Origin of the sequence: Demequina litorisediminis (assembly GCF_030161615.1) — a bacterium.
GTDB classification, from domain to species: Bacteria; Actinomycetota; Actinomycetes; order Actinomycetales; family Demequinaceae; genus Demequina; species Demequina litorisediminis.
Map to the genome: position 1 here is coordinate 2779744 of NZ_BSUN01000001.1, position 57450 is coordinate 2837193.

At 68.4% G+C, this 57450-nt stretch carries 51 protein-coding genes and 21 pseudogenes (2 of these 72 cut by a window edge); 4 read left to right on the plus strand and 68 right to left on the minus strand.

Annotated features, from left to right (window positions below):
• The 30 genes and pseudogenes from lnt to QQK48_RS17075 form a co-directional block, all read right to left on the minus strand.
• Positions 1–117: the start of an apolipoprotein N-acyltransferase gene (gene lnt, locus QQK48_RS16945; RefSeq protein WP_284329203.1), read on the minus strand. It extends 1329 nt beyond the left edge of the window; 117 of the gene's 1446 nt are visible here — the first part of the coding sequence; it begins with the start codon at positions 115–117; the stop codon falls past the left edge of the window.
• Between the two features lie 49 nt (positions 118–166).
• Positions 167–1918 (minus strand): DEAD/DEAH box helicase, encoded by a 1752-nt coding sequence (locus QQK48_RS20745; RefSeq protein WP_348523715.1) that lies wholly within the window; start codon positions 1916–1918, stop codon positions 167–169.
• Positions 1919–2068: 150 nt separating this feature from the next.
• Complete coding sequence (locus QQK48_RS20750) at positions 2069–2908, minus strand: DEAD/DEAH box helicase (protein ID WP_348523716.1); 840 nt, start codon at positions 2906–2908, stop codon at positions 2069–2071.
• A gap of 9 nt (positions 2909–2917) precedes the next feature.
• Complete coding sequence (locus QQK48_RS22350; RefSeq protein ID WP_431308442.1) at positions 2918–3400, minus strand: diacylglycerol/lipid kinase family protein; 483 nt, start codon at positions 3398–3400, stop codon at positions 2918–2920.
• Positions 3401–3509: 109 nt separating this feature from the next.
• Positions 3510–3896, minus strand: a pseudogene (locus QQK48_RS22355) (diacylglycerol/lipid kinase family protein); the annotation flags it as partial.
• Positions 3854–4870, minus strand: a complete 1017-nt coding sequence (gene tatC / locus QQK48_RS16960; protein ID WP_284329205.1) for a twin-arginine translocase subunit TatC — start codon at positions 4868–4870, stop codon at positions 3854–3856. The gene tatC and the pseudogene QQK48_RS22355, both read right to left, overlap by 43 nt.
• A 35-nt stretch (positions 4871–4905) precedes the next feature.
• A complete protein-coding gene (locus tag QQK48_RS16965) occupies positions 4906–5826 on the minus strand; it encodes a helix-turn-helix transcriptional regulator (RefSeq protein ID WP_284329206.1) in 921 nt (306 codons plus the stop codon).
• Positions 5819–6643 (minus strand): helix-turn-helix transcriptional regulator, encoded by an 825-nt coding sequence (locus QQK48_RS16970; protein ID WP_284329207.1) that lies wholly within the window; start codon positions 6641–6643, stop codon positions 5819–5821. Before QQK48_RS16970 ends, QQK48_RS16965 begins: the two co-directional genes overlap by 8 nt.
• Before the next feature lie 148 nt (positions 6644–6791).
• A pseudogene (hisG, locus tag QQK48_RS16975) lies at positions 6792–7636 on the minus strand (ATP phosphoribosyltransferase).
• A gap of 9 nt (positions 7637–7645) precedes the next feature.
• Positions 7646–7909, minus strand: a complete 264-nt coding sequence (locus QQK48_RS16980; RefSeq protein WP_284329208.1) for a phosphoribosyl-ATP diphosphatase — start codon at positions 7907–7909, stop codon at positions 7646–7648.
• Positions 7910–7973: 64 nt separating this feature from the next.
• The gene (gene ribH / locus QQK48_RS16985; protein WP_284329209.1) at positions 7974–8438 is read right to left on the minus strand and encodes a 6,7-dimethyl-8-ribityllumazine synthase; all 465 of its coding nucleotides are present in this window, start codon (positions 8436–8438) and stop codon (positions 7974–7976) included.
• Positions 8435–9685, minus strand: coding sequence for a GTP cyclohydrolase II (gene ribA, locus QQK48_RS16990; protein ID WP_284329210.1), 1251 nt, complete (start codon positions 9683–9685; stop codon positions 8435–8437). The genes ribH and ribA overlap by 4 nt, the downstream gene beginning before the upstream one ends.
• Positions 9682–10215, minus strand: a complete 534-nt coding sequence (locus tag QQK48_RS16995) for a riboflavin synthase (RefSeq protein WP_348523812.1) — start codon at positions 10213–10215, stop codon at positions 9682–9684. The genes ribA and QQK48_RS16995 overlap by 4 nt, the downstream gene beginning before the upstream one ends.
• Positions 10216–10270: 55 nt before the next feature.
• Positions 10271–10819 carry a RibD family protein gene (locus QQK48_RS17000; RefSeq protein ID WP_284329211.1) on the minus strand — a complete coding sequence of 183 codons (549 nt, stop codon included), beginning with the start codon at positions 10817–10819 and terminating at the stop codon, positions 10271–10273.
• A gap of 215 nt (positions 10820–11034) precedes the next feature.
• Positions 11035–11313, minus strand: a pseudogene (locus QQK48_RS17005) (riboflavin biosynthesis protein RibD); the annotation flags it as partial.
• Between the two features lies 1 nt (position 11314).
• Positions 11315–11976, minus strand: a pseudogene (rpe, locus tag QQK48_RS17010) (ribulose-phosphate 3-epimerase).
• Between the two features lie 141 nt (positions 11977–12117).
• Positions 12118–12465: pseudogene (locus QQK48_RS17015) on the minus strand (PfkB family carbohydrate kinase); the annotation flags it as partial.
• Positions 12407–12916, minus strand: coding sequence for a carbohydrate kinase family protein (locus QQK48_RS17020; RefSeq protein ID WP_284329212.1), 510 nt, complete (start codon positions 12914–12916; stop codon positions 12407–12409). The gene QQK48_RS17020 and the pseudogene QQK48_RS17015, both read right to left, overlap by 59 nt.
• Complete coding sequence (locus tag QQK48_RS17025) at positions 12879–14180, minus strand: AGE family epimerase/isomerase (protein WP_284329213.1); 1302 nt, start codon at positions 14178–14180, stop codon at positions 12879–12881. The genes QQK48_RS17020 and QQK48_RS17025 overlap by 38 nt, the downstream gene beginning before the upstream one ends.
• Entirely contained in the window at positions 14177–14314 is a 138-nt protein-coding gene (locus QQK48_RS17030; protein WP_284329214.1) for a hypothetical protein, read from the minus strand. The genes QQK48_RS17025 and QQK48_RS17030 overlap by 4 nt, the downstream gene beginning before the upstream one ends.
• Positions 14311–15138 carry a hypothetical protein gene (locus QQK48_RS17035; protein WP_284329215.1) on the minus strand — a complete coding sequence of 276 codons (828 nt, stop codon included), beginning with the start codon at positions 15136–15138 and terminating at the stop codon, positions 14311–14313. Before QQK48_RS17035 ends, QQK48_RS17030 begins: the two co-directional genes overlap by 4 nt.
• A gap of 144 nt (positions 15139–15282) precedes the next feature.
• Positions 15283–15921: a hypothetical protein gene (locus tag QQK48_RS17040; protein ID WP_284329216.1), complete on the minus strand. Its 639-nt coding sequence runs from the start codon at positions 15919–15921 to the stop codon at positions 15283–15285.
• Positions 15881–16663: a glycosyl hydrolase 2 galactose-binding domain-containing protein gene (locus QQK48_RS17045; RefSeq protein WP_284329217.1), complete on the minus strand. Its 783-nt coding sequence runs from the start codon at positions 16661–16663 to the stop codon at positions 15881–15883. The genes QQK48_RS17040 and QQK48_RS17045 overlap by 41 nt, the downstream gene beginning before the upstream one ends.
• Positions 16660–17292, minus strand: a complete 633-nt coding sequence (locus tag QQK48_RS17050) for a carbohydrate ABC transporter permease (protein WP_348523717.1) — start codon at positions 17290–17292, stop codon at positions 16660–16662. The genes QQK48_RS17045 and QQK48_RS17050 overlap by 4 nt, the downstream gene beginning before the upstream one ends.
• 28 nt (positions 17293–17320) lie before the next feature.
• Positions 17321–17485 (minus strand): hypothetical protein, encoded by a 165-nt coding sequence (locus QQK48_RS20755; protein ID WP_348523718.1) that lies wholly within the window; start codon positions 17483–17485, stop codon positions 17321–17323.
• Positions 17486–17590: 105 nt separating this feature from the next.
• Positions 17591–18154, minus strand: a complete 564-nt coding sequence (locus QQK48_RS17055) for a carbohydrate ABC transporter permease (RefSeq protein WP_348523719.1) — start codon at positions 18152–18154, stop codon at positions 17591–17593.
• Positions 18155–18588: 434 nt separating this feature from the next.
• A complete protein-coding gene (locus tag QQK48_RS17060; RefSeq protein WP_284329218.1) occupies positions 18589–19428 on the minus strand; it encodes an ABC transporter substrate-binding protein in 840 nt (279 codons plus the stop codon).
• 748 nt (positions 19429–20176) lie between these two features.
• The gene (locus QQK48_RS17065) at positions 20177–20560 is read right to left on the minus strand and encodes a substrate-binding domain-containing protein (RefSeq protein WP_284329219.1); all 384 of its coding nucleotides are present in this window, start codon (positions 20558–20560) and stop codon (positions 20177–20179) included.
• The gene (locus QQK48_RS17070) at positions 20443–21012 is read right to left on the minus strand and encodes a LacI family DNA-binding transcriptional regulator (protein WP_284329447.1); all 570 of its coding nucleotides are present in this window, start codon (positions 21010–21012) and stop codon (positions 20443–20445) included. The genes QQK48_RS17065 and QQK48_RS17070 overlap by 118 nt, the downstream gene beginning before the upstream one ends.
• A gap of 40 nt (positions 21013–21052) precedes the next feature.
• Positions 21053–21220, minus strand: a complete 168-nt coding sequence (locus QQK48_RS17075; protein WP_284329220.1) for a LacI family DNA-binding transcriptional regulator — start codon at positions 21218–21220, stop codon at positions 21053–21055.
• Between the two features lie 115 nt (positions 21221–21335).
• Between QQK48_RS17075 and QQK48_RS17080 the strand changes: the two genes are divergently transcribed.
• Positions 21336–22304 carry a glycoside hydrolase family 113 gene (locus tag QQK48_RS17080; protein WP_284329221.1) on the plus strand — a complete coding sequence of 323 codons (969 nt, stop codon included), beginning with the start codon at positions 21336–21338 and terminating at the stop codon, positions 22302–22304.
• A 121-nt stretch (positions 22305–22425) separates the two neighbouring features.
• Here QQK48_RS17080 and QQK48_RS17085 read toward each other — a convergent pair whose 3' ends face one another.
• The 7 genes and pseudogenes from QQK48_RS17085 to metK form a co-directional block, all read right to left on the minus strand.
• Positions 22426–23001: an ATP-binding cassette domain-containing protein gene (locus QQK48_RS17085; RefSeq protein WP_284329222.1), complete on the minus strand. Its 576-nt coding sequence runs from the start codon at positions 22999–23001 to the stop codon at positions 22426–22428.
• A pseudogene (locus QQK48_RS17090) lies at positions 22976–23155 on the minus strand (ATP-binding cassette domain-containing protein); the annotation flags it as partial. The gene QQK48_RS17085 and the pseudogene QQK48_RS17090, both read right to left, overlap by 26 nt.
• The gene (locus QQK48_RS17095; RefSeq protein WP_284329223.1) at positions 23082–25001 is read right to left on the minus strand and encodes an ABC transporter transmembrane domain-containing protein; all 1920 of its coding nucleotides are present in this window, start codon (positions 24999–25001) and stop codon (positions 23082–23084) included. The pseudogene QQK48_RS17090 and the gene QQK48_RS17095, both read right to left, overlap by 74 nt.
• On the minus strand, positions 24982–25650 hold the full coding sequence (locus QQK48_RS17100) for a transcription antitermination factor NusB (protein WP_284329448.1): 669 nt from the start codon (positions 25648–25650) through the stop codon (positions 24982–24984). The genes QQK48_RS17095 and QQK48_RS17100 overlap by 20 nt, the downstream gene beginning before the upstream one ends.
• Positions 25647–26726: a methionyl-tRNA formyltransferase gene (fmt, locus tag QQK48_RS17105; protein WP_348523813.1), complete on the minus strand. Its 1080-nt coding sequence runs from the start codon at positions 26724–26726 to the stop codon at positions 25647–25649. Before fmt ends, QQK48_RS17100 begins: the two co-directional genes overlap by 4 nt.
• A 1687-nt stretch (positions 26727–28413) precedes the next feature.
• Positions 28414–28629: pseudogene (locus QQK48_RS17110) on the minus strand (primosomal protein N' family DNA-binding protein); the annotation flags it as partial.
• Between the two features lie 283 nt (positions 28630–28912).
• Positions 28913–30084, minus strand: a pseudogene (gene metK / locus QQK48_RS17115) (methionine adenosyltransferase).
• A gap of 137 nt (positions 30085–30221) precedes the next feature.
• On the opposite strand from metK, the gene QQK48_RS17120 reads away from it, so the two are divergent.
• Genes QQK48_RS17120 through QQK48_RS17130 form a run of 3 tightly spaced genes read left to right on the plus strand, consistent with a single transcriptional unit; the run spans position 30222 to position 31495 of the window.
• On the plus strand, positions 30222–30734 hold the full coding sequence (locus tag QQK48_RS17120) for a YpsA SLOG family protein (protein WP_284329450.1): 513 nt from the start codon (positions 30222–30224) through the stop codon (positions 30732–30734).
• Between the two features lie 31 nt (positions 30735–30765).
• Positions 30766–31002 (plus strand): SDR family NAD(P)-dependent oxidoreductase, encoded by a 237-nt coding sequence (locus tag QQK48_RS17125; RefSeq protein WP_284329224.1) that lies wholly within the window; start codon positions 30766–30768, stop codon positions 31000–31002.
• Positions 30944–31495 (plus strand): SDR family NAD(P)-dependent oxidoreductase, encoded by a 552-nt coding sequence (locus tag QQK48_RS17130; protein ID WP_284329225.1) that lies wholly within the window; start codon positions 30944–30946, stop codon positions 31493–31495. Before QQK48_RS17125 ends, QQK48_RS17130 begins: the two co-directional genes overlap by 59 nt.
• A 10-nt stretch (positions 31496–31505) precedes the next feature.
• On the opposite strand, the pseudogene coaBC reads toward QQK48_RS17130, so the two are convergent.
• The 31 genes and pseudogenes from coaBC to QQK48_RS17275 all read right to left on the minus strand — a co-directional run.
• Positions 31506–32731: pseudogene (coaBC, locus tag QQK48_RS17135) on the minus strand (bifunctional phosphopantothenoylcysteine decarboxylase/phosphopantothenate--cysteine ligase CoaBC).
• A gap of 54 nt (positions 32732–32785) precedes the next feature.
• A pseudogene (rpoZ, locus tag QQK48_RS17140) lies at positions 32786–33007 on the minus strand (DNA-directed RNA polymerase subunit omega); the annotation flags it as partial.
• Between the two features lie 52 nt (positions 33008–33059).
• The gene (gene gmk / locus QQK48_RS17145) at positions 33060–33614 is read right to left on the minus strand and encodes a guanylate kinase (RefSeq protein ID WP_284329226.1); all 555 of its coding nucleotides are present in this window, start codon (positions 33612–33614) and stop codon (positions 33060–33062) included.
• Positions 33611–33880 carry an integration host factor, actinobacterial type gene (mihF, locus tag QQK48_RS17150; protein WP_348523720.1) on the minus strand — a complete coding sequence of 90 codons (270 nt, stop codon included), beginning with the start codon at positions 33878–33880 and terminating at the stop codon, positions 33611–33613. Before mihF ends, gmk begins: the two co-directional genes overlap by 4 nt.
• 79 nt (positions 33881–33959) lie before the next feature.
• Complete coding sequence (gene pyrF / locus QQK48_RS17155; protein ID WP_284329227.1) at positions 33960–34802, minus strand: orotidine-5'-phosphate decarboxylase; 843 nt, start codon at positions 34800–34802, stop codon at positions 33960–33962.
• Positions 34803–34889: 87 nt separating this feature from the next.
• A pseudogene (gene carB / locus QQK48_RS17160) lies at positions 34890–38189 on the minus strand (carbamoyl-phosphate synthase large subunit).
• Positions 38189–39318: pseudogene (gene carA, locus QQK48_RS17165) on the minus strand (glutamine-hydrolyzing carbamoyl-phosphate synthase small subunit). Before carA ends, carB begins: the two co-directional pseudogenes overlap by 1 nt.
• A pseudogene (locus QQK48_RS17170) lies at positions 39315–40630 on the minus strand (dihydroorotase). The pseudogenes carA and QQK48_RS17170 overlap by 4 nt, the downstream one beginning before the upstream one ends.
• Positions 40627–41611 (minus strand): annotated as a pseudogene (locus QQK48_RS17175) (aspartate carbamoyltransferase catalytic subunit). The pseudogenes QQK48_RS17170 and QQK48_RS17175 overlap by 4 nt, the downstream one beginning before the upstream one ends.
• A pseudogene (gene pyrR, locus QQK48_RS17180) lies at positions 41608–42154 on the minus strand (bifunctional pyr operon transcriptional regulator/uracil phosphoribosyltransferase PyrR). Before pyrR ends, QQK48_RS17175 begins: the two co-directional pseudogenes overlap by 4 nt.
• A 538-nt stretch (positions 42155–42692) precedes the next feature.
• Positions 42693–43325 (minus strand): HNH endonuclease, encoded by a 633-nt coding sequence (locus QQK48_RS22360; protein ID WP_431308384.1) that lies wholly within the window; start codon positions 43323–43325, stop codon positions 42693–42695.
• Positions 43265–43822 (minus strand): annotated as a pseudogene (locus QQK48_RS17185) (DUF222 domain-containing protein); the annotation flags it as partial. The pseudogene QQK48_RS17185 and the gene QQK48_RS22360, both read right to left, overlap by 61 nt.
• Positions 43823–43987: 165 nt before the next feature.
• The gene (locus tag QQK48_RS17190; protein WP_284329228.1) at positions 43988–44413 is read right to left on the minus strand and encodes a hypothetical protein; all 426 of its coding nucleotides are present in this window, start codon (positions 44411–44413) and stop codon (positions 43988–43990) included.
• A 90-nt stretch (positions 44414–44503) separates the two neighbouring features.
• Positions 44504–45619 carry a fibronectin type III domain-containing protein gene (locus QQK48_RS17195; RefSeq protein WP_284329229.1) on the minus strand — a complete coding sequence of 372 codons (1116 nt, stop codon included), beginning with the start codon at positions 45617–45619 and terminating at the stop codon, positions 44504–44506.
• Complete coding sequence (locus tag QQK48_RS17200) at positions 45513–47615, minus strand: hypothetical protein (RefSeq protein WP_284329230.1); 2103 nt, start codon at positions 47613–47615, stop codon at positions 45513–45515. The genes QQK48_RS17195 and QQK48_RS17200 overlap by 107 nt, the downstream gene beginning before the upstream one ends.
• Positions 47563–47886 (minus strand): hypothetical protein, encoded by a 324-nt coding sequence (locus QQK48_RS17205; RefSeq protein WP_284329231.1) that lies wholly within the window; start codon positions 47884–47886, stop codon positions 47563–47565. The genes QQK48_RS17200 and QQK48_RS17205 overlap by 53 nt, the downstream gene beginning before the upstream one ends.
• Before the next feature lie 4 nt (positions 47887–47890).
• Complete coding sequence (locus QQK48_RS17210) at positions 47891–48415, minus strand: hypothetical protein (protein ID WP_284329232.1); 525 nt, start codon at positions 48413–48415, stop codon at positions 47891–47893.
• A 180-nt stretch (positions 48416–48595) separates the two neighbouring features.
• Positions 48596–49019: pseudogene (nusB, locus tag QQK48_RS17215) on the minus strand (transcription antitermination factor NusB).
• Positions 49019–49584 (minus strand): annotated as a pseudogene (efp, locus tag QQK48_RS17220) (elongation factor P). The pseudogenes nusB and efp overlap by 1 nt, the downstream one beginning before the upstream one ends.
• Before the next feature lie 62 nt (positions 49585–49646).
• Positions 49647–50089: pseudogene (locus QQK48_RS17225) on the minus strand (type II 3-dehydroquinate dehydratase).
• Positions 50090–50094: 5 nt separating this feature from the next.
• Entirely contained in the window at positions 50095–51216 is a 1122-nt protein-coding gene (gene aroB, locus QQK48_RS17230; RefSeq protein ID WP_284327058.1) for a 3-dehydroquinate synthase, read from the minus strand.
• Positions 51213–51734: a shikimate kinase gene (locus QQK48_RS17235; RefSeq protein WP_284329258.1), complete on the minus strand. Its 522-nt coding sequence runs from the start codon at positions 51732–51734 to the stop codon at positions 51213–51215. The genes aroB and QQK48_RS17235 overlap by 4 nt, the downstream gene beginning before the upstream one ends.
• Positions 51734–52919: pseudogene (gene aroC / locus QQK48_RS17240) on the minus strand (chorismate synthase). Before aroC ends, QQK48_RS17235 begins: the two are co-directional and overlap by 1 nt.
• Before the next feature lie 67 nt (positions 52920–52986).
• Positions 52987–53199 (minus strand): hypothetical protein, encoded by a 213-nt coding sequence (locus QQK48_RS17245; RefSeq protein WP_284327059.1) that lies wholly within the window; start codon positions 53197–53199, stop codon positions 52987–52989.
• A gap of 401 nt (positions 53200–53600) precedes the next feature.
• Complete coding sequence (locus tag QQK48_RS17250; protein WP_284327060.1) at positions 53601–53813, minus strand: hypothetical protein; 213 nt, start codon at positions 53811–53813, stop codon at positions 53601–53603.
• Positions 53814–53815: 2 nt separating this feature from the next.
• Entirely contained in the window at positions 53816–54241 is a 426-nt protein-coding gene (locus QQK48_RS17255) for a hypothetical protein (RefSeq protein WP_284327061.1), read from the minus strand.
• A 336-nt stretch (positions 54242–54577) separates the two neighbouring features.
• A complete protein-coding gene (gene pilM / locus QQK48_RS22365; protein ID WP_431308443.1) occupies positions 54578–54982 on the minus strand; it encodes a pilus assembly protein PilM in 405 nt (134 codons plus the stop codon).
• Positions 54936–55634, minus strand: a pseudogene (pilM, locus tag QQK48_RS22370) (pilus assembly protein PilM); the annotation flags it as partial. The gene pilM (QQK48_RS22365) and the pseudogene pilM (QQK48_RS22370), both read right to left, overlap by 47 nt.
• Entirely contained in the window at positions 55635–56423 is a 789-nt protein-coding gene (locus QQK48_RS17265; protein WP_284329234.1) for a prepilin peptidase, read from the minus strand. It abuts the pseudogene before it with no gap.
• 77 nt (positions 56424–56500) lie between these two features.
• Positions 56501–56815, minus strand: a complete 315-nt coding sequence (locus tag QQK48_RS17270) for a hypothetical protein (RefSeq protein WP_284329235.1) — start codon at positions 56813–56815, stop codon at positions 56501–56503.
• 16 nt (positions 56816–56831) lie between these two features.
• On the minus strand, positions 56832–57450 hold the 3' portion of the coding sequence (locus QQK48_RS17275) for a TadE/TadG family type IV pilus assembly protein (protein WP_284329236.1). Its footprint extends 698 nt past the window's final position; 619 of the gene's 1317 nt are visible here — the last part of the coding sequence; its start codon lies off the right edge, out of view — the gene reads right to left on this strand; the stop codon is at positions 56832–56834.

Here is a 57450-nt window from a genome sequence, read left to right on the forward strand (position 1 = left end):
CCATAGCATCGCCAGCGCGGCGTACACGAGTGGCCACCAACCGAGGTCGGGAAAGCCTGCGTTGAGCACGAGCCCGCCGCCGACGGCAAGGAGCAGGGTGATCAGGACGCGAGGCACCGGACCAGCCTACTTTCGTCCGCGCGAGGCACTCGCCACCCGCGCCGCGCTAGTACGCGACCACTCCCCTACGCATGGCCTCGATGGCGGTCTGCGCGCGCGTCCTGACGACGTCGGAGGGAGCCACCTGGGCGACCTGGTCGAGGACGTCGATGACCTGCTTGCACCACCGCACCATGTCGCCGGGAGCGATCTCGGAGTCCTTGAGGGCGACATCGAGGTTCTTGCCCTGCGCCCAGGCGTGGATCGCGGAGACGATGCCCCACTGCGGTGCTGGTGCGTCGGGCAGGCGATGCGCATGCTGGAGGTCGTCGATCCGCGACCACGCCCGCACGGTGTCCTTCAGGGCCCGGCCCAGCACTCCGCCAGGCCCGCCGGGGATGTGCGGGGTGCGGGTCTCGTCCTCGCGCCTGCCGCCATACAGCAGCGTGGAGACGGCGGCGGCGAGAGCAGGCGGATGCAGTTCCTGCCACACCCCCGTGCGCAGACACTCGGCGATCACCAGGTCGTTGTCCGAGTACAGGCGCTTCATCAGTGCGCCGGCATCCGTCACGGCAGTGTGGGGGCCGTCACCGTCGAGGTAGCCAAGTTCGCGCAGCACCGCGCACCGTCGGTCGAACAACGCGGAGATCGATCCGGTCGCGCGCGCGATCTCGCCGGTGAGGCGATCACGGTCACGCAGCGTGCGGTGATAGCGCTCCGCCCAGCGGGCGTGCTGTTCGCGGTCGGGACAGGAGTGGCACGGGTGAGCCGCCATCTCCCGACGCAGCGCGTCGACACGCTGCTGCTGGTGGTCTTGTTCCGGCGCGGCCTTGCGCCGGGACGGCGCATCGAACGTCTCGCGTGCCGCAACGATCTGTTGAGCGAGTTCGCGGCGGACGCGTGCGTTGCGCGTATCGACACCCTTCTTGACCTTGATCGCGCCCACGGCGTCGATGCCGGATTGCAGGTCCGCGATCGCCAGACGGAAGGCACGCGCATCGTCGCTCACGACGGTCGGGCGCGGTGCGTCCACGTGGTCGTCCGGCACGGTCACGACCGCGAATCCCTGGCGCTTGCCCGAGCCGATGCGCACCACGTCTCCACGCCGGAGCGCGGTGAGGGTCTCGACACCGGCCTCCCTGCGTTGGCGCTTGACCAGGCGCGACGAGTCCTTCTGCGCCCGCGTGATGCGCTCCCTGAGAGCCGCGTACTCCATGAAGTCGCCCTTGTCGCAGGTCGCGGTCTCCCGGTAGGCGTTCAGGGTGGATTCGAGTTCCCTCGCACGCCGGGCCTTGCCCACCACGTTCTGGTCGGCCTGATACTGCGCGAAGGACAGTTCGAGCAGGCTCGCGCGCCTTGTCCACGCCGGACTGAGCGACGAGGTTGATCGCCATGTTGTACGACGGCGCGAAACTGGACACCAACGGGTAGGTGCGCCGCGACGCGAGCCTTCCCAACTGCGGAGCGTCGAAGCCGGGGTGTTCCACCACCACCGCGTGGCCCTCGATGTCGATGCCGCGACGGCCCGCGCGGCCCGTGAGCCTGGGTGTACTCGCCTGCCGTGAGGTCCTTGTGTCCCTGGCCGTCCCATTTGACGAGCCTTCTCGAGCACCACGGAGCGCGCGGGCATGTTGATGCCAAGCGCCAACGTCTCGGTGGCGTACACCACCTTGAGCAGCCCGCCTGCGAAGAGCCCTCCACGACCTCCTTGAACAGTGGGATCATGCCTGCGTGGTGTGCCGCGATGCCCGCCTCGAGGTGATCGCGCCACCGCAGGTAGCCGAGCGCGCCAAGGTCCGCGGTGGGGATGCCCGAGCATCGTTCGTCGACAATGCGGCCAATCTCGGCGGATTCCTCGGGAGTCGTCAGTTGCAGACCGGCGGCGCGCACCTGGTCCACCGCGTCCTCGCAGCCGGCGCGGGAAAACACGAACACGATCGCGGGAAGGAGTCCCTGCTGATCCAGGACGTCAACGACCGCGAACCGCGGAGGCGCACGGCGCCCCGCCGGCTTGCGTCCGCCCCTGGTGGGCCTGCGACCGCGGCCCGCGAAGGCCTCCCCGAACGCGAGCGGCGCGTGATCGCCTCAGGCTCGGGGTTGAGGCGGGGGTTGGGGCCAGGGTCCTGAGGGTCGACGCCAGGCGAGTACAGATCAAAGATCCCCTCGCGCACGAGCACGTGGGGCCACAAGGGAACGGGCCGATGCTCGGACACGATGACCTTGGTGTCCCCCTGACCTCGGTGAGCCAGGCGCCAAACTCCTCGGCGTTACTGACGGTGGCGGACAGGCAGATCAGGGCCGTGCGCTGGCCCAGGTGAATGATGACTTCTTCCCACACGGAGCCGCGGAACCTGTCGGCGAGGTAGTGCACCTCGTCGAGCACGACGGCGCCGAGGTTGTCGAGGTCGCGGGAGCCCGCGTAGATCATGTTGCGCAGGACTTCGGTGGTCATGACGACGATGGGAGCGTGCGCGTTGATCGACGTGTCGCCGGTCAGGAGCCCGACGTTCTCCGTGCCGTAGGTGCGCCGCAGGTCGTTGAACTTCTGGTTGCTGAGCGCCTTGATGGGTGTGGTGTAGAACGCCTTCTCGCCACGTTCGAAGGCGTGCCGCACGGCGAATTCGCCCACGAGGGTCTTGCCTGCGCCGGTGGGAGCGGCGACGAGGACGGAGTGGCCGTCCGCCACGGCCTCGCATGCCTCCCTCTGGAATCGATCGAGAGGAAACGACAGCGACGACTCGAAGTTTGAGAGGTCGCTGCGCTGAGAGCGGGCGCGGGCCGCCGCGAAGCGTTCGGCGGGAGAGGTCATGGCGTCAGGTTAATCGCGCGGCGGTGCCAGAACGTGCAGCGCGCCCGGAGCACAGCGCACCGTCCACGGCGCGGGCCCGAGGATCTCGCCATCCGCCGATGCCGCTGGCAGTGGCGCGCCTCCGGGAGCGGGGGCGAGTTCCACGGAGGTGGCGCGTGTGACGTGGACCGCGGGGTGGTCGAGGTGAGTGCCCCGCTGCAGCCGAGGCAGGATGGCGGCGATCTGCGGGAGTGTGAGTGCGTCGGCGGTGATCACCTCGAGGAAGCCGTCCGTCAAGTCGGAACGCGGGGACAGCGGAATGCCCCCGCCGATGGTGGTGCCGTTGGCCACCGCGACGAGGGTGTACCGATCGTCCTTCCAGGCGTGGCCGTCCACTGTGAGGCGCGCGCCATAGGGCCGGAAGTGAGGCAGGCTCGAGGCCGATCGCAACCTTGTATTTCGAAGTGCCACGGGGAAAACGCATGCGCATCCCCCGTGCGGCGATGGCGGCATCGATCCCCGCGGAAAGCACGCCCGCGAAGTAGCGGCTTCGCGGGACCGCGCTCGCTGTAGCGTCCGTCGCCACTCCCAGATCGATAGTCAGTCGACTTGCTGGGTTTGTCAGGGACTCGTGGATGATCCGCACGGCTGCCTCGACGTCTCGCACCGGCAGCCCCAGCGTGGCGGCGAAGTCGTTGCCGGAACCCGCGGCGACAATCCCGAGCGGTAGCGAGCGCTCGCCGCAGACCTGGAGCCCGAGATGCACCATGCCGTCCCCGCCCACGACCACGAGCGCGTCAAGGTCGGAAACGACGGCCTGGGCCGCGTCGCGTGCCTCGCGCCAGGTGGCGCGGGTGAGGTCGATGACCTGGTGGCCGTGCGCGGCGAGCGTCGCCAAGGCTTGTGCTCCGGGCGCCGCTCCCCTGCCGGAGGCCGCCGCGGGGTTGGTGACGACGCCGAGCAGGCTCACAGGTCCTCGAGTGAGGGACGCTTGCGTTCGCGGAGCCACCCCACGCCGATGCCCGCGAAGTACAGCGCCACCATCGGGAACGCCATGGTGAGCATGGTGAACACGTCGGGCGTGGGGGTCAGCACTGCGGCGGCGATGAAGATGATGAGGACCGCCCATCGCCAGGCACGCAACCAGGTGGCAGTCCGCACGATGCCCGCCCAGGTCAGGAACACCATCAAGACGGGGAAGATGAACGCCACGCCGAACGCCAGGAAGAGCCTCATGGTGAAGGTCATGAGCATCTGGGCATCCAGGACGTTCGAGCCGCCCTCGGGGGTGAATCCCGTGAGAATCACGACCGCGCGAGGGTAGACCCACGCGGCGAGCGCAAGCCCACCGACGAAGAGCGGGATGGCCGTGCCAAGAAACCCGACCGTGTACCACTTCTCGCGCTTCTTGAGTCCTGGTGCCACGAACGCCCACAACTGATAGAGCCACCAGGGCGACGAGATCACGACGCCCACGAAGAGGGCCACCTTGATCTGCATGTCGAGGGCCGTCACCAACCCCGCGAAGTTCACGGTGACAAGCGCGTCCTGCTCCGCCGCGGCTTCGAGAATGGGGCGCTGTAGCGCCTCGAAGACCGGTTCGTAGAGGAACCATCCCGCGACCGCACCCACGGCGATGCCGGCGATAGCGAGGATCAGACGGTTGCGGAACTCCCTCAGATGCGCGCCCAGCGGCTGCCGGGCGTCGGGATTCGCCCTGCGCGGGCGACTACTTGCCACGTGCCTCGTCGTCAGTGGGAAGGCTCGACCGTCGACTCGGCCACGGCGGGCGTCGAGGGTGCCTGCGCCTGGGAAGGCTGCGCAGTCTCGGGCTTCGCGTCCTTGTCTGAACGCAGGTTGCTCGTCTCGTCCTTCAGGATGTTGAGCGACTTGCCGATGCTGCGTGCCGGCTCCGGGAGCCTTGGGCGCGCCGAACAGCAGCACCACGATCACCAGAATGATGATCCACTCGCGTGCTCCCATGGGATTCCTCCAAATGTCGGGGACTGCGAACGAGTCTAGTCGCCCTGCGCGGCCAGGACGCCACGCGCTCTGTCCGCCAGTGCCGTGCGCAACGCGGCGGGTTCCACGGAGACCAGGTGGGGTGCGATGGCGAGCAACCGGCCCGCGGTCCAGCCCGGGTTGGCGACGCCGAACGTGGCGGTGACGGTCTCGTCGCCGTCGGCCATGATGGTGACGCCGGGGAGATCCTCGACGGCCCACCGTGCCGCGCGCTCAAGCGTCACGGTGGCCGCGTACCGCTGCGTGAGCGAGAAGCCATGGGTGTCGACCGGAGGGTGAGTGACCTCGCTTGTGGTCGGCACCGCTGAAGCGATGCGGTCGAGCCTCAACGTGCGGTGGTCCTCCGCGCGCCTGCACCAGCACTCGAGGTAGGCCGCGCCATCGATCACCACGAGGCGATGCGGCTCCACGGTGCGTTCGGTGCGCCGGTCCTGGGCGTCGACGTAGTCGAGAATCACGGCGGTGCCCGTGACCATGCCGGCCTCGAGGACGGACCGCACCTCGTCGCGAACGGGCGATGACGCCGAGACGTCCACGCTGACCCCGCCCACGGCGCCCCGGAGCTTTTCCATCACGCTCGCCGAGGCGGCAGGCGCCGCACCAGCGGCGGAGAGGGCGGACAACGCGCCCATGAGTGCGGCGGCCTCGCGAGCCGAGAACGACACCTGAGACACGCCCTGGCTGTTGGTGAGGTCCGCGATGCCCTGATCGAACAGAAAGCCGTCGAAGTCGATGAGGTCGTCGTACTGGTGGCCCGGCAGGCCCGAAACCCACAGGGTCTCGACATCGGCTCGCACCTGGCGTTCACTGACGCCGAAGTGGTCGGCCAACTCAGTGAACGGCGTAGCGCCGTGTATCTCGAGGTAGTGGACGATGCCGAGGAGGCGTGTCAGTCGACCCAGGGTGCGATCAGCCACGGGCCACCTCCAGGGCGGCGCGTGCGTGCGAGCGCACCGCCGCCACGAGTGCGTCTGGCGCCACGGCACGGGCGGCACCACCAAGAGCCAATACCTCGTCGCGCAGGGCATCGAGATGCGTGTAGTCGACGTCCAGGAGGTCCCAATCGCCGTCCTCACCGGCCGCGCGACCCCGCGCGCGCAGGGCGTGGGCGGCCTCGGGACGTACCGCGATAGTGGCCGTGCCTGGTGTGCCTGATGGCATGAGCGACGCGTCGATCGATTCGGGGACGTCGAACGCTCCCTGGTCCCCCACGGCCTTGACCGGGCCGGCGACCCGCGACAGGCGATACGTCCGCGGGGCATCGCGGTCAACGTCGTAACCGATGAGGTACTCCGCTCCCCCGCTGAGACGCACGCGCCATGGCTGCACGCGGCGTCGCGCCGTGCCCGATGACGCCGAGGCGTACTCGAAGGCGACCTCCTGGCGAGCCTGGATGGCCTCCACCAACTGGGCCGTCGCATCGGTCAACCGGGTGGACAGCGCGGCAAACGGAAGCGCCTCGGCCGCGGCGTGCGCCGATCCGGAGGCCGCCTTGATGAGCGCGTGGCTGGCGTCCTCGCCGAGCGTGACACCATGCCAATAGTCGGCGGCAAGGCTCAACACGGCACGCTCGGCGGGCGTGAAGTCGAGCGCGGGCAGGCGTGCCTGCGACGGGTCGATGCGGTACCCGATGTCGTCGCCATACGCCTGGTGCCGCACGGTGACGACGGGGACGCCAAGCCGCCTGAGCCTTGTCCTTGTCACGCTCGAACATCCGCTCAAACGCGGCGTCACGGCGTGCTCGTTCTGCCCCATCCCACGCAGGGTCGGCCTTCTCGTAGCCGTCCACCGAGGCACGGATCTCGTCCTTCGTCATCCGCGTGCGCGCATGCATGAGCGCGATGATGAGCCCCAGGAGCCGCTCCTCGGCGGAGATGGCCATCTAGACGCGCACCGCCAGCAACTCGGTCGCGAGGATCGCGCGCGCGCCTGCTGCGTACAGGCTTGTCCATGATCTGGTTCATCTCGGTACGGGGAACCATGACGCGCACCGCGTGCCAGTCCTTGCCGTGCAGGGGCGTCACCGTCGGAGCCTCCATACCGGGGTTGACCGCGATCGAGGCTTCCAGGTGTGCGTTGGGGACGTCGTAGTCGACGAGCACGAACTGACGCGCCATCAGCACGCCTCGAAGACGCCCGGTGAGGACCGCAATGTCTTCCTCGGCGGCGTCCGCGCGGCGGATCAAGATGGCTTCGGACTTCAGGATGGGGTCCCCGAAGATCTCCAGGCCGGCGGCCCGCAGCGTGGTGCCGGTCGAGACCACGTCCGCCACCGCATCGGCCACACCCAGGCGCACCGATGACTCGACGGCGCCGTCGAGGCGCACCACCTTGGACTCGACACCGAAGGACTTCAGGTGGTGCTTGACCAGGCGCGGGTAGGCTCGTGGCCACTCGCCTGCCTTGCGCCTGCTGGATATCGGTGATGTCGCCCGCGGGAGCCGCGTAGCGGAACGTCGAGCCACCAAAGCCGAGCTCCAGGTGCTCGACGGCCTCCGCACCAGAATCCAGAAGCAGGTCGCGGCCCGTGATGCCCGCGTCGACGGTGCCCGAGCCCACGTAGACCGCGACGTCCCTGGGACGCAGGAAGAAGAACTCCACGTCGTTGCGGGCGTCGTGCAGTACCAGTTCGCGGGAGTCGCGGCGCTGCTTGTAGCCGGCCTCCTTCAGCAACTGGCAGGCGGGTTCGGACAGTGATCCCTTATTGGGGACAGCAATGCGCAGCACTTCGATACCTCAAAGATTCTTGTAGACGTCGTCCAGCGAAATGCCCTTGGCGACCATCATCACCTGGGCCCAGTAGAGCAGGCGAGAGAGTTCCTCCGCCGCCTCCTCGTCGCTTTGATGCTCGCACGCCATCCAGGACTCGGCAGCCTCCTCGACCAGCTTCTTGCCGATCGCGTGGACTCCCTTGTCGAGCATCGCCACGGTGCCGGATCCCTCCGGACGCTCCTCCGCGCGACGCTGCAACTCCTCAAACAGGCTCTCGAACGTCTTCACGCCGCCAGCCTAGTGGGGACGCGGCGGGGCGGCGCAATCGCGCGCCCGGGCACGGCGCGCGTGACTAGAGCGCGCGCAGGAGAAGCGCCGTGGACAGAGCAGCCTCGACCGCCTCGGCGCCCTTGTCCTCCTTGGAGTCCTCGAGGCCGGCGCGGTCCAGTGCCTGTTGCACGTCGTCGACGGTCAGGAGGCCAAATCCTACGGGAACGGCGTGGTTGCGCGCCACGTCCGTGAGGCCGTCGGTCGCGGAGGCGCACACGTACTCGAAGTGCGGCGTCTCTCCCTGCACCACCACGCCGAGGGCGACGATCGCATCGGCGCCCTTGCGGGCCAGGTGCTCGGCGACGACGGTCGGCTCGAAGGCCCCGGCGACACGGGTGACGCGATACTCCGCACCAGCGGCCTGGGCGGCACGCACGGCACCGTTGACGAGGCCATTCATCACGTCGGTGTGCCACAGGCTCGCGACGATCTCGACCTTCAGGCCGCGGCCATCGACCTCAAGCGCGGGTGCGCCGTCTCCACTCATGCGTTGTCTCCTAGCAGGTGTCCCATGCGCTCGACCTTGGTGAGCAAGTACTGGGCGTTCTCGGGGTGTTCGCCGTAGTGGTGAGGAACGCGCTCGGACACGCTGATGCCCGACGCGCGCATGGCCTCGACCTTGGCAGGGTTGTTCGTCATGAGGCGCACCTCGGTGAGCCCCAGTTCGGTGAGAATGGCCGCCGCGGCGCCGTACTCGCGACGGTCGACCGGCAGTCCCAGTTCCGTGTTGGCATCCACCGTGTCGCGGCCCTGATCCTGCAGGTGGTAGGCCTGGATCTTGGCGACGATGCCGATGCCGCGTCCCTCGTGTCCACGCAGGTAGACGACGGCGCCACCCTCGGCGGCCACCCTGGCGATGGCGGCGTCCAGGCGTGGGCCACAGTCGCAGCGCAGCGAACCGAAGGCATCGCCGGTCAGGCACTCGGAGTGCACGCGCACCACGGGCAGTCCATCTCCGGGAACGGGTGCGGTGAGTGCCACGTGCTCCTCGCCCGTGCGCGCGTCACGGTACCCACGAATGGTGACGACGCCGTGCCGGGTGGGCAGGCGTGCTTCGCCGAGCGCGACCACGCGGTGCGGGGCAGGCTCCACGGCAATCGGCTCGTCGCCCTGATCCCTGCGGAAGGCGATGAGTTCCTCGATCGTCATGAAGACGAGGCCCTCACGCTCGGCGAGCGCGGTGGCGTCGCCGTAACGCATCATCGTGCCGTCGTCGTTGACCATTTCGGCGATGACACCCACGGGCTCGAGGCCCGCGAGGCGGCACAGGTCCACCGCCGCCTCGGTGTGACCGGGGCGGTGAAGCACTCCCCCTGCGACGGCTCGCAGCGGCAGCACGTGGCCGGGACGAATGACGTCGTCGGGGCAGGCCTCCGGCGAGGCCAACACTTGGAGCGTGCGGTGGCGGTCGGCGGCGGAGATGCCGGTGGTCACCCCAGAAGCCGCATCGACCGACACGGTGTAGGCGGTGCGGCGCGGGTCCTGGCTGTCGGGGACCATGAGCGGGAGGTTGAGGGCGTCGGCCTTCGGCCCCGGCATCGGCGCGCACAGGTAGCCCGACGAGTGGCGGATGCCCCAGGCGATCCACTCCACGGTGGAGGTCTGGGCGGCCATGATGAAGTCGGCCTCGTTCTCGCGGTGGTGCGAATCAGCGACCAGCACAGGTTTGCCGTCGCGAAGGTCCTGGAGGGCGCGCTCGACGCGCGCGGTCACCTCGTCAGTGGCGGCGGTCATGCCCGCTCCCCCAGCATCTTCTCGACGTACTTACCGATGACGTCGACCTCGACGTTGGCGGTGTCGCCCACGGCGAGCGAGCCAAACGTGGTCTCCTCAAGCGTGGTGGGGATCAAGGAGACCGTGACACGCGTGCCCTCGAGTTCCGCGACCGTGAGCGACGTGCCGTTGAGGGCGATCGAGCCCTTGCGGACCACGTAGCGCTCCAGGTCGGCGGGAATGTCGAAGGTCAGGTCAGTCCACTCCTCCTGAGCGTCGACCGCTACCAGCGTGGCGGTGCCATCGACGTGGCCGAGCAGCATGTGACCGCCGAGGCGGGCATCGGCGCGCAGCGCGCGCTCAAGGTTCACACGGTCGCCGACGGCGATGCCGGACAACGCGGTGGTGTCGAGCGTGATGCGCATCACGTCCGCGGTCCAGGACTCGCCATCGGAGGCCGCGACGGTGAGACAGACGCCGTTGACCGCGATGGACTCGCCGTGAACGTAGTCGCCGTCAAGGGACGCGCGAATGGTGAGCGTGCCGTCGATCCCGTGGCGGTCACGGCCTCAACCGTGCCGACCGTCTCGACGATGCCGGTGAACATCAGATTCCTCCATCAAGGTGAGCGATGACGAGTGTGTCGACGCCGAGGCGCGTCACGGTCACGTCCTGCCCTCTCAACGCATCCGCCATGGTGCCGATTCCCAGATCGGACACCGCGCTGGGACCCGCGCCAAGCAGTGCAGGCGCGATGTACACATGAATCTCGTCAACCAGGCCTGCGCGAAGGAAGGCGCTGAGAAGTGTAGGGCCTCCCTCGACGACAAGGGAGCGCGCCTCGCGGCTCCACAGCAGGTCGAGAACCTCGCGGGGGTCATGGCTCGCCACGGCGACGGCGTTCTCGTCGCGCCAGACCGCACTGCATTCGGTCTCACGCGTGCCGACCACGACGCGCAACGGCTGGTGTCCCTGCTCCTGTCCACCGGGGCGTGCCGAGAGCGAAGGATTGTCGGTGGCGACGGTGCCGGTACCGACGGCGATCGCATCGACGGTGCCACGGACCTGATGGGCGTGTTCGCGCGCGTCGTCGCCGGTGATCCAAGGCTCGTGCCGTCCGCCGCGGCCATGCGCCCGTCGAGCGTGGCGGCCCACTTCGCAATGACATAGGGACGCCCGCGCTCCATCGCCTTGCGCCAGCGCGCCGTCAGGGCCAGGGCTCCCCCGTGGGGAGTCAACGTTGCCGCGATGCCACGCGCGTTCAGCGTGTTCGCGCCGCGGGCCGACGCATCGCCGGGGTCGGCGACGGCGAAGCGCACCTGGCCGATGCCAGCATTCGTCAGCGCGTCCACGCACGGTCCCGTGCGGCCCGTGTGGTTGCACGGCTCGAGGGTGACATGCGCCGTGGCCCCCGACACGTCGTTGCCGCGTTCGCGGGCATCGGCCAGCGCGGCGACCTCGGCATGCGCGGTGCCAGCGCCGCGGTGCCAGCCCTGCCCGAGGACGATGCCTTCCGCACCGGTGATGACGCAGCCCACGCGCGGGTTGGGACCGTAGGCGGGGCCGTTGCCCGCCAGCACGACGGCGAGGTCCATGGCCTGGGCGTCGGTCAGCGTCTCGCGACCATCCGAGTCGTGTGCGACGGTCATGTCAGGCACGCGCCGCCGCCGCGAGGTCGCGCAGGGCGTTGACCTCGGCCGCCGGATCCGCGGCACCGTAGACGGCCGAGCCCGCGACGAAGACGTCGCCACCCGCCCTCGCCACGGTCTCAATCGTGTCGCGCGCGATTCCTCCGTCGGTCTGGATCCACAGATGGCTACCTGCGGCATCCGAGGCGTGGCGGAGAGTTGAAACCTTGGACATCATGTCCGGCATGAAGGCCTGCCCCCGAATCCCGGCTCGACCGTCATCACCAGCACCATGTCGAACTCGACCAGGTCGTCCAGGATGACGTCGACGGGCGTTCCCGGCTTGAGGGCGACCGAGGCACGAGCGCCGAGCCGGCGAAGGTCGCGAGCGATGGCCCGCGGATCCTTCGCCGCCTCGTAGTGGAACGTCACCGATGCGGCACCGGCCTCCGCGTAACGCGGAGCCCAGTGATCGGGGTTCTCGATCATCAGGTGTGCGTCGATGGGCATCGGCGACACCTCGGCGATGCGCTCCACCACCGGCAGGCCGAGCGTCAGGTTGGGCACAAAGTGACCGTCCATGACGTCAACGTGCAACCAGTCGGCGGTATCGACCTTGACGATCTCGGACTCGAGGTTCGCGAAGTCGGCGGACAGGATGGACGGGGCGATCTGCATACCCATGGCTCGAGCGTAGTGGAGCCGGGGCCGTCTCAGTCTCCGATCGGAGACTCGCCCGCCACCTTGCCGAGCCTCGCGCACGTGAGGCGGGTTCGCTCCCGCACGCGACACGGTTATTGCCGCGGCGCGTGCGGCGCGACGGACGGTCGAGGCGATCTGATCAACGCTTGCCTCGGCGAGCGTGGCACGGGCGTCGAGGCCGAGCAGTCCGGAGCGCAACATCCCGTCGATCAGCGCCGACATAAAGGAGTCACCGGCGCCGACGGTGTCGACCACGTCCACGCGGATGGGCTCCACGCGCACGGTCTCGCCGCCGATCGCGGCAAGGGAACCCTCCGCGCCAAGCGTCGCCACGCAGACCTTTGCCCCGAGCCTGCCCCAGTGCGCAAGCACCTCCTCGAGGCTGAGGTCTGGGTAGAGCCAGGCGATGTCCTCATCGCTGGCCTTGACCACGTCCGCGAGGCCGATGCACGACTCGGTCCGCGACACCACTTCGTCGCGCTCGCCGGCAAGGCTGGGACGGACGTTGGGGTCGTAGGCTCACCGTGCCACGGCGGCGCGCACGCGCGAGCAGTGCCACGACGGCATCGGCCCCAGGCGCGATATGAGACGCGATCGACCCGGCGTGGACGTGCGCGGCCGCATCGATCTCTGCCAGGTGATCACCGCTAAGGGTCCACGCGATGTCGAAGTCGTACTCCGCCGCACCGTCTTCCTGAATCACGGCGCGCGCCGACGGCGTGCGTTCCACAGGGGCGGCGATGGTGCGCACCCCGGAGGCCGAGAGGTGATCGAGGATGAGCCGGCCGCCGTGGTCACGGGCCAACTGCGTGATGAACGTTGTGCTCTGCTGGAGCCGCGCGAGGCCCACGGCGACGTTGGCCGGGCTTCCTCCCGCGTGCTCGCTACGCACTCCCGAGCGCGCCTCGACAACGTCGAGCACGCTCTCTCCGATGACAACGGTCCGCGAACTCATGAGAGGCCTCCGACGGCGACGAGCGCCGCAGCGAATGACGGGACGAGTGGCAGGTCCTGAATGAGTGCCGCCTGGTAGGCGTGGTACGCATCAGGCTTGCCCGGCCACACCGTGCCGGCAGGCACGTTGTGAGCGTCGGCTCGTGATGCCACGAGCCGCCTCGGTGGTCAACGAGGAACGAGTCAACGTAGGCCCACCAGCGCGACAGGTCGGCGCTGTAGCGCGCCTCGCCCGTGATGGCGAACAAGGCCTGAGCGGCCCCGATGGCCTCGGCGGCCACCCAGTGCATGCGCTCGCGGACCACGGGCTCTCCCCGCCAGTCCGTGGTGTACACGAATCCGTCAGCGCCGTCACGAGCCCAGCCGTCCGCGACCGCGGTGGCGTACAGAGCACGTGCGGCGTCAACGAGGCCCTCGGGCGCCGAGCGGCCGAGCGTGGCATCGCTGGCAAGGAGTAGCCGAGCCCACTCGAGCCCGTGACCGACCGTCGCGCCGTAGGGGCGGAACGGATCCGCAGGCTTGTCGCGGTGGTGTTCGAGCATCGGGTTCCAGTGCTCGTCAAAGTGCTCGGGGATGCGCCACTCGTTCGCCGCTGCCCATTGCGCGACGCGGGCACCGATACGGCCCGCGCGCTCGTGCCACCGGTGGTCGTGCGTGATGTCGCCCGCGGCGAGGTACGCCTCGACGGTGTGCATGTTGGCGTTGACGCCGCGATAGGTGTCGAGCGTGGTCCAGTCCGCGTTCCACTCCTCGAGAGAGAGGCCTTCGGGCTCGTCCCAGAAGCGGGTCTCCGAGACGGCGAGCGCGTTGGACAGCAGCGCCTCGGCACCCTCGATACCCGCCGCCACCGCAGAGGACGCCGCAAGGATCACAAACGCATGGCCGTACGCCTGCTTGGCGGTGTCCGTTGCCTTGCCGTCATCGAGGCGTGCGTACCAGCCGCCGTTGACCGCGTCCTGGAGCGGCCCGGTCAGCGCCTCCACGCCGTGCGCCGCGAGGGCGCGCAGATCGTCCAGGCTGGGACCGTCAGATCGAGGAGCCTCACCCGCGAGCACGCCGAGCGACGCCACATGCGTCATCCGGCACGTGATCCACAACTGCGTGCCACGCGAGGCATCGACGCCAGTCGTCGTCTGCGCCCAGCCGAAGCCATCGTCGACACGGGCGGCAGCGACGAAGCGCAGGAGGTCGGCCCGCTGAGCGGCCCGGTAGCCCGCGTCCCCTGCCGTCATCGGGCAAACTCCGCGACGGCCACGTCCACCGACGTCCCGGCGACGACGTGCGACGCCCAGCGCTCAGGAGCGATGTCGGCGACCGCAGCGGCACGTACCGTGGCCTCGTGGGTCTCCCCCGGCAGCAGCGTCACAGCTGTCCGGTGATCGTGGCATCGGCCAGCGCCTCGTCGACCTCCGCAAGCAGGACCAGGTCACGTACCAGCGTCACCGCGGTGAAACGCAGGGTGGCGACTTCGCCGTCAACGCGGACATCGGACAACTCGATGCGTGCAGTCGGGTGCGACAACTCAAGGTCGGGAACGATCCAGCGTGTACCGCGCACTCCGCCGGCGTCGACCACGACGGCCGCAGCGCCAGCGGGAATGCTCGAGGGCTCGATGACCCAGTGCCCGTCGGAGGGAACCGTCACGTCGCGGTGGTCTTCCACCAGCACCGAGCCCGCCTCATCCACCACGCGTACCGTCAGCGGTGCCACCCAGGCCTCGGGCAGGTCGTTGACGAGCGTCAATCCCGTGGCCGTGCCATCGGCAGTGATGATCACGGCGCGGGGCGCCATCACCTGCGCCGACGCATGCCAGCCGAGCCTTGCGCTTGCCCGCGACGTCGAGCACCGCCCACGACAGGGCGGGCCAGCAGTCATCGAGCCTGCCACCACAAGGCACCCGAGCAGGTGTCGTGAAGCGAGCGGAAACGGCCGATTGCCGCGAGAATCGCGCGCGCCTGCATGGTGAGTCGTGAAGTACCAGCCCTTGCCATCCGTGGGAAGGTGCGGAACGTGGTCGCCGATGCCGCGCGCGAGCGCAGCCATGCCCTCGGGGTGCTTCTGCAGGCGGTGCACAGCGGGGTCGGTAGGACCGTCGGGGCTGCCACCCACGCCGCGCGCGAGGGTGGGCCATGCGGCAGGTGCCTGCCAGCCAAACTCCGCGGCGAAGCGGGAACGCTTCTCCTCGAACACGGTGTAGTCGAGCCTGGTTCCAGGTGTCCCAATGGTGCGTGGGGCCCTGCGTCTGGTCGTTCGGGTGCACGCTGCGGTCAGGCGAGAACGGCGATCCGGGAATGTACGGACGGTGCGGATCGAGGACGGCGAGGCCCTCGGGGATCACCTCGTAATACAGGTGCTCGCCCCAGGCACCGTCGGGGCCGAGGGCCTCCTTCCAGCCCCAGTCCTCGTAGCCCCACAGGTTCTCGTTGCAGCCGCACCAGAGCACGAGCGACGCGCGGTGACCCACGCGACCCACGGCATCGGCCACTTCGCGGCGCACCGAGTCGAGCCTGGTGCTCGTCTTCGGCGTAGGCGGCGCAGGCGAACGAGAAGTCCTGCCAGACCATCACGCCCAGGCTCGTCGCACAGGTCATAGAAGTCGTCGGACTCGACCACTCCGCCGCCCCAGACGCGCAACATGTTCGCGCCGGTGGCAACGGCCTCCTCGATGAGGTGGCGCAGGTGCGAGCGCTCGATGCGCTCCGGCAGGACGTCCGCGGGAATCCAGTTGAACCCTCGGGCCCAGACCCGCGAGCCGTTGACGTGGATCTCGAACGACGTACCCGCGTCATCGGGCTCCTGAACGACCGCGACAGAGCGGAAGCCGACGCGACGCGTGACCAGATCGAGCGCCTCACCGGCAGCATCGAGCAGCGTGAGCTCGACGTCGTACAGCGCCTGCTCTCCCCTGCCGACGACGTCCCAACGCCGTGCCTCAGCAACGGCGGCGTCGATGGACGCGACACCCTCCGTCACGGCGACGCGCTCCTGGATCAGGCTCGTCGTCGCCGTCGAGGACGCACACCAGCACGGACGACGCTTCGCCCGCGATCTCGACGGCGCCCGTCAGGCGCGCGCCGCCCTCCCACAGGGCGCTCAGTCGCACGCCGCTCAGACGTGCCACGGGCGTACGCTCCACGACAGCGGCACGGAACAGTCCGGCGGTGATGGTGGTGGGGCCCCAGTCCCAGCCAAACGAGCAGGCCATCTTGCGGACCTGGTTGTACGGAATCTCGTACATGTCGGCACGCGGCAGAGGGTTCACCGCCTGGTTCTCGCGCGCCACGGCCTCGGCCGGCGCGAGCTCGATCTCGACGTTCCAGGCGCCAGGAGCGTTGTCCACGCCGAGCGGTACCCGCCACGCGTGGAACATGTCGTCCGTCGTGAGCACCTCGACGCCATCAACCCGCACGGTGCCGAAGGTGTCGACACCTTCGAGCACGAGCGTCACGTCGGCACCGGCACCGGTGCGCGCGACCTCAGTGCGGTACATCCAGGTGGACTGGGCGGCCCACTCCACGTCAGCCTCGTGGCCATCGACGGTGACGTCGGTGGCGAGGCCACGCTCGATGAGCGCACCCAGCACAGAACCAGGCACGGCCACGCCGATGCCCCCGGTGAGGGCATCGATCACGGAGCCCGGCGCCGATGGCGCTGCGTGCGTGAGGTCGAGGGTCCAGCGGGTCTGCGGGGTACGGGTCGCCTGGCGGGCGGTCACTTGGTGGCTCCCTGGGTCATGCCGGCGTAGATGTAGCGCTGCATCGAAAGGAAGATGATGACGGTCGGAATGATCGCGATGACCACACCGGCTGCCACGATCTGCCACTGAGCGCCCAGCGGGCCGGACGAGAAGCGGAACAGCGAGGTCGACACGGTGCCGAGGTCGCTGGAGGGCATGTAAAGGAAGGGAATGTAGAACTCGTTGTACGCGGCGAAGCCCTTGATGATCACCACCGTAGCGATGGCGGGCTTAAGCAGCGGGAAGATCACCTGCCAGAAGATGCGCAGGTTGCCGGCTCCCTCGAGGCGTGCGGCCTCGTCGAGCTCCTTCGGAATCGCCCTGATGAACTGCAGGAAGATGTAGATGGAGATGATGTCGGTGCCGAGGAACAGCACGATCGCGGCCCAGCGGGTGTTGTAGAGCCCGAGCGCGTTGACCACCTGGAACGTCGCCACCTGTGTCGTCACGGCGGGGACGAGCACCGCCAGCAGGAAGGCGCCGAGCACGATCTTGCGGCCGCGGAAGTCGAAGCGGTCAATCGCGAAGGCGGTCATCGCGCCGATGATCACCGTTCCGGTGATGGCCACGATCAGGATGATCCCGGTGTTGAGGAAGCCCTGGAGCATCTTGCCGTCGGTCCACGCGGTGACGTAGTTATCGAAGGTCCACTCGGAGGGCAGGGCGAAGGGGCCCGTGTCGGCGAGCCTCGCGGCCGGTCTTGAAGGACGCGAGGAAGATGGTCACGAGCGGCAGCAGCGTGACGATGGATCCGACCACCAGGGTCGTGTATTTGAAGCCTGAGAAGACAGCGTGCTTCATGTCAGTTGCCCTTCTCTTCAGGCACGAGGCGGCGTTGAATGACGGTCACGATGAGCACGATGGCGAGGAGGACCACCGCCATGGCCGATGCGAGGCCTGTCTTTCTTACTCGAACGCATAGTCAATGGTTTGAATCACGAAGGTTTCGGAGCCGTTTGCTCCGCCTGTCATGACGTAGGGAATCTCGAAGACCGAGAGGGAGCCGGAGATTGCGAGGATGAACGTGAGGCTCACCACGGGGCGAATGGACGGCAGGATGATGTGGCGGAACTGCTGCCACTTGTCCGCTCCGTCGAGGCCTGCTGCCTCGTAGAGCGTGGGGTCGATCGACTGGATCGCGCCAAGAAACAGCACGAAGTTGAGACCCATGTACCGCCACACGGACGTGCCCGCGAGCGAGAAGTTGATGATGTCCGGATCGCCGAGCCACAGCCTGCTGGAACTGCTCGAGCCCGAAGTAGGCGAGCGTGGCGTCCAGGGTGCCACCGGGGCGGAAGAAGTACAGGAACGTGAAGCCGATGGCGACACCGTTGATGAGGTACGGGAAGAACAGGATGCCCTTGAAGAGGTTCCTGAACCGCGTGCTAAACGACAGGATGGTCGCGAAGTACAGCGCGAGTCCCAGTGGATGAACGACGCAAAGAAGTAGTACAGCGAGACGAAGAACACCCGGAACAGTTCGGGACGGGTGAAGAGCCTCGATGTAGTTCTCGAACCCCAGCCACGTCTTGTCCTTGGAGATGCCGTTCCACTCGGTCAGGGAGTACCAGAACATGTTCACCACGGGGATGAACGTGAACGTGGCGAGCAATGCGAGGGGGACGATCAGGAACAGCCACGGCGTGATCCGCTGCGTCAGCGGCTTCTTGCTGCGGGGCCGTTCACGCCACGCCTGAATGGCGCGAGGGCGTACGGGTGAGGTGAAGGATGACATGCGTGCTCCGGTTGTTCGCGGGCTGCTTTGCCTCGCTGGGGTCCGTGTGTGCCCCCGGGGAGATCCCGGGGGCACACACGGCTTGGTGCTGGGTTAGCCTGCGGCGACGTCCGCGCGGCCAGCGGCCCACTTGGCGTTCAGGTCCGCGAAGATGTCCTCCTTGGACTCGTCACGGGCGCCACGAGCGGCGTCGACGATGCGCTGACGGTAGTCGGCGCTCCACAGGCCGATCTCCGAGGCGGTGTCGATGTCGTTCACTAGGCTCTCCTGGCCAGCGGGGGCCGGGTTCAGGCTCGATGTACTCGACGCCTGCGGCCTCAAAGTCCGCCAGGGTGTCGGGGGTCGGACCGTCGAGGCGGGGCGAGATGCCACCCTGGCTCGCGGCGTAGCCGGACTCGTCAGCGAACCACTCGATCCAGGCGCGCGCGGCGTCCTTGTTCTCGGAGTTCACGTTGATGGCATTCTTGTAGTCACCCGAGGTCACCGAGTGGAAGGTGCCGTCAACCTGCGCGGGGAACGGCATGTAGCCGATGTCCGCGGCGTCGTCAGCGGCGTCCTGCATCTGGGTGATGGCCCACGAGCCGAGCACCATCGCACCGATCTTGCCGGTGCCGAGGTCCGACTTCGACTGCTCCCAGTTGGTCGTGGTCGGGTCGGTCTCGGTGAGGCCGGCGGCAACCGCGTCGAACAGGAGCGAGTCCATGACGTAGTGGTCCGAGCCCTCGGTCCACGGGGCGTCGGTCTGCGTCATCTCGTTGACGTAGTCGGGGTTCGCGGTGATCTCACCACGGTTGGACTCCCACTGCGTGAGGGGCCAGCCATCGGCGTAGTTCGTGTACAGCGGGGTCGCCTCGGTGTTGTCGGCGATGGCCTGCAGGTCCGCGATGAACTCGTCGGAGGTGGTGGGCAGGTCGGTGATGCCCGCTGCCTCCCAGACGGCCTTGTTGTAGACGATGCCGTTGGCGTTGCCGGTGATGGCGATGCCGTAGGACTGGCCGTCGTAGTTCATTTCGGTCGAAATGAAGCGGTACTCCTTCGAGAGCCTCCTCGACCGTGCCCAGGGGCTCGAAGAAGTCGGGGAGGTCGGAAGCCTTGACCGAGTTGGGGATGAGGAGGACGTCGCCGTAGTCGGCGGTGCTCATGCGGGTGGTGACCTCGCCCTCGTAGTCCGTGATGGCCTCGAACGTCACCTCGACGTCGGGGTACACGGCCTCGAACTCGGTCTTGTAGTCCTGGAACACCGTGTCGACGATGTCGGTGCGGTTGGTCAGGACGGTGATCTCACCGGAGATGTCCTGAGCCTCAGCCGACGTGCCGGCGGTGTTGCTGGTGCTGCTGCTCGACTCGGGTTCCGAGTCCGAACCACATGCAGCGAGGCCCAGCGACAGGCCGGCAACGCCGAATGCGGCGGCCATGGTGCGAATCTTCATTGATCTTTCCCTCTCTTGCTCGTCGCCCGCAGCGTCGCTGCGGCGGGTCGCGAGTGCGACGTTTGGAACTTTAACGATTAAGTCACGCTTCAGCAACGGCCAGAACCCCTTGAGTCCATGGTGTTACTTAATCGTTACAGTAGCGTGAACTGCGGTCGGTGGCGACCGTGAGCGGCCCCTGTGCTCATGGGGCGACGGCGAGGTGCAGATTGACCTGGCGGGATAGTCGACGCGACTGCTAGGAGGACACCACCTCAACGCAAGGTGGCATGACGCAGCACGGCCCGCGGTCGCCCTCGGGTGGTCCTTGAGGAACCTGCGGCGGACCTAGGCGCGCGGGGCGCGTCCGAGCGAACCGCGCTCGACAAGGGTGGCTGTCGAGGTGCGCACGCTCTGCGTGACGCCGTCGCCGTCAACGAGGCGCAGGAGCGTCCGCGCGGCGTCTTCGCCATACGCGAGGATGTCGCGCCGCAGCGCGCTGAGCGGTGGGTCCGACAGGCGACACAGGGGCGAGTCGTCCCACGCGAGAATCGAGAGGTCATCGGGCACGCGCACGCCGCGCGCCGTGGCGGCACGGACGGCACCGACGGCCGTCAGGTCATTGTCGAACAGGATCGCCGTGGGCGGCTCGTCCCGCGCAAGGAGGTCCTCACACGCGGTGACACCGGCCTGAAGCGAGTAGTCGGTGTTGACCTCGGCCACCACGTCCATACCCAGGCTCCGCGCCGATCTCGAGCATGGCTGCGGAGCGCACCCGGGTGTGAACGAAGGCTCTCGGGGCCGGCCACGTGAGCGACACGCCGGTGGCCCAGCTCGGCGATGCGCCGCATGGCGGCGCGCGCCGCCCCGGCATCGTCCGACCCGACTGCGGCAAAGTCGCGCGCGTAGGCGGGCTCACCGACGACGACAGCGGGCAGGCCGATGTCCTCGAGAATGTCGAGCCGCGGGTCGTCGATCGCGAGGTCCGTGAGGAAGATGCCGTCCACACGGTTAGCCGACCACCACTCGCGGTAGGTCTTGGCCTCACGATCGGGATCTGGGGTCACCTGCAGCAGAAGCGCGTAGCCGCGGTCGGAAAGCACTTCCTCGATACCTGCCACGAAGGTCATGAAGAACGGCTCGATACCCAGCATGGCGGGCTCACGAGTAATGACGAGGCCCACGGTCGCGGTGCCACCGCCGCGCAAGGCGCGCGCAGCGGCGCTAGGCGCCCACCCGAGCCTCCTTGGCAACAGCGAGAATGCGAGCGCGTGTCTCGTCCGAGACTCCCGGCCTGCCGTTCAGCGCGTAGGACACCGCGCCGGCGGACACGCCGGTGCGCTGCGCGATCTGCGCGATCGTCGGGCGTCCTCGCCCAATACGGCCAGCCATGCCGATCCTTCCTTCCCGATGCCCCCTGATATGTGCCAGGCCCCACCCTATCCATAGAGGTCGTCCTCGGCGCGCAGGCTACGGTAGGAGCACTCAATCGATTAAGGAAGATCGCATGACTGTGCCGCCTGCTCATCACCGCCGACTGCCGGACGGCCCGTTCCATGCCATGACCTGGGGATGGGTGGGCGAGCGCGGCTCGTGGACCACCGACGCCGCACGCCAGTCCATGGTGGCGATGACCGAGGTCGCCCCGACCTGGGTGGTACTCGCCTACGCCGCACTGCAGGATTCTGCGCAGTCCACCACGATTCACTGGCAGGACTCCCCCGACCTCGTCACCGACGATGAGATTCGTGAGGCAGCCGCCCATGCCCGTGAACTCGGGCTGCGCGTATGCCTCAAGCCCACGGTCAACGTGAAGGACGGAACCTGGCGCGCCTACATCGGCTTCTTCGACCAGGACGTTCCCGGGGAGCCCACCTGGGACGAGTGGTTCGACGAGTACGAGGCGTACATCCTGCACCACGCGGCGCTGGCCGAGGAGATCGGTGCCGATCTCTTCTGTATCGGCTGTGAAATGGTGCGAGCCGATGCCCGCGAGGACCGCTGGCGTGCGCTGGCCGCCCGCGTGCGTGAGGTCTACTCGGGCCCCGTCACCTACAACTGCGACAAGTACCAGGAGGATCGCTTGACCTGGTGGGACGCCGTCGACGTGATCAGCGCCTCGGGCTATTACCCCACGGGCACGTGGCCGGAGCACCTCGCCCGCATTGCGCCCGTGGTCGAGAGTCACGGCGGCGAGTTCCTCTTTATCGAGGCAGGCTGCCCGAGCCGCGACACCTCGCCCGCGCGTCCCAACGACTGGAACATGGTGGGCGTCCCGGACCAGCAGGCCCAGGCGGACTACCTCGACGAGATGCTCACCGCGACGCTTGGCACGCCCTGGGTGCGCGGCGTCGCCCTGTGGGACTGGCCCGCCAACCTCTATCCCGCTGAGGCTGGTCCCAGTAACGACGACTACTGCATGTATGGCAAGACGGGTGCCGAGGTGGTCCGCCGCCACTTCTCAGCGCGACCCTAGAGACGATGGCCTCGGCGACACGAGGCCGATGGACGGTGCCCCGCGGCCGCCCACGCAGCCGCGGGGCACCGTCACGTCCGGGGCGGGGCCGTCAACACCGGAAGCGCGGAGCCGGAGTGGTTCACGACCGTCGCTGCATCGCGGCGTAAGCACCGCCAGCGGCCATCAGCGCGGCGTGGTCGCCCTGCTCGACGATGTGACCCTCCGATAGCACCACGATGCGGTCGGCGGCCTCGATGGTGGACAGCCTGTGAGCGACCACCAGCGTGGTGCGCCCCCGCATGAGCCGTGCGAGCGCATCCTTCACGGCGCGTTCCGACGAAGGGTCGAGCGCCGACGTCGCCTCATCGAGGATGAGCACCGCCGGGTCACGGACCATGGCGCGCGCGATGGTCAGGCGCTGGCGCTGTCCACCCGACAATCGGGTGCCGGACTGCCCGATGGCACCGTCGAGCCCGCCCATGTCTTCCACGAAGTCCCACGCGTGCGCGTCCTTGAGCGCCGCGGTCACCTGCTCGTCGCTGACCGACGCGCGCCCGTACGTGACGTTCTCGCGCACGGAGCCCGCGAACAACAGCGCGTCCTGAGGGACCACCGCGAGGTGACTGCGCCAGCCTTCGTAGGTCCACCGCGGCGAGGTCTTCGCCGTCGACAAGGACGCGTCCCGAATGCGGTGGAAGGAAGCCGATGACGGCATTCAGGAGCGTCGACTTGCCCGAGCCCGAGGCACCGACGAACGCGACCGTCTGCCCGGGTGGGATGTCGATGCTGACGCCGTCAAGGGCCGCGACCCCGTCGTCGTACCGGACGGTGAGGTTGTCGAGCGTGATGCGTCCGCGCGGGCGCCCCATCGTGGGCTTGCCATCGTTGCGCTCGACCTCGTCCGCGCCCAACACCTCGCCGATGGACCGCACCGACTCGAGGCCTTTGGCGATGACGGGGGCGACCGACACGAGCGCCGTCACCGACGCGGTGAGCCTGCGCGAAGTAGGAGGAAAGCAGCACCACGTCTCCCGCGGTAATGCCCCAGATGCCATACCAGGCGAGCACACCTGCACCCACGAGGCACAGGACGGACATGACCTGGAAGCCGATCCAGGACAGTGCCCCGAAACGTCCGTTGACGATGTCGAGTTCCATTCCGGCGACCCGCACGCGGGAGACGGCCTCGTCGACGCGCGCGTTCTCCTGGTCCTCGCTGGCGTGGGCGCGAGTGACGGGGATCAGATGCGTCATCTCGGCGACGCGTACCGACATCTCCTCCATGCGGGAACGGAACTGAGCGTTGCGGCTGCGCATGGCACGGCGCGTCACGAGGACAAGCGTGGCGGCCAGCGGCACCACCAGGAGGTAGACGAGCAGGAACTCCGGGACCCGGAACGCCGTCAGGACCAACGCGCCCACGACGGTCGTCGCGGCCGCCAGCCCCGTGTCGAAGGTCTGGCGGGTCGCCTCGACAACCTGCTCGACGTCGCGAATGACCTTCGCCTGCAGGGTCCCCGCGCTCGTGCGGCGGTGGTACCCGATCGACAATTCCTGAAGCCGACGGGTGAGGGCGAGGCGCAGCGACGCCTCGAGCGTGCGCAGCACGATCGACAACTGTCGAATGTAGATGAGGCTCGTCGGGTAGTTCTGGGCGACCACCAGCACCATGACGGCGCCGGCGATGACGAGTTCGCGCAAGGGTGCATGCTCCACCACCGCGTCGATGATCATCGCCGTCACCAGGGGCATCACCCACACCGGAGAGTGCTTCACCACGAAGGCGGCGGTCGCGGCGGCGACGCGGCCGCGCTGATGCCCGAGCAGCCGTGTGAGGGTGCGCAGGGGTTCGGCGCCGTCGTAGGCCTCAACGACCCGGTCGGGGGTCAAGGTGGCCTTGGGGGTCATGGATGTGCCCGCGTCAAGAGCCTGGATGAACATCGCATCGGTGCCGTGCACGTGCGGCCACAATTGAACGTGAGGGCCGCGCCCCCAGTCGGCAGGTTCCGTTCCCGTGGCCGATGCCACGGCCACGCGCGTATCGAGGGTGACAAGGCCCGACCCCTCCACGACGTCCAGCGTTTCGGCGAGCACGGGCGAGCACGTCACGTAGGCAAGCACCCCTCCGGGCGCGAGAAGGCTGCCCGCGTGGGAGATCAACGCGTGCTGCAGGTCCACCAGGTCGTCAAGGTCGTCGATGCTGCGGCGCCAGCGCGCCTCGGGACGCCGCCGCAGAGCGCCGAGACCCGTGCACGGCGCGTCCAGCAGGATGCGGTCGTACGGCTCGGCCGGACTCCAGGTGCGGGCATCGGCACGATGCACGGTCGCCACGGCGTCGGGGATCGCCTTGAGCGAGCGACGCACCAGATCCGCACGGTGGTCATGGAGTTCGAGCGCGTCAAGGGTGGCCATCCCCTCGGCCGCGGCCGCGGCCAGCAGGGCGGCCTTGCCGCCGGGGCCCGCACACATGTCGAGCCAACGCTCGCCGGGGTCGATCACGGAGCCAGTGACGGCATCGGCCGGGCGGGCGCGCGCCGTCAGTGCCGCATCGGCGTGGACAAGGGCGAGTGCCGCGAGTTGGCTGCCCTCGTCCTGGACCGCAGCAGTGCCGTCGGCGACCGAGGCGATCTCGCCCGGCGCACCGCCGGGAAGGGTGACGCCCAGTGGCGAGTACACCGTAGGCGACCCGCCTGCCTCAAGCGCGAGAGCCTTCACGCTCGACGAGGCCGGGACGGGCCACAAGGGTCACCGCCGCGGGGGCGTTGTCTGCCTCAAGGAGCGCCGTGAGTTCGCCCGGGCGGCCGTCGTGACGCAGCGCGTGCTCGAGTTCGCCGACGACCCAGGCGGGGTGCGAGTGACGGATCGCGAGGGACTCGCGACTCGTGCCGGACGCCACGCGTGCCAGCCACGCATCGAGGTCGCGTTCGGTGACGCGACGCATGACCGCGTTGGCAAGCCCGGCGCCGCGGCCGTGCACCGCGCGGACCAGGTCCACCGTCTCCGAGACGGCGGCGTGGGCCGGCACGCGCATGGCAAGAGCCTGATGCACTCCGAGACGGAGGGCCACGGCGAGTTCGGCGTCGAGGGTGATGACATGGCGCTTGGCGGCGTCGGCGATGATCGCGTCGTAGAGGCCGCGGCCGCGCAGGGCACCGTAAGCGAGTTCGGTGGCGAAGCCCGCGTCACGCCCGGTAAGCCGATGCTGCTTGAGGATGCCGGGCATGATGAGGTTGGCGTAGCCGTCCTCAGTCTCGACCACGAAGGCGACGTCGTAGGCGGCACGGCGAGCGGGGTCGATGCGGGGCGGTCGCCTGTCGGCGCTACCGCTGCGGGGCTGGTGGCGCCGCTGAGGTCGCTCGCTCATGCCTCTCCCAGGATGGCGGTCTCGGGCAGGCGCGCGCCCCGCCACCACGCAGCGGCCTCCATGGGCTTCTTGCCCGCGGGGGCGATGGTGCTGAGCACCACGGGGTCCGATCCCGTCGCCACCAGCACGCGCCCGTCGCGCTCGAACACGTGACCCGGGGTTCCCGTGGGGCCGCCGGAGACGGGTGAGACGGGTCCCGCCTTCGCGACCGTGCCGTCGGGCAGCGTGGTCCACGCGCCGGGCGCGGGCGTGCACCCGCGGACCTGGCGGTCGACGGTGTGGCTCGGGCGGTCCCATGCCACGTACGCGTCATCGCGGTTGAGTTTCGCCGCGTGACTCACGCCGTCCGCGGGTTGGGGCTGCGGCTCCGCCGTGCCCGAGACGAGTGCCTCGATGGACTGCAGCAAGAACGGGGCGCCCGCGACGGCGAGGCGATCGAGCAGGTCGCCCGCGGTGTCGGCGGGGCGAATGCGCTCGGTCATGGTGCCGATGACGGGGCCGGTGTCCATGCCCTTGTCCAACAGGAACGTCGTGGCACCCGTGATCTCGTCCCCGGCCATCAGCGATCGCTGAACGGGAGCCGCGCCGCGCCATGCGGGCAGAATGGAAAAGTGCAGGTTGACCCAGCCGTGCCGAGTCGCGTCGAGCAGGGCGGGGCGAAGGATCTGGCCGTACGCGACCACTGCCGCGGCATCGGCCTCCAGCGCCGCCACCTGCGCGATGAACTCGGGGTCGCGCGCATCGGCAGGGTCGAGCACCGGGAGTCCGTGACGTTCGGCGGCTTGCTTCACGGGGCTCGCGTGCAACTGCTTGCCGCGCTTGCCGCGTGCGTCGGGTTGGGTGATCACTGCCACGACCTCGTGCTCCGAGGCGACGATGGCCTCGAGCGCGGGCACGGCGACGTCGGGAGTTCCGGCGAAGATGAGGCGCATGCGTCCATCGTAGGCGTCCCGTCTCCTCTCCCTTCCCTGTCGCAAATGGCCGCATTTGCGGCGCGTTGGGCGCTGAAGTGCCGCAAATGTGGCCTTGTGCGGCAGGTGGTGGGGCGTGGGCATGGGGGTGCCGGGTGTGGGCATGCGGGGATGTGGGACTGGCGAGAGGCGCCTGTGCGATGGCGAGTGTTAGCGCGGGAGGTCGAGCGCGCCGTCGACCTTGAGCCTGAGTTCTGCCTTGTCCTTGCCGCGGGCTGCCGAGAGCCTGCTGCTGGCGTGCTCGCAGCGCGTCCACCACCCGCTGCGCCCGTCCACGGGGCAGCAGCACCGAGGCTCCGTCCGGACGCGGAATCACCGTCGCGCCGCCATGTCCGTCGCGCACGCCGGCGTCGCCAAGCGCGCCGTCGACGGTCCACTGGTCGCCCACCAGGAGCACGTGGCGCCGATGCGGCGGAAAACCGAGCGGCGCGCGCTCGGCGAACTCCTCGCACGCCGCCTCGACTGGTGACCAGGTGGCGAGCGCCCGGCGTGTGAGGTCGGGCAACTCCCCCACGACGGTCACCGCTCCCCCGTCCGCACGGCTGCGGACGAGTGCGGCGGCCGTCAGCCACCACCGCACGGCCCGCAGTTCGGCGCCGAGACCGGCGTGTGCCGGGACGCCCGCGTCGACGATCACGAGGTGTGCGTAGCCGCCTTCCACGGCGGGAAGCGCCGCAGGCGTGGCCACCACGATGCCCTCGCTCACGCTGAGGTCCGCGACCACGCCCGTGCCGGCGCTCGAGACCGTGAGCGGCACCTCGGGAGCCATGCGCCTCGCCTGCTCGGCGATACGTTCGATCCCCTGACGCAGGTGCTTGAGCCGCGCTCCGTGACACTCGGGGCAATGCCAGTCGGGTTGCGGGTGGCCGGCGTCAAGGCACACGGGGTCCGCGCCCCGTGCGGGAAGTGCCAAGGGCGACTCGCAGACCCGACATACCGCCCACGCGTCGCACGTGGCGCAGGCGGCAGCGTGCACATAACCGGCACGAGGCACGATGATCGCGACCGGGCCGCGCTCGCGGGCCTTCGTGAGGGCTCGCCACGCACTGCCAGGCATCCAGTGCCAGCCGCCGGGGCCCTCGGCGTCGCGCCGCTCGGCGGTCAGGATGTCCATGGCGGGGACCGCATCGCGCACAGTGTCCCGGGACGGCATGTCCGCTCGGGCCCAGCCGTGCTCCACGAGCGCCACGGCATCGGCTCCCCACGCGTAGCCGCCGATGACGACCGCAGCGCGATCGCCTGCGCGCATGGCCGCGATGGTGCGGGCGTGCGGGTACGGGGCGTGAAGTTCCTCGTAGACGCCGTTCGCCTCGTCCCACAACACCAGGAGCGCGAGCGCGGGGACCGGCTGCATGACGGCCGGTCTGGTGCCGATCACGATGCGTGCGTGGCCGTGAAGCGCCGCAAGGTAGGAACCGAAGCGCTGACTCGGGCCGTGATCGGCGTCGAGGACGGCCACCTGTCCACCAGAGCGCGCCGTCCAGCGGCTCAGCCCGCGCCGCTCGCATTCGGCGAGGACGGCCTCGACGGCGCGTGCATCGGGCACCACGAGGATGGCCGATGCTTGGTCGCCGATCGCGGCGAGCGCCGCCTGAACCAAGGCGCGGGCGGGTACCGAGGTCCGCGGGTGCGATTCCGGCAGCGCCTGCCAGACGACTCGGTCGCCGGGGTCCACCGACAGCCCTACCTCGTCGGGCACTTCTCGCTCGAGTGCCTCGGCGTAGACCGGGTCGGGGGGCGGCGGGCCCCAGTCACGTCGTTCGACCGCGGCGACCCGCGGTGGGGCCATGAGTCGCAGGACGTCCCACGTCGACCCCGCGTAGCGGCGCGCAATCTCGCTGGCGAGGCGCACCGCCTCGGGTGTGAACGAGGGCACGTGTGACGCGGAGGACAGCAAGGCGAGTCTCCCGTCGAAGTCGCTGGCCGGAGCCACCTCGGTGACGACCGCGGAGCGCAGGGTCCCCGCCATGGGTACCCGTACGCGTGAGCCGACGGTCACCGTGTCCACGAGCCTTGGGCGGGATCAGGTAGTCCAGCGGCTTGTCGAGATGCGGCAGCGGACTGTCGACCCTCACACGAGCGACGGGTCCCGTGGCAGTGCCCTCCCCTGTCGCCGCACCTACTTGTGCGCGGGAGCGCGCACCCGCACGTGCGCCAGAGCGTGCTCCCGCGCCCGTCCCCACGCGCGTGGACGCCCCCTTCGTACTTCCCTGGCCGGGAAGCCCGAAGAGCGCGTCGCCGTCGCCGAGGTCGTCAACCACGGCCGGCCCGAGGCCCGATGATGCGCGCTCCTACTGAGCCGCCGAGGCAAGCGCCTCCGCGCGGTCGGTGCGCTCCCACGTGAAGTCGGGAAGGCTCGCGCCCGAAGTGACCGTAGGCTGCCGTCGAACGATAGATGGGCCTGCGCAAGTCGAGGGCGTCGATGATCGCGGTGGGCCGCAGGTCGAAGACCTCCTTGATGGCGGACTCGATGCGGACGGGATCCACCTTCGCGGTGCCGAACGTCTCAACGTACAGGCCCACGGGACGTGCCGTACCGATCGCGTAGGCGACCTGGACCTCGCAACGATCCGCGAGTCCTGCGGCGACCACGTTCTTGGCGACCCAGCGCATCGCGTAGGCGGCCGAGCGGTCCACCTTCGAGGGGTCCTTGCCGGAGAACGCGCCGCCACCGTGGCGTGCCATGCCGCCATAGGTGTCGACGATGATCTTCCTGCCCGTGAGGCCCGCATCGCCCTTGGGGCCGCCGATCTCGAAGCGCCCGGTGGGGTTGATGAGGCTGTGGTGGCCGGTGGAGTCAAGGTCGTACGCGGCGAGCACGTGGCCGATGACAGCCTCCTCGAGCGCCTCACGGAGGTCGTCGGTGATCCACGTCTCGTCGTGCTGGCTGGACAACACGACGGTGTCGACGGTGCGAGCCGTTTCGCCGTCGTAGCCGATGGTCACCTGTGCCTTGCCATCGGGTCGCAGCCCCGTGACAACTCCGGTCTTGCGTACCTCCGCGAGACGCTGAGTGAGCCGATGGGCCATCGCGATGGGCAGTGGCATGAGTTCCGGGGTGTCGGTGCAGGCATAGCCGAACATGAGTCCCTGATCGCCCGCACCAAGGCTCGGAACCATCGGAGTCGGTGGCCGCCCCCACGCCGGCCCAGATGTCGGCGCTCTGCTCACCAATCGACACCGAGACGCCGCACGAGTCGCCGTCGAATCCCGCCTTCGATGACGTGTAGCCGATGCCGGTCACGACGTCGCGAATGGTGCCGGGAATGTCGACGTACGCCTCGGTGGTGACTTCGCCCGCGACGTGAACGAGGCCGGTCGTCACCATCGTCTCCACCGCCACGCGTGCGGCGGGGTCCTGCGCGAGCATCGCGTCCAGGATCGCGTCAGAGACCTGGTCACACACCTTGTCAGGGTGGCCCTCGGTCACGGACTCGGAGGTGAAAAGCCGCAGATCAGTCATGCGCGCAAGCCTAGCGTCGCTGTCCGACACCGCGTCGCCCTGGACGGGGTGGCTCAGCGGGGGCAGGCGGCATGCGCCGCCGCCTCGGGACCTGCGACCCATTCCCCTTCGCCCCTGGTCCCACTAGGTTCGTGACCATGCGTGGAGGGACAAGGGCGGACGAGGTCACCGGGACCGGAGGCGTCATCGCGAGAGTGATCGCGGGCGGCCAGACCGGCGTGGACCGTGGAGCCCTCGACGCAGCGATCGCCATGAAGGTGGTCCATGGTGGCTGGTGCCCCGCTGGTGGAACCGCGGAGGACAAGCCCTACGCCCCCGGGGTGTTGATCGACTACCCGGGCCTCAAGCCCACGATGTCGGACGATCCAGAAATCCGGACACGTCTCAACGTGCGCGATGCCCATGCCACGCTGGTGATCGGTGATCCGGAGCGCTCCCCCGGAGCCGCGCGGGCAGTGTCCGCGGCAGCCGAACTGCGCCGGCCCTGCCTGGTGACTCCCCACTCTCCCGGGGAGGCGTTCGCGTGGCTCGAGGGCATCGGCCGCGAACTGCTCGTGAATGTGGCCGGTCCCCGTGAGTCGCAGTGGCCGGGGGCACGCGACGCCGCGTACGCGTTCGTCACCGATCTGTTGGAGCACGACAGGCGCTGACGCCACGACCAGTTGTGCGACGATCATCGCCATGACGACGCCGCTCAGGGTTCTTGCTGTCACCGGCGCTTCGCGCGGGATCGGGCGTGCGATCGCCCTGCGCGCCGCTAGCGAAGGCTGGGCGGTGATGGTCGGTTACCGGCACGACGCAGCCGCGGCCGATGCCGTAGTGACGGAGATCCGTGCGGGTGGCGGTGAGGCCTGGGCGCGTGGTGTCGACATCACGAGTCCCGAAGGCTCTCGCGGAGTTCTTCGCCGCGGCCAGTGACCATGGGGACCTCCGCGGCGTTATCGCGAACGCGGGTGCGGCGACGGCGGTCGGGAGCCTGCGCGATCAGGATCCTCGAGCCCTTGCGCGTGACATCGAGGTCAATCTCACCGGTCCCGTCCTGACCTGCCGTGCCGCACTCGATTACCTGTGCCGAGACGCGAGCATCGTGCTCATCGGATCGGCGGCAACCCAACAGGGTTCTCCCGGAACCTACGTGCATTACGCGGCCGCCAAGGCGGGTGTGGCGATGCTCGCTCAGGGCCTCGCCCGCGAACTGGGGCCCGACGGGATTCGGGTTGCCTGCGTCGAACCCGGCACGGTCAGGAGCGACTTCCACGCGGACCCGGAACGGCCGGACAAGGTCGCGTCTGCGATTCCGTGGGGCCGGCCCGGTGAGCCCGACGAGATTGTCGGCGCCGTGGCGTGGCTGCTCTCGGACGACGCAACGTATGCGTCGGGCGCGGTGCTCCGCGTCGGTGGAGGCCTCTAGGCGGGTGCGATTACCGCAAGCGCCCGATGGCGTCGAGGACCGCGTGGGCGACCGCAAGTTTGGTTCCCGTCGCCTCGCCCACGGGCTCGCCCTCCGCGTCCAGCATGACGACGGCGTTGGTGGGCGTGCCGAAGCCCTTGGACTCCCCCACCTCGTTCAGCACGAGGAGGTCGGCGCCCTTGCGGCGCGCCTTGGCGGCGCCATGCTCCAGCACGGAGCCGTGCTCGTCGCCCGTCTCGGCCGCGAAGCCGACGATCACCTGGCCCTCGCGCCTGAGCGCCGCTAGTCCCGCCAGGACGTCCTCGGTCTGGACCAACTCCAGCGTTAGCCCGGCATCTCCCCGCTTCTTGAGCCTTGGTGGCCGATGCCTCGGCGACGTGGTAGTCGGCCACGGCGGCGGCCATGATGATCACGTCCGCCTCTGCGGCGGCGTCGCGCACCGCGGTCGCGAGCCTGGGCGGCGGTCTCCACATCCACGCGTGCGATGCCCTCGCCTAGCGGCAAGGACACGTTCGCGGCGACCACGGTGACGGTGGCGCCGCGCTCGCGGGCGGCCTCCGCGAGGGCGAAGCCCTGCTGGCCGGAGGAACGATTGCCCAGGTAGCGCACGGCGTCGATGGGTTCACGTGTGCCTCCCGCGGAGATGACGACGTTCACGCCGTCCAAGTCCCCCCAGGTCCCGACGGTGGGCACCGCGAAGGCACCGTGTGCGGGGTCAACCATCGCGTGGAAGGCGGTGACGATGTCCTCGGGATCGGGTAGCCGCCCCGGGCCGGAATCCGGCCCCGTCAGGCGCCCCACGGCGGGATCGAGCACCGTGACACCGCGTGCGCGCAGCGTCGCGACGTTCGCGACCACGGAGGGGTCATTCCACATCTCCGTGTGCATCGCCGGGCACACCAGCACGGGAGCCTCGGTCGCCAGCAGCGCATTGCCCAGGAGATCGGTGGCCCTTCCCGCTGCCATCTGCGCGAGGAAGTCGGCCGTTGCGGGGGCCACGATCACCGCATCGGCCCGCTGTCCGAGCCTGACATGCTGCACCGACGGCACGTTCTCAAACGTGTCCGTCGGTGCAGCATGTCCAGAGAGCGCCTCCCAGGTGGCGCGTCCCACAAAGTTCAGCGATGCCGCGGTGGGCGCGACGCGCACGTCGTGCCCCTCCTCCTTCAGGAGGCGCAGCACCAGGGCGGCCTTATAGGCCGCGATGCCGCCGGTGACGCCCAGCAGGACGCGCATCGGGGAGTCGCTTACTTCTCGGAGTCGCCCAGGCTCGAGCAGGCTGCCCTCGTTGATCTCGCGCAGCGCGACCGAGAGCGGCTTGTCGGTGGAATCGGCCTCGACGAGCGGGCCCACGTTCTCGAAGTGACCCTCGCCGAGGGCCTCGTAGTACGAGTTGATCTGACGGGCACGCTTGGCGCCGTAGATCACGAGCGCGTACTTGGAGTCGACCTTCTCGAGGAGCCTCGTCGATCGGGGGGTTGGTGATTCCCTGGGGGTTCGCGACGGTTCCAGCCACGGTCACATCCTCACAATTGTTACTACGTACACAGTCCAGCGCACCAGTCTAGCGCGGGTCCCTCACGAGGGCTTCCAACTCGTCCACGGCGCGGTCAAGATCATCGTTCACGATGACCCGATCGAACTCGCTGACGGCGGCGAGTTCCTCACGCGCGGTCTCGAGACGGCGCTCGCGCTCCGCCTCGGTCTCGGTGCCGCGGCCCACGAGGCGGCGCACCAACTCGTCCCACGACGGCGGCTCGATGAACACGAACAGCGCCTCGGGCATCGTCTCCTTGACGAGACGAGCGCCCTGTAGGTCGATCTCCAGCAACGCCGGATCGCCGGCGGCGAGATGCTCGTCGACCGGACCGCGCGGCGTGCCGTACCGATGAGTGCCGTGGACCGTGGCCCACTCCAGCAACTCACCGTCGTCGATCATGTCGTCGAACGCCTCGGGGGTCACGAAGTGATACTCCACTCCATCGGTCTCCCCCGGCCGCGGGGCTCGCGTGGTGGCAGACACCGACAGCCAAACATCGGGGTGGCGCTCCTTGAGCGCCCGCACCAGAGTGCCCTTCCCGACGGCCGTGGGGCCCGCAAGCACCACGAGACGGCTCATCGACCCTCGCGCTCGATCAGCGCGGTGACCTGGTGTGCTCCGAGTCCACGAATACGACGTGCCTGGGAGATACCGATCTCCTCCATGGCGGTCTCGGCACGCTTGGGGCCGATGCCCGGCAGGCACTGCAGCAGGTCACGCACGCGGATACCGGCCAGCGCCTCATCCGCCTTGGCCCGCGCGATGGCCTGCTCGAGGCTCATCTCGCCACGGGCAAGCTCTTCCTTAAACACGCGACGCGCGCTGCGCACCGCGGTGGCTTTCACCAGAGCAGGCTGCGCGCTGCTCCTCCGTCAGTTCAGGTGTTGCCACTTTCATTCCTTCCACGAAACGGGTCCCAGAGGATTACCCCTCCAGGGCCGCCTGCGCTGCGTCCGAAGCCTCATGAACCGCGGCACGCAGCCTTTCCAGGGAGGGTCCCTCAGCGAGAACACCTCTCGACTGATTGACGAGCACCCGGCTCCGGGAGTTCCCGAATACCTGGGCCAACTCGTCGGGTCCGGCTCCCTGGGCGCCAACTCCTGGCGCAAGGATCGGTCCATTCAGACCGTCGAGGCCGATGCCGAGATCCGACACCGCCGAGCCCACTGTCGCCCCTACCACCAGGCCTACATTTCCCATGGGCGTCGCTCCCTCATTGAGGGCCGATGCCTGGCGCACCACGGCCGCGGCAACCGCCTCCCCCGAGGCGGTGCGTGCGTGCTGAACGTCGTGTCCCTCGGGGTTCGACGTCAGCGCGAGCACGAAGATGCCCTTGCCCGTCTCAGCCGCGAGGTCGAGGGCCGGCTTCAGCGAACCGAAGCCGAGGTACGGCGACACGGTGAGCGAATCGGCCTCCAACGGCGATCCCGGACGCAGGAACGCGTCCGCATAGCCCGCCATGGTGGAGCCGATGTCGCCACGCTTGGCGTCCATCACCGTGAGGAGATCGGCGTCGCGGGCATCCGCGAGCAACCGCTCAAGGACCGCGATACCGCGCGAACCGTGACGCTCGTAGAACGCCGCGTTCGGCTTGATCGCGGCGGCCGACCCGGCGGCGCCCGTGACGACCGTATCCGAGAAGGCTGCGAGCCCATCGGGCGTGTCCGGCAGGCCCCATTGGGTCAGCAGGGACACGTGCGGGTCAACGCCCACACACAACGGTCCGTGCCGCTCCATGGCCGCCGCGAGGCGCGCGCCGAATGACATCCGATTCTCCTTGCCGGCGAGGGTCTCGCCTGTCGCTACTGCCATGCTACCTGCGATGACGCATCGTGCACGGGGACCGAGGTCCCCCTACAGCGCCGCATCCTGGAGGCTCAACACCTCGAACGGACCCTGACGTCGAGCCTCGATCGCCTGGACCGCAGCAGCCGCCTGCTGGGTGGTGGTGACGATGGCCGCGTCGTGCGCCGTGGCGGCCGCGCGGATCTCGTACCCATCCGCGCGCGCGCCCTGACCCTCGGGCGTGTTGACCACCAGCGGCACGTCGCCTGCAGAGATCAGGTCCACGATGGTGGGCTCTCCGTTCGGACCCTGGCCCTCCGAGTGCTTGCGCACGATCGTGGTGGGAATCCCATAGCGGCCCAGCACCTGCGCTGTGCCTGCGGTGGCGAGAATCTCGAAGCCCATCTGGTGCAAACGCGCCACCGGGAACGAGATCGCGCGCTTGTCGCGGTCAGCGACCGAGACGAACGCCTTGCCCGAGGTGGGGAGCCCGCCGAAGGCCGCGGCCTGCGACTTGGCGAAGGCCAGCGGGAACGTGGCGTCGAAGCCCATGACCTCGCCCGTCGAGCGCATCTCGGGGCCGAGCACGGAATCGACCACGGAACCCTCGTGGGTGCGGAAGCGCTTGAAGGGCAACACCGCCTCCTTGACCGCGATGCGCTGGCTCATGTCGATGGTGACGGCGTCGTTCTCGGGGAGCACGCCATCGGCCTTGAGCCGAGCGATCGACGTGCCTGCCATGAGCAGCGAGGCCGCCTTGGCCAAGGGCACGCCGGTGGCCTTGGCCACGAACGGCACCGTGCGCGAGGCGCGCGGGTTGGCCTCCAGGACGTACAGGACGTCGCTCACCAGCGCGTACTGGACGTTCATCAGGCCACGCACGCCGATGCCCTTGGCAAGAGCCTCGGTGGAGGTGCGAATGCGCGCGAGGCTCCGCGCTCGACAGCGTCACCGGGGGCAACACGCAGGCGGAGTCGCCCGAGTGGATGCCCGCCTCTTCGATGTGCTCCATGACGCCGCCGAGGAACAGTTCCTCGCCGTCGTAGAGGGCGTCCACGTCGATTTCGATGGCGTCATCGAGGAAGCGGTCGATCAACAGGGGCGCATCGGTCGCGTGGTCGCCCACGGAGTCCATGCGGGTGCCGTAGTCGAGCAGGCTGCTCGCGGGAGTAGACGATCTCCATGCCGCGGCCACCGAGCACGTACGAGGGACGCACGAGCACCGGGTAGCCGATGCGGCCAGCGATCTCCACGGCCTCGTCGATGCCGTGTGCGGTGCCGTAGTCGGGCGCGGGAACTCCCGCTGACTCGAGCACGCGGCCAAAGGCGGCTCGGTCCTCGGCGTTGTCGATCGCCTCGGGCGACGTGCCGAGGATCGGGACACCGGCATCGGCCAGTCGCTGTGCCAGCGACAGGGGCGTCTGCCCACCGAGCCTGAACGAACATGCCCTTGACCGGCCCGGCGGCCTTCTCTGCCTCGTACACGGCCATGACGTCCTCGAACGTCAGGGGTTCGAAGTACAGGCGGTTGGCCGTGTCGTAGTCGGTCGAGACGGTCTCGGGGTTGCAGTTCACCATCACGGTCTCGTAGCGGTCCTTGAGGGACAGCGCCGCGTGCACGCAGGAGTAGTCGAACTCGATGCCCTGGCCGATGCGGTTGGGGCCCGAACCGAGGATGATGATGGCCTCGCGCTCGCGCGGCGCCACCTCGGTCTCGGCATCGTAGGAGCCTGTAGTGATACGGCGTGGTCGCTGCGAACTCCGCGGCGCAGGTGTCGACCGTCTTGAAGACCGGCTGGACGCCCAGGCTCGCGCCTGGCGGCGAAGACGTCCTCCACGGAGATTCCGCGGAGCCTGCGCAATCTGCGTGTCGGCGAGGCCGTGACGCTTGGCCTCACGCAGCACGTCCGCGGTGAGGGCCGCGGCGCCCTGGGTCGCCAGGGCGACCTCGTTCATGAGGAGCATCTGGTCCAAGAACCAGGGGTCGATCTTCGAGGCGTCGAAGATCTGCTCGACGGTGCAGGTGCCGGCGAGCACGGCCCGCAGCAACTGCTGGACCTGGATGAAGCGCTGGTCGGTGCCAAGGGTGATGGCCTCGAGCAGGCTCAGCGACGGTCGAGGCATCGGGAGCCTCGCCTTCCCAGTGGAAGTTGGCGGCACGCTTGTCGATGGACCGCAGGGCCTTGCCGAGTGCCTCGGTGAAGTTGCGGCCGATCGCCATGGCCTCGCCGACGGACTTCATGGTGGTGGTGAGCACCGGGTCGGCGGCCGGGAACTTCTCGAACGCGAAGCGGGGCACCTTGACGACCACGTAGTCGAGGGTGGGCTCGAACGACGCCGGGGTCGAGCCAGTGATGTCGTTGGGGATCTCGTCGAGCGTGTAGCCCAGCGCGAGACGGGCGGCGATCTTGGCGATCGGGAAGCCCGTGGCCTTCGAGGCCAGCGCCGACGAGCGGGACACACGGGGGTTCATCTCGATGACGATCAGACGGCCGGTGTCGGGCTCGACGGCGAACTGCACGTTGCAGCCACCGGTGTCCACGCCCACCTCACGGATGATCGCGATACCGACGTCACGCATGCGCTGGTACTCGCGGTCCGTCAGCGTCATGGCGGGAGCCACGGTCACCGAGTCACCGGTGTGCACGCCCACGGGGTCCACGTTCTCGATGGAGCACACCACCACAACGTTGTCGTTGCGGTCGCGCATGAGCTCGAGTTCGTACTCCTTCCAGCCGAGGATGGACTCCTCGAGGAGCACCTCGGTGGTCGGCGAGTAGTGGAGGCCCGCGCCGGCGATGCGACGCAGGTCCTCTTCGTTCCACGCGAAGCCCGAGCCGAGGCCACCCATGGTGAAGGACGGGCGGACCACCACGGGGTAGTTCAGTTCCTCGGCGGCGGCGAGGCACTCCTCCATGGTGTGGCAGATGGCCGACTTGGCGGAGTCTGCACCGCAGCGCTCGACCACGCCCTTGAAGAGCCTCGCGGTTCTCGCCGAGGTTGATCGCCTCGAGGTTGGCGCCGATGAGTTCGACGTCGTACTTGTCGAGGATGCCTGCCTCCGCGGCCGCAATGGCGGCGTTGAGGGCGGTCTGTCCGCCCAGCGTCGGCAGCAGCGCGTCGGGGCGCTCCTTCGCGATGATGGCTTCGATGACCTCGGTGGTGATGGGCTCCACGTAGGTGGCGTCCGCGAACTCGGGGTCGGTCATGATCGTCGCCGGGTTGGAGTTCAGCAGGATGACCCGCACGCCCTCGGACTTGAGGACGCGGCACGCCTGGGTGCCGGAGTAGTCAAACTCGCAGGCCTGACCGATGACGATCGGGCCGGAGCCGATGACGAGGACTGGTGATGTCGTCGCGCTTAGGCATCAGGCGCGCTCCCCCTTCATGACGGAGACGAAACGGTCAAAGAGATAGGCGGCGTCGTGGGGACCCGCGGCGGCCTCGGGGTGGTACTGGACCGAAAAGGCTGGCAGGTCGATGCACTCGAGTCCCTCGACCACGTCGTCGTTGAGACACACGTGGCTGACCTTGACGCGGCCGTAGCCGGCGGGCGAGTCGCTCTCACCGTCCAGCGGGGCGTCGACAGCGAAGCCGTGGTTGTGGGCGGTGACTTCCACCTTGCCGGTGGTGCGGTCCATGACGGGCTGGTTGATGCCGCGGTGACCGAACTGGAGCTTGTAGGTGCCGTAGCCGAGGGCACGGCCCAGCAACTGGTTGCCGAAGCAGATGCCGAAGAAGGGCACCTTCTGGTCGAGGATCTCGCGCAGCGTCGCGACGGAGCGCTCTGCGGCGGCGGGGTCGCCTGGGCCGTTGGAGTAGAAGACTCCGTCGGGCTGTGAGGCGAGGATCTGCTGTGCGGTGTAGGTCGACGGCACCACGGTGACCCGGATGCCGCGCTCGGCCATCATCTGCGGCGTCATGGCCTTGATGCCGAGGTCGACGGCGACCACGTTGGCGATGGTGTCAACGCCTGCGGGGGCTCGACCACGTACGGCTCGTCGGTCGAGGCGTCGTCGGCGAGGTGGGCTCCGGCCATCGCCTCGGCGCCCTTGACCCGCTCGACGAGTTCGGCGACGGGAGCGAGCGCGTCGCCGGAGAAGATGCCGGCGCGCATGACGCCCTCGCGCAGAATCCGCGTGAGTGGCGGGTGTCGAGGCCCGAGATGCCGACGATGCCCTGGTCGCGGAGGTCGTCCTCGAGGCCCCGCTGCGAGCGCCAGTTCGAGGGGCGGCGTGCGGGGTCGCGCACCACATAGCCCGCAACCCAGATCCTGCGGCTCTCGTCGTCCTCGTCGTTCACGCCGGTGTTGCCGATGTGCGGCGCGGTCATGACGACGATCTGGCGGTGATAGGCTCGGGTCGGTGAGCGTCTCCTGGTAGCCGGTCATGCCGGTGTTGAAGACGATCTCGCCAAGGGTCTGGCCGGTGGCACCGTAGGCCTTGCCCTCAAGCCTGCGGCCGTCCTCGAGGACGAGCAGCGCGGTCGTGTCGGTCACGCGGGGGCTCCTTCGGTCAGTGCGGTGAATCGGTCGTCGACGTAGGTGGGGGTGCCACGCAGGAACGTCGCGACGGTGCGTCCGGGCAGGCTCGATGCCGCCGAACGGAGAGTTGTTGCTGCGCGAGTCGGTCGCGTGGGGCTCGACGGTCCAGGCGGCCGCCGGGTCGACAAGGGTGATGTTGGCGGGCTCGCCGACGGCAAGCGGACGGCCATGGGCCTCGTCGCGGCCGATGCTCGCAGGCGCCTCGCTGAGGATGCGGGCCACGTCGCGCCAGGTGAGGCGACCGGTGTCGACCATCGTCTTCTGGACGATGCCGAGTGCGGTCTCGAGGCCGATCATGCCGAAGGCGGCGGCGCCCCACTCGCAGTCCTTGTCCTCGTCCGGGTGAGGGGCGTGGTCGGTGGCGACGATGTCGATCGTGCCGTCCTCGAGGCCAGCGCGCAGGGCGTCCACGTCTTTCTGGGTGCGCAGCGGCGGGTTGACCTTGAAGCGGGGGTCGTATCCGCGAGCAGACTCGTCGGTCAGCAGGAGGTGGTGCGGCATGGCCTCGGCGGTGACCTGGATGCCGCGGGACTTGGCCCAGCGGACGATCTCCACGGACCCGGCCGTCGAGAGGTGGCAGATGTGGACGCGGGAGCCGACGTGCTCCGCAAGCAAGACGTCACGGGCGATGATCGACTCTTCGGCGACGGCGGGCCAGCCGGCCAGGCCGAGGCTCGGCGGAGACGAGTCCCTCGTGCATCTGCGAGCCCTCGGTGAGGCGGGGCTCCTGCGCGTGCTGGGCGACGACGCCGTCGAAGGTCTTCACATACTCAAGGGCTCGGCGCATGAGCAACGGGTCGTGGACGCACTTGCCGTCGTCGCTGAACACGCGCACTTGGGCACGGCTATTGGCCATGGCGCCCATCTCGGACAGTTGGGTTCCGCCCAGGCCGACCGTGACCGCGCCGACGGGGTACACGTCGACGAGGCCGACCTCGCGGCCACGGCTTGCGACGAGTTCGACCACGCCGGCGGTGTCGGCGGTGGGGGTGGTGTTCGCCATGGCGTGGACGGCGGTGAAGCCGCCGCGGGCGGCGGAGCGGGAGCCGGTTTCGATGGTCTCGGCGTCCTCGCGGCCGGGCTCACGCAGGTGCGTGTGGAGATCCACCAGGCCGGGAAGGGCGACCAGGCCCGAACCGTCGATCGTCCGGGCGTCGGCGGGGGCATCGGCCGCACTCAGGGAGGCGATGGTGCCGTCGACGAGGACAAGGTCCGAGGGGGTGTCGCCGTAGAGCGACACATTGGTGATGACGATGGGGGCGCTCACGCGGAGGCCTCCTCTCCGGAAAGCAGCAGGTAGAGGGCGGCCATGCGGACGGCGACGCCGTTGCTGACCTGTTCGACGATGACGGAGCGCGGCGAGTCGGCAGCCTCCGCGGAGATTTCCAGGCCGCGGTTCATGGGGCCGGGGTGAAGGATGATCGCGTGGTCCGGGAGACGGTCCATGCGGGCGCGGTCGAGGCCGAAGAGGCGGGTGTACTCCTCGGGCGACGGGAAGAAGCCCGATCCCCCGCCGGTCATGCGTTCGCGCTGGACGCGCAGCATCATGATGGCGTCAAGATCGTGAGCCTCGAGGGCGTCGTCGAGGGTGTAGTGGACGGCAACCTCGCCGCGGTCCTCGAGGCCGTACGGCAGCAGTGTGGGCGGCGCGACCACCACGACCTTGGCGCCAAGGGTGCGAAGCAGGGCGATGTTGGAGCCGGCGACGCGCGAGTGGAGGATGTCTCCGACCAGCGCGACCGTCAGGCCGTCGAGGCCCTTGCCGGTGACGTCGTCTCCTACGGCGGCACCCATGAGGTGGCGGCGCATGGTGAAGGCGTCTAGCAGCGCCTGGGTGGGGTGCTGGTGCGTGCCGTCGCCCGCGTTCAGGACGGAGACGGAGCCGTGGAGCCAGCCGGACTCGGCGAGGCGCTGGGCGGCGCCGGAGGCCCAGTGGCGGACTACGACCGCGTCGGCGCCCATGGCCTGCAGGGTGAGGGCGGTGTCCTTGAGGGATTCTCCCTTGGACAGGCTGGAGCCCTTGGCGGAGAAGTTGATGACGTCCGCGCTGAGGCGCTTGGCGGCGGCTTCGAAGGCGATGCGGGTACGGGTGGAGTCCTCGAAGAAGAGGTTCACGACAGTGCGGCCGCGCAGGGTGGGGAGCCTTGCGGATTTCCCGCTCCTGGGTGGCGGCCATCTGGCCGGCGGTGTCGAGGATGAGGATGGCGTCGTCACGGCTGAGGCCGTCGGTGCCGAGCAGATGCTTCATGCGTGGCCTCCCGTGAGGATGACGGCGTCTTCGCCGTCGGTCTCAGCGAGGTGGACGTCGACCCGCTCGGAGCGAGAGGTGGGGATGTTCTTCCCCACGAAGTCGGCACGGATGGGTAGTTCGCGGTGTCCGCGGTCCACGAGCACGGCGAGCCTGGACGGCGCGGGGGCGGCCCTCGTCCTTGATGGCGTCGAGGGCGGCGCGGATCGTACGCCCGGTGTGGAAGACGTCGTCGACCAGGACGACGACTTTGCCGTCGATGCCGACGCTCGGGAGCGTCGTCGCGCCGATGGTGCGGGTGGGCTGGCTGCGCAGGTCATCGCGGTACATCGTGATGTCGAGGGCGCCGGTGCGCTGCGCGGCGTCGAAGCCCGGCTCGACCTCGGCGAGATTCGCAGCGAGGCGCTGGGCGAGCGGCACTCCCCTGGTGGGAATGCCCAGGAGGACGATGTCCTCGTGGCCCTCGTTGCGCTCAAGAATCTCGTGCGCGATGCGTGTGAGGGCACGCCCGATATCGGGCGCACCGAGAATGGTCCCAGTCATGCTGGCGACCCCCTTTCCCGCCTCTCTGGACGGTCCTTTAAAGGATGTCGGTGTTCGTGTGCCAGCGTACCGGGTCCGACGGGGTGGCGTGGACCGACGCGGTGGCTGGTCCGCATGTGCTGCCACGAGCACTTGACGTGTCGCATACCCCTGCGGCGACCAGGACAAATCGGGGCGGCACGACGACGGGCGCGACGATGGGCGCAACGCGGCTCGGTAGGTCGCGCCTTGCCGCGCGGTGGACGAGCCTGGTCACAGCCAGGTTTGGGGACGCGAGCGTCACGGTGGCACGTGCCGTGGCCCTGGTGACACGATCCGGAGGCGGCCGGTCACGCGAAGCGACGTGACACCCCGGGGACGGCACATCCCGCGTGGCGGTGGTGGCGGCACCGTCCCGGACCGCTTCGAGGACGGGGACGATGGTGGCACCTTCCCGCCTGCGGAACGGGCAACGGTTGTGTGCCGCGCCACCGCACCAGGGTCAGTACCTCCAGCACTGCCATCGGCGCCGACGACGCCGGTAGGCCCTCGGTCACGGTCAACGCGAAGGCTCACGGTCAACGCCAATCTCTGAGGCAGTGAACGCTGGAGTCCTCACGCTGGGCGACCGTGGCATTGCGTACGGTCTCGCTACGTCGGGTGACGCCGCGAGCACTGAGGGCGGCCCAGCCCCATGCGCCGAGACCGGGGTCACCGGCCCACGTGGCCGGGGCGTACGCCTTCGCGCGTCACCAACCCTGGTGGCGGCGAGTGGGGTGCGCGCGATGATGTCGCGAGAATCTGGCGGCTGGTGTGGTGTCGCCACCGCGTCGAAGAGGCGACGCCCGCCGGGTTGGGGCGTGCGATCCGGATCAACCTGTGCAGGCGGGATGAACCACACCTCCGTGGCACTCGCCTCAATGATGCAGCCAGCGCGATGAACGTCGTGATGGCAGCGGACGCACAGCATCACGCAATTCGAGAGATCCGTCGCTCCCCCGAACTCCACGGGCGTCACATGATGCGCGTCACACCACGAGGGCGGCGCGCCGCACTTTGCACACCCGCCGTCGCGCTCCAGCACCGCGAGCCTTCTGGCTGTGGGTGAAGTGCCGCCGTTCGCGCCCAAAATCAACCGTGCACGAGGCACCACCCAAGACCTGCGGAATGATGCCGGCCCGCGCCAGCACACGTCGGAGCCTCCCCGGCATCGGGCGTCGCCGAGAGTCCGTCGATGGACGCCTCCCCCGTCGCGAACTCCATCAACTGCTCGTACGTCATGCGGACGACGACCTTGGCGCCCGAGTGCGGCAAGACGTCGACGTCGCACCCCAAGAGGTGGCGCGCGAAGTCACCCATCGCATCGGCCCGCACCTGTTCGGGCGAGCGCTCGTCAGTATCGACCACGGTGCCGGATCGCTGTGCGTCCTGCGCCTTTTTCTTCAGCCGGAAGTGCTGGTTCACCATGGCATCCATCGCGGCGACCAAAGGAGCGCCGTTCTCGGGGTCAAGTTGCCCGTTGACGCGGATCATGCCGTCGGCATTCTCGCCAACATGCAGAAATCGCCGCTGTCTGCGAGCCTCCGCGAGTTCCTCTAGATGGGCCGCGTCCAGCATCGCTTCATAGCGATTGATGAGTTGACGGAGGCGATCTACGCGGATGTGCCCCGCGGAAGCCACGAGGTCTCTCTCGGCGGCGTGAAGTGGTCTGGGTCACACCGCTCGGCCACTCGCCGCAGCATCCGCGTGATGGCAGTCGCGGCCTCGGCGCCCATGTTTCCGCCACCCACGGCATCGGCGACATGGGTGAAGACAGGCCGTGCCTGCCCACCATCGCCTTGCGAGGGGCCGTCGTCACTGTCCACCAGCATCTTCCTGGCGTCCGCGACGCGAGCTTTCTCGGCATCGGCCAGTGTCTCGCCGAGGCTCAATCAAGCGGCGAGCCTCGGGACCGGAGACGCCGCCCTGCTTCTCCAGCATGTCCGGCGCGTTGCGGTGTCCGCGCAAGCGAGCGAAACCCACGCCTCGAGGATTCTCTCGCGAGCGCGAGGCAGCCGCGGCGGCAACGACCGCAAGCATCCGGTTCGCCTCCTGGCACACGGCACCAATCGCGAACGTAAGGTCCTCGAGCGCTTGGTCGTCCATCCCGTCGACCATGGCGCGCGTCAGGCCGTCGCGCCGCACCAACGCCTCACGGACGCGCTGTCCCGCGCGAGCCCGCCGCTCCTCGCGCAGGGCGGAGGCGCCTGTCGCGGAAGCAGAAGCGGGCAAATCGGTCATCGGGACATCAGACGAGAAGGGTCTGACATCAACGCGATGTGGCTGCGCACCCGTGAGGGCGCGCAGCCACATCTGGACCGTTAGGCGGAACTACTTCCGGATGACGCTCGTGGTCCTCTCGGTGGAGGTGCCCAGCGCGTTGTGGGTATAGACCTTGAAGTACACACGCTTGCCGTGGCTGCCCTTGGTCGTGGTGACCTTGAGCGTCGACGCGCCCACCTTCTTCAGCGTGTAGTAGGTCGAGCCGTTGGTCGAGTACTTCACCGTGTACCCGGTCACCGGAAGGCCATTGCCCGATGCCTTAGGCCACGTCACCGTGAGCAGGCCCTTGCTGTCGGACACGGCCTTGACCGAACTCGGCGCAATCGGCTTGCCCGCTGGGACGACCTTGACCGCTGCCGAGTAGGCGCCCGTGCCCACACTCGTCTTGGCGACCACCCGGAACTGGTAGGTGGAGCCATTGGTAAGGCCCTTGGCGACGAACTTCTTGGTGCTGCCCGTGGTGGTGCCGGCAGTGGCCCACGTGCCCGTGGTGCCCAGGCGCTTCTGGACCAAGTACGACGTCACGGTGCCGTTGGGCTTGGTGGGTGCGCCCCAGGCCACGGTCGCCTGACGATCACCGCGGGCAACCTTCACGCTCGTGGGCGCCGAGGGTAGGCCCTGGGTACCTGCACGAACCGTCGTCGCCGGTCCTGCACCCACCGCATTGACCGCAGCCACCGACACGTCGTAGTTGACGGCCTGCTTGAGTCCCGTGAGGACATACGTTGTCACGCGTTCGATGTTCTTGGTGGACCACGCGCTCGCGCCGACCTGTCGGTACTTGACCTGGTAGCCGGTGATCGGCGAGCCACCGGTGGCGCTGACCGAGCCGATTCTGAGCGAGAGCTCACCCACCTTGGGCGTGGCGGTCAGCGTCGGCGCGGAGGTCGGTGCCGTCGCGGTCTCAAGTTCCTTGACGTCGGACCACGGCCCCACGCCCTCGGAGTTCTGACCCGCTACCCGGAACTGGTACGTGACACCCTTGACCAGGGCATTCGTGGTGAAGCTCGTGCCGTTCGGAGCGGTCTCCCCCACCGAAGCCGTCGACCAGTCGTCGTCAGTGGCTTTCTCGCGGTACTGCACCAAGTAAGAGACGGGCTGATCCGTGCCCGCCGCAGAGCCTGTCAGAGCCGTCCACGACGCCGTAATCGCCTTGCCGGCCACAGCGAGCCTGACGGTGCCGAGCCTTGCCCGGCGTGGAGCGCACGCTGAAGGTGCTGCTTTCCGAGGTCGCCAAGACCTTGAGCGCGTTGCCCGAACCGACGGGCTCGGCGAGCGCACGCACACGCCAGTAGTACTGCTGCGTCGCGTTGAGCGCATCGGGAAGGGCGAACTCCGAGGCGATCGTTTCGTACTGCTTCAGCCCCGTGGTCAGCGCCGCATTCGTGGCGATCTGCACCTGGTACCTACTCGCACCGGGGACATCCGCATCCCACCGCAACACGCGGTCGTTGAGGGGCATGACCATGGGATCGGTCAGCGTGATCGCGTTGGACGAAGCTCCCACGTCGACGCGTTGGAGCGAACTCCACGCACTGTTGTGGCCCTCCGAGTCAGATGCTCTGACCTGCCAGTCGTAAGGTCCGGCAGCGAGACCCGTCACCGAGATTGAGGTGCTGCCAATGTTGGACACAGGGACCCATGCAGCACCGACCGGGCGGTACTGGACACTATAGGAAACGGCACCGGGCACGCTGTCCCAGGCCAGCGTCACCGAGCCTCCCGCGACCTCTGCACCGGTAGGTACAGGCGCGGCGATGCCGACGCTAAAAGAACTCGACGTCGACACCTTTCCGGGCTTGCCGTTCGCGTCAAGCGGAGCAACCGCAAAAGAGTAGTTCGTGTCCGGCGTCAGTGGCTTGTCCGTCGCCGTTGATGGGAACGCCGTGTCGTTGGACGTCACCGGCTCCTGAGCGACGAAGAACGGTGCCTCGATCTTCTTCGAGATGCCAATCTTGGTGCCACCCTTGTAGATCTCGATCTGGTACCCGCGGCTACCGCCGTCGAGGAGACCGGTCACGCTCTGGGGGTTCCAACTGAGCATGACCGTGCCGTCGGCCCGGGTCGTGGTTGTCAGGCCCGTGAGCGCGTGGCTGCTCTTCGACCACTCGAACTGCTCGACGCTCTGGTTGGACTGACCGCCGATGATCGTCCGAGGCTGCGAGAGGCTCCAGGACGAGGTGATCACCGGCTGCACCACCGCGACGTACTCACCGGTGGTGGTGTTGTCGGCGAAGACACCCGTGAGGCGAATGCGCGTGCTTGGGGTCAGGTAACGCGCGACCTCAGCCGTGCGCGACGCGTCGGAGTACACGATGACTTCGTATGAGGGCGCATGGCTCCATACGACCTCACCCTCGCCTCCGGCGGTCTGCATGCCAGATGCGGCCCACGACAGGACCGGGGCTGGCTGGCCCTTGGTGCTCTCCGGGTTGTCGGCTGCAAGGGCATCAAGATCGAGGTCGACCGCGACCGATGCAGGCGCAGCGTCGTTCGGCGCCACCACGCTCACGTAGCGGATCTCGGACCAGTTGGACTTGAGCGGATCCGCGGGGTCCGACTCGCTCGCCAGCGAAACCGTGCTGGACCCTGCCACATCGGCCGCACGGACAGACCATTCGTAGTCCAACCCCACGCGTACCCGCTTCGCGGCGGTCGTGTTCCACAGACAGTCGTCGGCACCGACCAAGGCGCCCACATTATTGGGCCCGGAGGCGTAGTCCGCGATGATCGTGGCGGACGTCGACGCGGTCCGGCACGTGAGGATGGTGGTGCCACCGGTGTCTGTCAGATTCACCTCGTAGTACGAGGCCCGAGGCACCGGTTCCCACGAGAGCTCGAAGTCGCCGAGCGACATGTCCTCGGCGGTGTCCAGGGTCGGACCTCCTGCCGTCGGCACTGGTGCGACGTTACCGGGATCGACAGCCGCCGACGGCTCAGTCTGAGTGCCCCACTTCTTGCGGTACTGGTGCACGGGTGACGGCGTGCCGGGGTTTCCTGCGTGGTCGAGCGGCACCACTCGCCAATAGCGCGTGTGGTTGGCCGTCTCCGACGTCGGCACATAGACCGTTCCGTTGACCACCCGCGTGACGGGGTTGAGGATGCCGTTACCCGAGGGATCCGAACCGAACTCGAGACGGTACTTCGCGGCGCCAGGCACCGGGTCCCAGGCTGAACAGCAACTCAGAGTGAATGGTCGTCGTCTCGTTCACGGGCACGAGGTTCGAGGGAGCCTCCGCCCACGTGATCTGGAACTCCCGCTCCGGCGACCACGCTCCGGTCACCTCAGGGCTCGTGGTGGACGTGCCGTTGTACATTTCTGCGCGCACACGCCACTTCCACGTCAACACGCCTCCCGCGTTGTCCACGCGCGCGAGCGGCACTGCAGGTGCGTACTGGGTGCCATTGACCTTCACGGTCGTGCCAGACACTCCGCTACCGAGGGTCCCCGACGTGTACTCGAGCCTGATAGCGGATAGCACCGGGCACGGGCTCCCACGAGAAGACCGTCGCGTCTGGGTACTCCACGATCCCCCGAACATCTTCAGCACCGGGCCCGATGGGCTGCGGCGTCACATCGTGCCCCACCACCAGCAGCGAGGCTTCGGTGGGCTCGCTCACGGTGAGAGCGCTACCCGATCCCGTGGTCGACGCCACACGCCAGTAGAGATCAGTCTCGTCGCCGACCACCGGCAGTGAGGTGGTGATGTAGTCGAGTGCGTACGTGTCCACCGTCTTGACGGTGCCGGTCGCGAACTCGGGGTTCTCGGACCACTGCAAGCGGTAACCGCTCGCGCCAGGTGCCGCGTTCCACGAGAAATGCACCGTGCCATCGGCGTTGGCGCTGGCCTCGCCACCGAGCGGAGCATCCGGCCCTGCCGCCTGCGCGGGCAGCGCGACCAACGTTGTTCCGATCAAGGTGGCTACCGAAATTGCCGCGACCGACCTGAGAAGGCTCATGCGTGCGCCTCTTCCCCTCAAAAGTGCGTCACCACGTCGCTTCGTCGGACGTGCTGGCCACACATTAGCGGAGCACGAGCCCCGGAACCAACGATTCCGCGACGGCGTGTGAGGGTGGCGACAGCACAAAGGGGACGAAGCGGTGCTTCGTCCCCTTTGTGCCCCGGAAGGTGCCCGGTTCTAGTCCTCGCTGGGTAGCGCTGGCGCGTCGCGTGCGATGCGGCCGAGCACTCCGTTGACGAAGTTCGCGGAGTCGTCGGTGGAGAGGTCTGCGGCGAGGTCGACCGCCTCGTCGATGGCCACGGCGGTCGCGACCTCGTCGTTGCAGAGAATCTCCCAGGCGCCGATGCGCAGAAGGTTGCGGTCGACGGCGGGCATCCGCTCCAGCGTCCACGACGTGGAGGCATCCTCGATGATCGCGTTGAGCCTCACGCCAGCGAGACACGATGCCGCGCACAATCTCCTGCGAGTACGCGGGCAGGGGGTGCTGGTGACCGGGGTGCGCGAGGCGCTCGTCGAGGACGTCGCCCACGTTCACGCCGCGCTGCTCGGCTTCGAAGAGGACGTCGAGCGCGCGCTTGCGTGCCTTGGTGCGGGCTCCCACTAGTCGTTCACACGGCCGAGGTAGTCGCCCGACTCGGTGTTGACCTTGACCTTGGTGCCGGCCTCGAGGAACAGCGGCACCTGGATCTCCTTGCCGGTCTCGAGGGTGGCGGGCTTGGTGCCACCGGACGAGCGGTCGCCCTGCAGGCCGGGCTCGGTGTAGGTCACTTCGAGCACCACGGAGGCGGGCAGGCTCGAGGAAGATGGGGTTGCCGTTGTGCGAGCCGATGGTCGCGTTCTCGTTCTCCAGCAGGAAGTCGGTCGCACTGCCCATGACCTCGGGCGACACGTTGACCTGGTCGAACGTGTCGGGGTCCATGAACACGTAGGACGCGCCGTCGTTGTAGAGGTACTGCATGGTGCGGCGGTCCACGGTCTCGAAGTCGACCTTGGTGCCTGCGTTGAAGGTCTTGTCGACGACCTTGCCCGAGAGGACGTTCTTGAGCCTTGGTGCGGACGAAGGCGCCGCCCTTGCCGGGCTTCACGTGCTGGAACTCGATGACGGACCAGAGGTTCCCGTCGAGGTTGAGCACGGAGCCGTTCTTGATGTCGTTCGAGGTCGCCACGGTGTAGTCCTTCGGAAGTTCTGAAAAAGAGCCGTCGGAAAGTCTACCCGCCGCATGCGGTTCTAGGCGCGTGAACCGATCGCGTCGAGGGCAAGGCGGTACGAGTCGACGCCGAGGCCGGCGATCACACCCGTCGCGACGCCGCTGATGACCGACGTGTGGCGGAACTCCTCGCGGGCGTGCGGGTTGGTGAGGTGGATCTCCATCAGCGTCAGTCCCGCGCCGGTGACCAGCGCGCAGGCGTCGCGCAGCGCGTAGGCTGTAGTGGGTGAAGGCGGCCGGGTTCAGCACCACGTGCCACCCGTCGTCGACGGCCCGATGCATCCAGTGCACCAGGCTCGGCCTCGTCATCGGTCTGGCGCACCACGGCCTCGAGACCGTGCTCGCTCCCCCACTGCATGCACAGGGCGGCGATTTCGTCGAAGGTGGTGGTCCCGTATTTCTCGGGTTCGCGGGAGCCGAGACGGCCGAGGTTGGGGCCGTTGGCGACGAGCACGGTGGTCATGCGGGTCAGCCTAGCGAGATGGTGCCGCCGGAGACCGGAGCCGACGAGACCGCATCGTACGCTCCGAGGAGCAAGGCAGGGTCGGGGCCCTCGAGGCGCACCGGGTTGCCGATGCCCTGGAGCACCACGAATCGCAGCAGGTCGCCTCGCGTCTTCTTGTCCCGGCGCATCGCCGTGGACAACGCGTCCCAGCGGTCCCCCGGGTACGTGGTGGGAAGTCCCAGTGACTCGAGAATGCTGCGGTGGCGCTCCACCGAAGCCTCGTCGAGGCGCCCCGCGAGATGCGCCAACTCCGCGGCGAAGACCATGCCGACGGCGACGGCGGAGCCGTGACGCCACTGGTATCGCTCGGTGTACTCGATGGCGTGACCGAACGTGTGACCGTAGTTGAGGATCTCGCGCTGGAACGACTCCTTGAGGTCGGCCGCCACCACCGTGGCCTTGACCTGCACCTTGCGGGCGATGAGTTCCTCGAGAACGTCGAGCGTGGCCGGGTCGAGCTCCGGCGCGCTGAGCGCGGCCGCATGCTGCTCCACAAGGTCCAAGATCACGGTGTCGGCGATGAAGCCGCCCTTGACCACCTCGGCCAGTCCTGCCACGCGATCGTGGACGGGCAGGTTGGCGAGGGTGTCGAGGTCGCACCAGACGGCAAGGGGCTCGTGGAACGTGCCGACGAGGTTCTTGCCCTCGGCGGTGTTGATGCCTGTCTTGCCGCCGATGGCCGCGTCGACCATGGCGAGCACGGTGGTAGGCATCTGGATGACGCCGACGCCACGCAGCCAGGTGGAGGCGACGAAGCCTGCGAGATCGGTCACGGCGCCACCACCGAGGCCGATGATCACGTCGGTGCGCGTGAAATCGGACTTGCCGAGGACCTGCCACAGGAATGAGGCGACTTCGGCGGACTTGCCGCTCTCAGCGTCCGGGACCTCCGCCAGGATTGCGGTGCGGCCCGAGGCCTCGATGCGCGCCCGCAGAATCTCGGCCATGGCGGCCAGCGGCGCCGCGTGCACCACGAGGACGCGCACGGCGGCCTCGGGGATGGACGCCACGGCCGGCTCGATCAGCCCGGTGCCGATCGTCACGTCGTAGGGCTGCGTGGTGTCGACGGTGATGGTGCGGCTCATGCCTGCGCTCCCTGCTCGATCACCGCGGCCACCTGAGTGGGGGTGAGGTCATCGGTCACGACGGTCTGGGTCGCCAGTCGCTCGTACACGGGACGGCGCGCCTCCATGAGCGTCAGCCATTGCTGACGCGGGTTGCCCAACAGCAGCGGACGCGACTTGTTGAGCCCCACTCGCGGCGAGGCAGCCTTCAGAGACACGTCCAGGAAGACGATGGCCGCTCCGGCTCCCGCTGCCTGCTCCAGCAGCGCCTGGGTCGCGGGGCGCAGGATCGCTCCCCCGCCGAGCGACAGCACGCCGGCGTGGGTAGCCACGGCATCGGCCACGGCGGCCTCCTCCAGATCACGGAAAGCGTCCTCGCCATCGGCGAGGAAGATGTCCGCGATCGACTTGCCCGCACCTGCCGAGACGTCCTCGTCCGTGTCGCGCCAGTCAAGGCCCGTCGAGGCCGCCAGGGCGCGTCCTACGGAGGACTTGCCCGAGCCGGGCGGTCCCATCAGGATGTAGCGAGGCACCGCCATCAACGCAGGTGGTCCGGGATGGCCGCCTCGTAGGACGCAATGTTGCGCTTGACCTCGGCAACAGAGTCGCCGCCGAACTTCTCGAGGAGCGCGTCGGCGAGCGTCAGCGCCACCATGGCCTGCGCCACCACGGCCGCAGGGGCCACGGCGCACACGTCGGAACGCTGGTGGATGGCCTTCGCGGCCTCTCCCGTCGCGGTGTCGATGGTGTCGAGGGCGCGAGGCACGGTGCTGATGGGCTTCATGGCCGCGGACACACGCAACGGCTCGCCGTTGGTCATGCCGCCCTCAAGCCCGCCTGCACGGTTGGTCCGGCGCGTCACGGCACCGTCCTGGTACTCGATCTCGTCGTGCGCCTGCGAGCCACGGCGGCCTGCGGTGCGGAAGCCGTCGCCCACCTCGACGCCCTTGATGGCCTGGATCCCCATCAGCGCGCCCGCGAGGCGTGCGTCGAGGCGACGGTCACCGTGAACGTGGCTGCCAAGTCCCACGGGCAGGCCGTAGGCAACGACCTCGACGACGCCACCGAGGGTGTCGCCGTCCTTCTGGCATTCGTCGATCTCGGCGATCATGTCCGCGGACGTCTCGGCGTGGAAGCAACGGATCGGGTCGGCGTCGAGATCCTCGGTCGCATCGGCCGGGGGCAGCGGCGCGTCGTCGGGGATGCGCACCGGACCCACCTGAGTGGTGTGCGACACCAGGCGCACGCCTGCGGCCTGCTCGAGGAAGGCCTCGGCGACGGCGCCGAGCGCCACGCGTGCGGCGGTCTCGCGGGCCGATGCCCTCTCAAGGACCGGGCGAGCGTCGTCAAAGCCGTACTTGGTCATGCCGACCAGGTCGGCGTGACCGGGGCGCGGGCGGGTGAGCGCCGCCGCGCGTGCGCCGGTGAGCCTCGGCAGCGTCCACGGGGTCCGCGCTCATCACGGTTTCCCACTTGGGCCACTCCGTGTTGCCCACCTGGATGGCCACGGGGCCGCCCTGGCTGACGCCATGGCGCACGCCACCGAGGACTGTGACCTGGTCCTGCTCAAAGTTCATGCGCGCGCCGCGACCATAGCCGAGCCGGCGGCGAGCGAGCGCCGCCTGGATCTCGGAGGAGGTCACCTGGACGCCTGCGGGGAGGCCGTCAAGGGTGCCGACGAGGGCGGGACCGTGGGATTCGCCTGCGGTGAGCCATCTGAGCATGGGTCACATTGTGGCAGACGAAAGGCCGGGTCCCGACGCGTGTCGGGACCCGGCCTTGGGCGAAGGACTAGTTCGCTCCGGACTGGGCGGGCGAGGACTCGGTCGGTGTCGTGAAAGCGTCGTCGGGAATGGACTCGGCGGTCACCACCGGACCCTCGTCCAGCGACGTCAGGTCCGCGTCCGCGAGGTACAGCGCGGCCTTGATGTACGTCTGGACGCCACCATCGCCGGGTTCCGAAACACCTGCGGGCACCGTGGATCCTTCGACCAACGAGGTCATGGTGACCTCGTAGATCTGCAGGAATGGCTGCTCGGGGTCCTGGAGAGTTTGAAGGAAGTCGTAGGCTCTCGTCCGCGGTTCCATACACGGTGAATTCGAAGGGCTGCAGTGCGAGGTTCTGCGCGAGCACCACGGAGCCCTTCACCGTCTTGACCACGGGTGTGAAGGCCGGGGCCACCACGTTGGTCGTCGCCGCGGGCCCCGTTTGGAACCGCTGAGCGAGTTGTGTGGAAGGCAATAGCGCGGCCGGAATTTCCCAGCCATCGATCATGTCGCCAAAGTCCTGCGCGGTTTCCCCCACCTCCACGCCGGACGATTCGAAGGCCTCCCACATGCGAGTGCGGAAGGTCTCGAGGTCGAGTCGCTGCGGTGCGTTGAGGTCGATCAGCGGCTGCAGCGGCTCATACGTGGCGAGGCTCGTCACCCATGGCAGAGATCGCCGCGGAATCGGCCTCGATCGTCGTGATGTTGGTGCGCACCAGGTCTTCGTCCGCGCTGAACGCCGCGGTCTCGTCGACCTGCGGCTTCACGGCGAGAAACCATCCGAGCACCAGCACCACGATGATGCCGAGGGCCGTCAGCGCCACGATGGGCGCGTACTTGGAGTTCAACATCGTCAGTCCTCCTCGGTGGCTGCGGGGCTGGGAGAGAGTGACGGCAGCGGGGCCGGGGCCGTCTCCTCGGCATCGAGCGCCTCGGGGTCGATCTCGACGGTGGAGCCGTCGTCGATGAAGCGGCCCGTGAGGGCGGACATGGTCACCGTGGCGGTGCCGTTGAACTCCCAGACCACCGCGCCGGAGGCGTCGACGTAGGTCTCCGAGGTGACGAGTACCTGCTCGAGTCCGGGAAGCGCCTCGACCGCGGCTGCCAGCGCCGTCGTGGTCTCGTACGACTCCGTCCAACCCGAGAAGTCGATGGTGCCCATGCCCGGGATCGCAGTCTCTGACGTGTTCCGCAGCCCGCTACCGGTCGCGGTGGGTCCGTAATAGACCACCTTCTGGAACGTAGTGCCTGACTCAGCCGCGCTGAGCACCGACGCCACCAAATCCTGAACAGCGATGTCGCCATAGCCGATCTGGCCGAGGGTCCACGCCTGCGACTCATAGGTCGAAAGGTCCTCGTAGACCGACTTCTGCTCATCACGGTTTTCGATCGCGGTGGTCTGGTCGGTGATCGCGTCGTCGAGCCCGTTCTTCGCGAGCCTGCTTGGCGCCGAGCGCGAGAACGTAGGCGCCCACCATCACGCCCACCGCGATGAGCACGGCGAACAGCGCAGTCATCTTGACGGCGCGCATCTTGGTGGCTTCCGCGATCTCCTGTGGAATCAGGTTGACCGCGGGGAGAGCGGGAGCGCCGATCTTCTTGTCTACGGGGTTCATCACGCGGCTCCCATCGCAAGACCCACGACGGTGGCGAGCGCGGCTTCGCGTCCGCGCGCCGGGGTCAGGTCCACCTTCTTGCTGATGCCCACGCCGGCGAGCGGGTCGCCGATCATGACCGGGAGACGGGTGGCGCTGGACAGTGCCTGGCCGAACCCCTGGAGGTACGCGCTGCCACCGGTGAGGACGAGCCGCTCCACGGCGCCGCCGGGGTTGGAGCTCGCGAAGTACACCAGCGTGTTGCGAATCGACTCGATGAGCGGGCCCATCGCGTGGCTCACGGCGTCGACGGTCTGACGCTGTTCCGCGGGCGCAGAGGGGTTCATGCCGTACTGGTACTTCAGGCTGCTCGGCGTCGACTGTCGAGCCCTTGTAGGCGGAACGCACTGCCTTGGAGACATCATTGCCACCCTGGCCGAGCACACGTACCAGGCGCGGTGCGCCGCGCTGGGACACCACCACAGTGGTGATGGCCGCGCCGACGTTGACGATGGCGACCGTTGACTGCGTGAGCTCGCCCTTGCAGACGCCGCGCCACAGGGCGAAGCCGGTGTGGTCCACCCGCGAGAGGTGAACACCCGAGCCCTGGAGTGAAGAAATCACGCCTCGCACGAGTTCACGAGGCGCGGCAACGAGCATGCCGCGTAGCATCTGCCCCTGCTCCCCCGCGAACTCAGCGGTGGGATAGAAGTCGAGCAGTGCGTCGTCCACGGCCATGGGCAGAGAGTCGCGGACGTGGAACGCCAGCGACTTCCTGATCTGGTCCATGGGCTGCGCGGGGACGTCTACCTCGCGAAGCACCACGGTCGGATGGCCGATGTTGACGGCCGCCGACTTGGCGCTGACCTTGGCAGCAGCCACCGTCTGCTTGACCACCTCGGCGAAGGCACCCGGTTCCTCGATCTCGCCGTTGCGGATCACTCCGGCGGGAACGGCTCGCTCTGCGAAGGCCGTAATGCTCGCGCCGTCGCGGGGGTCGGAACCGCCCTTGAGTTCTACCTCTGCGACGCGCACCGCTGTCTCGCCGATGTCGATCGCGACTTGTCGTGTTGCCACCTAATGTCCCCTCTGAACTGCTGTCTTCACGCCTATCGGCATGCACGACCGCTCTCTATAACTCGTCTTCACAGCCCCGCCAAGCGCAAATAACTCTCGGAGATCGCGGTTCCGCACAGTAGCCCGGTCCAGACCCCTGCGAACATCCACGGCCCGAAAGGGATCGCTAGGCTTGCGCCCCTTGCGGGTGATGGCCATCACCGTGACGCCCACGAGCGCGCCCCAGACAAAGGCCGCGAAGCCACCCACGATGAGTTCCGCCCACCCGTACCAGGCCAGCACCGCGCCGAGCACAGGCGCGAGCTTCACATCGCCGAACCCCATCCCGCGGGGATAGATGAACCATGCGCCGAAGTAGAAGGCGCCAAGGATGGCCGCGCCGAGCAACGCATGAAGCAGACGGCTCCAGTCCCCATCGACACCCGTCCAGACCACCAGGTACACGGCGACCATGGCCGAGAACGGCACCACGACCGCATCGGGCAGGCGTCGCACTTCGAGATCGATGGCACTCAGCACGATCGTGAAGAACGCCACGATCAGGGCGAGACCCAGATCCCAGGTGACGCCGAGCCACGCCGCGAGAGCGCCGAACACCGCGCCTGTCAGGGCTTCGATCAGCGGATACCGGACGCTGATGGGCTCGTGGCAGTCGTAGCAGCGTCCCCCCAGGACCAGCCATCCGAGCACCGGCACGTTGTGCCGGAACCGGATCGCGTGCCCGCAGCGCGGACAGGCGCTCGGCGGGTGCGCCACGGACTCGCCGGCAGGCACCCTCGAGATCACCACGTTGGCGAAGGCTTCCGAGTGCACAGCCCACGAGGACCGCGAACACGATCAAAAAGGCCACGAACGCGACTCAACCTTCACGGACGTAGGACATGGTGAAGTCCGCGAAGCCTGGGGTCGATGTTCTCCGATCCCACCTTGCGGTACGTGAATCCGAAGGACGGCTGCCAGTTGGACTGGCACGAGTAAATCTGTCCCGCGTAGCCGTTGCCACCGTTCGAATACAGGAACGTCTTTGTCGTGTAGGACAACAACGCCGTACTGGCGTCCATGTACATGTTGCCGGACACGAACTGAATTCCCACGGGGATACTCGTATCCCACGTGGTCTTGGTCGGGTCGGGCGTGGGGCACTCCGTGAAGCCATCCGGCGTGGGGGTGGCGAGGTACACGGAGTGCTTCTCTCCGTCACCGGAGATAATGCTGAGCGCCAGGTCCTTCTTGATGGACGAGCCGAAGATGACGAGGTCCGCGTAGAGCCTTGATGGTGAGGTTGCCGCCGTAGCCCATGTGGATGCCGGTCGAACACGCCGCGGTGGTGTCGATCAACGTGTTCTCGGTGATCTCCATCGTGCCCGTGATGTGGCTGGTCCGGCACTCCGTGCCCGCGATCAGGTTCGTGGGATACGAGGGATCGTTCCAGGCCTTCTTCGTGTAGTTGTCGAAGATGGGGTCGTCTGGCCGGAAGACCTCAAAGTCCTCTTCAAACACGTCATACTCATCGGGCTTGGGCACACTCATGTCCAACATGAAGGTGCGCTGAGGAGTGCTGTAGTTCGAGGAGGTCATGCACTCGTCCTTCTCCGCGTACGGCGCGAACACCGACGAGGGAAGGAAGACCTTAGCCGGGTAGGCGCAGTAGCCGTCGAGGTAGCCGCGCGCACGAGTGGTGCCGCCCACCTTCGGATAGACGGCCGTGTACCACTTGGCGGTCGTGAAGTTCGACAGGGCACGGGGGTAGTTCCCGGACGCGATGTTGCCCGCGACGGTCAGGTTGCCGCCGACGGTCGTGCCGCTCGTGGCCGCG

Bases quoted from the DNA above. Each gene is read 5' to 3' on its own strand.
- QQK48_RS20745 (WP_348523715.1), bottom strand. From the start codon at position 1,918: ATGCTCGGGCATCCCCACCGCGGACCTTGGCGCGCTCGGCTACCTGCG.
- QQK48_RS20750 (WP_348523716.1), bottom strand. From the start codon at position 2,908: ATGACCTCTCCCGCCGAACGCTTCGCGGCGGCCCGCGCCCGCTCTCAG.
- QQK48_RS22350 (WP_431308442.1), bottom strand. From the start codon at position 3,400: ATGCCGCCATCGCCGCACGGGGGATGCGCATGCGTTTTCCCCGTGGCA.
- tatC (WP_284329205.1), bottom strand. From the start codon at position 4,870: ATGGGAGCACGCGAGTGGATCATCATTCTGGTGATCGTGGTGCTGCTG.
- ribH (WP_284329209.1), bottom strand. From the start codon at position 8,438: ATGAGTGGAGACGGCGCACCCGCGCTTGAGGTCGATGGCCGCGGCCTG.
- ribA (WP_284329210.1), bottom strand. From the start codon at position 9,685: ATGACCGCCGCCACTGACGAGGTGACCGCGCGCGTCGAGCGCGCCCTC.
- QQK48_RS17025 (WP_284329213.1), bottom strand. From the start codon at position 14,180: ATGACGGCAGGGGACGCGGGCTACCGGGCCGCTCAGCGGGCCGACCTC.
- QQK48_RS17050 (WP_348523717.1), bottom strand. From the start codon at position 17,292: ATGCTCCAGGGCTTCCTCAACACCGGGATCATCCTGATCGTGGCCATC.
- QQK48_RS20755 (WP_348523718.1), bottom strand. From the start codon at position 17,485: ATGAAGCACGCTGTCTTCTCAGGCTTCAAATACACGACCCTGGTGGTC.
- QQK48_RS17060 (WP_284329218.1), bottom strand. From the start codon at position 19,428: ATGAACTACGACGGCCAGTCCTACGGCATCGCCATCACCGGCAACGCC.
- QQK48_RS17065 (WP_284329219.1), bottom strand. From the start codon at position 20,560: ATGGACGTGGTGGCCGAGGTCAACACCGACTACTCGCTTCAGGCCGGT.
- QQK48_RS17075 (WP_284329220.1), bottom strand. From the start codon at position 21,220: ATGGCTGGCCGTATTGGGCGAGGACGCCCGACGATCGCGCAGATCGCG.
- QQK48_RS17080 (WP_284329221.1), top strand. From the start codon at position 21,336: ATGACTGTGCCGCCTGCTCATCACCGCCGACTGCCGGACGGCCCGTTC.
- QQK48_RS17085 (WP_284329222.1), bottom strand. From the start codon at position 23,001: ATGCCGTCATCGGCTTCCTTCCACCGCATTCGGGACGCGTCCTTGTCG.
- QQK48_RS17100 (WP_284329448.1), bottom strand. From the start codon at position 25,650: ATGAGCGAGCGACCTCAGCGGCGCCACCAGCCCCGCAGCGGTAGCGCC.
- fmt (WP_348523813.1), bottom strand. From the start codon at position 26,726: ATGCCCACACCCGGCACCCCCATGCCCACGCCCCACCACCTGCCGCAC.
- QQK48_RS17120 (WP_284329450.1), top strand. From the start codon at position 30,222: ATGCGTGGAGGGACAAGGGCGGACGAGGTCACCGGGACCGGAGGCGTC.
- QQK48_RS17125 (WP_284329224.1), top strand. From the start codon at position 30,766: ATGACGACGCCGCTCAGGGTTCTTGCTGTCACCGGCGCTTCGCGCGGG.
- gmk (WP_284329226.1), bottom strand. From the start codon at position 33,614: ATGAGCCGTCTCGTGGTGCTTGCGGGCCCCACGGCCGTCGGGAAGGGC.
- pyrF (WP_284329227.1), bottom strand. From the start codon at position 34,802: ATGTCATTCGGCGCGCGCCTCGCGGCGGCCATGGAGCGGCACGGACCG.
- QQK48_RS17190 (WP_284329228.1), bottom strand. From the start codon at position 44,413: ATGACCGATTTGCCCGCTTCTGCTTCCGCGACAGGCGCCTCCGCCCTG.
- QQK48_RS17210 (WP_284329232.1), bottom strand. From the start codon at position 48,415: ATGAGCCTTCTCAGGTCGGTCGCGGCAATTTCGGTAGCCACCTTGATC.
- aroB (WP_284327058.1), bottom strand. From the start codon at position 51,216: ATGAGCCGCACCATCACCGTCGACACCACGCAGCCCTACGACGTGACG.
- QQK48_RS17235 (WP_284329258.1), bottom strand. From the start codon at position 51,734: ATGGCGGTGCCTCGCTACATCCTGATGGGACCGCCCGGCTCGGGCAAG.
- QQK48_RS17245 (WP_284327059.1), bottom strand. From the start codon at position 53,199: ATGACCTCGTTGGTCGAAGGATCCACGGTGCCCGCAGGTGTTTCGGAA.
- QQK48_RS17250 (WP_284327060.1), bottom strand. From the start codon at position 53,813: ATGTTGAACTCCAAGTACGCGCCCATCGTGGCGCTGACGGCCCTCGGC.
- pilM (WP_431308443.1), bottom strand. From the start codon at position 54,982: ATGATGTCTCCAAGGCAGTGCGTTCCGCCTACAAGGGCTCGACAGTCG.